49 protein-coding genes, 1 tRNA gene and 1 pseudogene are annotated in these 57,671 nt (G+C 42.3%); 28 read left to right on the top strand and 23 right to left on the bottom strand.

Translation table 11 applies throughout. The features are described 5' to 3' along the window. The first annotated feature begins 379 nt into the window (after nucleotides 1-379). The 4 genes from UYC_RS39135 to UYC_RS0128745 all read left to right on the top strand — a co-directional run bounded on the left by UYC_RS39135 (nucleotide 380) and on the right by UYC_RS0128745 (nucleotide 3,288). On the top strand, nucleotides 380-526 hold the full coding sequence (locus UYC_RS39135) for a hypothetical protein (RefSeq protein WP_016879074.1): 147 nt from the start codon (nucleotides 380-382) through the stop codon (nucleotides 524-526). 15 nt (nucleotides 527-541) lie between these two features. Next, nucleotides 542-2,062 (top strand): hypothetical protein, encoded by a 1,521-nt coding sequence (locus UYC_RS0128755; RefSeq protein ID WP_016879075.1) that lies wholly within the window; start codon nucleotides 542-544, stop codon nucleotides 2,060-2,062. Next, complete coding sequence (locus tag UYC_RS0128750; RefSeq protein WP_235083189.1) at nucleotides 2,040-2,666, top strand: OmpA/MotB family protein; 627 nt, start codon at nucleotides 2,040-2,042, stop codon at nucleotides 2,664-2,666. Before UYC_RS0128755 ends, UYC_RS0128750 begins: the two co-directional genes overlap by 23 nt. Nucleotides 2,667-3,069: 403 nt before the next feature. After that, nucleotides 3,070-3,288, top strand: coding sequence for a hypothetical protein (locus UYC_RS0128745; protein WP_016879077.1), 219 nt, complete (start codon nucleotides 3,070-3,072; stop codon nucleotides 3,286-3,288). A gap of 85 nt (nucleotides 3,289-3,373) precedes the next feature. Here UYC_RS0128745 and ribD read toward each other — a convergent pair whose 3' ends face one another. The 4 genes and pseudogenes from ribD to UYC_RS35810 all read right to left on the bottom strand — a co-directional run bounded on the left by ribD (nucleotide 3,374) and on the right by UYC_RS35810 (nucleotide 7,793). Continuing rightward, nucleotides 3,374-4,564 (bottom strand): bifunctional diaminohydroxyphosphoribosylaminopyrimidine deaminase/5-amino-6-(5-phosphoribosylamino)uracil reductase RibD, encoded by a 1,191-nt coding sequence (ribD, locus tag UYC_RS0128740; protein ID WP_016879078.1) that lies wholly within the window; start codon nucleotides 4,562-4,564, stop codon nucleotides 3,374-3,376. Nucleotides 4,565-5,241: 677 nt separating this feature from the next. After that, nucleotides 5,242-5,886 carry a rod shape-determining protein MreD gene (gene mreD, locus UYC_RS0128735; protein WP_016879079.1) on the bottom strand — a complete coding sequence of 215 codons (645 nt, stop codon included), beginning with the start codon at nucleotides 5,884-5,886 and terminating at the stop codon, nucleotides 5,242-5,244. An 8-nt stretch (nucleotides 5,887-5,894) separates the two neighbouring features. Further along, nucleotides 5,895-6,707 (bottom strand): rod shape-determining protein MreC, encoded by an 813-nt coding sequence (mreC, locus tag UYC_RS0128730; protein WP_016879080.1) that lies wholly within the window; start codon nucleotides 6,705-6,707, stop codon nucleotides 5,895-5,897. A gap of 77 nt (nucleotides 6,708-6,784) precedes the next feature. Then, a pseudogene (locus tag UYC_RS35810) lies at nucleotides 6,785-7,793 on the bottom strand (rod shape-determining protein). Nucleotides 7,794-8,366: 573 nt separating this feature from the next. Here UYC_RS35810 and UYC_RS0128720 point away from each other — a divergent pair. After that, entirely contained in the window at nucleotides 8,367-8,729 is a 363-nt protein-coding gene (locus tag UYC_RS0128720; RefSeq protein ID WP_016879082.1) for a single-stranded DNA-binding protein, read from the top strand. A gap of 112 nt (nucleotides 8,730-8,841) precedes the next feature. Here the strand turns inward: UYC_RS0128720 and UYC_RS0128715 are convergent, their stop codons facing one another. Together UYC_RS0128715 and UYC_RS0128710 are read right to left on the bottom strand one after the other, a co-directional pair. Next, entirely contained in the window at nucleotides 8,842-9,390 is a 549-nt protein-coding gene (locus UYC_RS0128715) for an SgcJ/EcaC family oxidoreductase (RefSeq protein ID WP_016879083.1), read from the bottom strand. Between the two features lie 204 nt (nucleotides 9,391-9,594). Next, on the bottom strand, nucleotides 9,595-10,344 hold the full coding sequence (locus UYC_RS0128710; protein WP_016879084.1) for an SIMPL domain-containing protein: 750 nt from the start codon (nucleotides 10,342-10,344) through the stop codon (nucleotides 9,595-9,597). A 254-nt stretch (nucleotides 10,345-10,598) separates the two neighbouring features. Between UYC_RS0128710 and UYC_RS0128705 the strand changes: the two genes are divergently transcribed. The 5 genes from UYC_RS0128705 to murI all read left to right on the top strand — a co-directional run bounded on the left by UYC_RS0128705 (nucleotide 10,599) and on the right by murI (nucleotide 18,823). Next, nucleotides 10,599-11,006: an EVE domain-containing protein gene (locus tag UYC_RS0128705; protein ID WP_016879085.1), complete on the top strand. Its 408-nt coding sequence runs from the start codon at nucleotides 10,599-10,601 to the stop codon at nucleotides 11,004-11,006. Nucleotides 11,007-11,091: 85 nt separating this feature from the next. Further along, nucleotides 11,092-12,591: a cation:proton antiporter gene (locus tag UYC_RS0128700; RefSeq protein ID WP_016879086.1), complete on the top strand. Its 1,500-nt coding sequence runs from the start codon at nucleotides 11,092-11,094 to the stop codon at nucleotides 12,589-12,591. A gap of 660 nt (nucleotides 12,592-13,251) precedes the next feature. Next, on the top strand, nucleotides 13,252-15,174 hold the full coding sequence (locus UYC_RS0128695; RefSeq protein WP_016879087.1) for an N-acetylmuramoyl-L-alanine amidase: 1,923 nt from the start codon (nucleotides 13,252-13,254) through the stop codon (nucleotides 15,172-15,174). A 625-nt stretch (nucleotides 15,175-15,799) separates the two neighbouring features. Then, nucleotides 15,800-17,755 (top strand): N-acetylmuramoyl-L-alanine amidase, encoded by a 1,956-nt coding sequence (locus UYC_RS0128690; RefSeq protein WP_016879088.1) that lies wholly within the window; start codon nucleotides 15,800-15,802, stop codon nucleotides 17,753-17,755. A gap of 207 nt (nucleotides 17,756-17,962) precedes the next feature. Next, entirely contained in the window at nucleotides 17,963-18,823 is an 861-nt protein-coding gene (murI, locus tag UYC_RS0128685; RefSeq protein WP_016879089.1) for a glutamate racemase, read from the top strand. A gap of 69 nt (nucleotides 18,824-18,892) precedes the next feature. Here the strand turns inward: murI and UYC_RS39130 are convergent, their stop codons facing one another. Continuing rightward, on the bottom strand, nucleotides 18,893-19,069 hold the full coding sequence (locus UYC_RS39130; RefSeq protein WP_016879090.1) for a hypothetical protein: 177 nt from the start codon (nucleotides 19,067-19,069) through the stop codon (nucleotides 18,893-18,895). Between the two features lie 1,103 nt (nucleotides 19,070-20,172). Between UYC_RS39130 and sds the strand changes: the two genes are divergently transcribed. After that, nucleotides 20,173-21,144: a solanesyl diphosphate synthase gene (sds, locus tag UYC_RS0128675; protein WP_016879091.1), complete on the top strand. Its 972-nt coding sequence runs from the start codon at nucleotides 20,173-20,175 to the stop codon at nucleotides 21,142-21,144. Nucleotides 21,145-21,215: 71 nt separating this feature from the next. On the opposite strand, the gene UYC_RS0128670 is transcribed toward sds, so the two are convergent. Next, on the bottom strand, nucleotides 21,216-21,713 hold the full coding sequence (locus UYC_RS0128670) for a hypothetical protein (RefSeq protein WP_026087756.1): 498 nt from the start codon (nucleotides 21,711-21,713) through the stop codon (nucleotides 21,216-21,218). Nucleotides 21,714-21,915: 202 nt separating this feature from the next. Between UYC_RS0128670 and hetZ the strand changes: the two genes are divergently transcribed. From hetZ to gmk, 5 genes are all read left to right on the top strand, one after another. Further along, nucleotides 21,916-23,106: a heterocyst differentiation protein HetZ gene (gene hetZ, locus UYC_RS0128665; RefSeq protein WP_016879093.1), complete on the top strand. Its 1,191-nt coding sequence runs from the start codon at nucleotides 21,916-21,918 to the stop codon at nucleotides 23,104-23,106. Then, on the top strand, nucleotides 23,099-24,070 hold the full coding sequence (locus tag UYC_RS0128660) for a hypothetical protein (protein ID WP_016879094.1): 972 nt from the start codon (nucleotides 23,099-23,101) through the stop codon (nucleotides 24,068-24,070). Before hetZ ends, UYC_RS0128660 begins: the two co-directional genes overlap by 8 nt. 239 nt (nucleotides 24,071-24,309) lie before the next feature. Beyond that, nucleotides 24,310-26,658, top strand: coding sequence for a transglutaminase TgpA family protein (locus tag UYC_RS0128655; RefSeq protein ID WP_016879095.1), 2,349 nt, complete (start codon nucleotides 24,310-24,312; stop codon nucleotides 26,656-26,658). A gap of 544 nt (nucleotides 26,659-27,202) precedes the next feature. Continuing rightward, a complete protein-coding gene (gene remA / locus UYC_RS0128650) occupies nucleotides 27,203-27,469 on the top strand; it encodes an extracellular matrix/biofilm regulator RemA (RefSeq protein ID WP_016879096.1) in 267 nt (88 codons plus the stop codon). A gap of 171 nt (nucleotides 27,470-27,640) precedes the next feature. Further along, nucleotides 27,641-28,240, top strand: coding sequence for a guanylate kinase (gmk, locus tag UYC_RS0128645; protein WP_016879097.1), 600 nt, complete (start codon nucleotides 27,641-27,643; stop codon nucleotides 28,238-28,240). A 259-nt stretch (nucleotides 28,241-28,499) separates the two neighbouring features. Here the strand turns inward: gmk and UYC_RS0128640 are convergent, their stop codons facing one another. From UYC_RS0128640 to UYC_RS0128635, 3 genes are all read right to left on the bottom strand, one after another. Continuing rightward, the gene (locus UYC_RS0128640; RefSeq protein ID WP_016879098.1) at nucleotides 28,500-29,018 is read right to left on the bottom strand and encodes a photosystem I reaction center protein subunit XI; all 519 of its coding nucleotides are present in this window, start codon (nucleotides 29,016-29,018) and stop codon (nucleotides 28,500-28,502) included. Nucleotides 29,019-29,443: 425 nt separating this feature from the next. Further along, nucleotides 29,444-29,581: a photosystem I reaction center subunit IX gene (gene psaJ, locus UYC_RS35805; protein ID WP_016879756.1), complete on the bottom strand. Its 138-nt coding sequence runs from the start codon at nucleotides 29,579-29,581 to the stop codon at nucleotides 29,444-29,446. Between the two features lie 38 nt (nucleotides 29,582-29,619). Continuing rightward, nucleotides 29,620-30,117: a photosystem I reaction center subunit III gene (locus UYC_RS0128635; RefSeq protein ID WP_016879099.1), complete on the bottom strand. Its 498-nt coding sequence runs from the start codon at nucleotides 30,115-30,117 to the stop codon at nucleotides 29,620-29,622. A 495-nt stretch (nucleotides 30,118-30,612) separates the two neighbouring features. On the opposite strand from UYC_RS0128635, the gene tsaD reads away from it, so the two are divergent. Continuing rightward, the gene (gene tsaD / locus UYC_RS0128625; RefSeq protein ID WP_016879100.1) at nucleotides 30,613-31,653 is read left to right on the top strand and encodes a tRNA (adenosine(37)-N6)-threonylcarbamoyltransferase complex transferase subunit TsaD; all 1,041 of its coding nucleotides are present in this window, start codon (nucleotides 30,613-30,615) and stop codon (nucleotides 31,651-31,653) included. A 31-nt stretch (nucleotides 31,654-31,684) separates the two neighbouring features. Here tsaD and UYC_RS0128620 read toward each other — a convergent pair whose 3' ends face one another. After that, nucleotides 31,685-32,764 carry an alpha/beta fold hydrolase gene (locus UYC_RS0128620; protein WP_016879101.1) on the bottom strand — a complete coding sequence of 360 codons (1,080 nt, stop codon included), beginning with the start codon at nucleotides 32,762-32,764 and terminating at the stop codon, nucleotides 31,685-31,687. A gap of 81 nt (nucleotides 32,765-32,845) precedes the next feature. Then, nucleotides 32,846-33,565, bottom strand: a complete 720-nt coding sequence (locus tag UYC_RS0128615; RefSeq protein WP_016879102.1) for a hypothetical protein — start codon at nucleotides 33,563-33,565, stop codon at nucleotides 32,846-32,848. A gap of 312 nt (nucleotides 33,566-33,877) precedes the next feature. Between UYC_RS0128615 and UYC_RS0128610 the strand changes: the two genes are divergently transcribed. The 6 genes from UYC_RS0128610 to UYC_RS0128580 all read left to right on the top strand — a co-directional run bounded on the left by UYC_RS0128610 (nucleotide 33,878) and on the right by UYC_RS0128580 (nucleotide 39,192). Then, a complete protein-coding gene (locus UYC_RS0128610) occupies nucleotides 33,878-34,429 on the top strand; it encodes a GNAT family N-acetyltransferase (RefSeq protein ID WP_016879103.1) in 552 nt (183 codons plus the stop codon). A 205-nt stretch (nucleotides 34,430-34,634) separates the two neighbouring features. After that, nucleotides 34,635-34,708: transfer RNA gene (locus UYC_RS0128605), tRNA-Pro, on the top strand. A gap of 543 nt (nucleotides 34,709-35,251) precedes the next feature. After that, nucleotides 35,252-36,052 carry a Tic22 family protein gene (locus UYC_RS0128595; protein ID WP_016879754.1) on the top strand — a complete coding sequence of 267 codons (801 nt, stop codon included), beginning with the start codon at nucleotides 35,252-35,254 and terminating at the stop codon, nucleotides 36,050-36,052. 160 nt (nucleotides 36,053-36,212) lie between these two features. After that, nucleotides 36,213-37,127, top strand: coding sequence for a peptide chain release factor N(5)-glutamine methyltransferase (gene prmC / locus UYC_RS0128590; RefSeq protein ID WP_016879107.1), 915 nt, complete (start codon nucleotides 36,213-36,215; stop codon nucleotides 37,125-37,127). A gap of 359 nt (nucleotides 37,128-37,486) precedes the next feature. After that, complete coding sequence (locus tag UYC_RS0128585; RefSeq protein ID WP_016879108.1) at nucleotides 37,487-38,074, top strand: L-threonylcarbamoyladenylate synthase; 588 nt, start codon at nucleotides 37,487-37,489, stop codon at nucleotides 38,072-38,074. A 194-nt stretch (nucleotides 38,075-38,268) separates the two neighbouring features. After that, nucleotides 38,269-39,192: a sensor histidine kinase gene (locus UYC_RS0128580; RefSeq protein WP_016879109.1), complete on the top strand. Its 924-nt coding sequence runs from the start codon at nucleotides 38,269-38,271 to the stop codon at nucleotides 39,190-39,192. A gap of 150 nt (nucleotides 39,193-39,342) precedes the next feature. On the opposite strand, the gene UYC_RS0128575 is transcribed toward UYC_RS0128580, so the two are convergent. The 9 genes from UYC_RS0128575 to UYC_RS0128540 form a co-directional block, all read right to left on the bottom strand. After that, on the bottom strand, nucleotides 39,343-39,822 hold the full coding sequence (locus UYC_RS0128575) for a GNAT family N-acetyltransferase (RefSeq protein WP_016879110.1): 480 nt from the start codon (nucleotides 39,820-39,822) through the stop codon (nucleotides 39,343-39,345). A 102-nt stretch (nucleotides 39,823-39,924) separates the two neighbouring features. Next, nucleotides 39,925-40,326, bottom strand: coding sequence for a hypothetical protein (locus UYC_RS0128570; RefSeq protein WP_016879111.1), 402 nt, complete (start codon nucleotides 40,324-40,326; stop codon nucleotides 39,925-39,927). Between the two features lie 55 nt (nucleotides 40,327-40,381). Continuing rightward, nucleotides 40,382-41,368, bottom strand: coding sequence for a protein translocase subunit SecF (gene secF, locus UYC_RS0128565; protein WP_016879112.1), 987 nt, complete (start codon nucleotides 41,366-41,368; stop codon nucleotides 40,382-40,384). Then, on the bottom strand, nucleotides 41,365-42,777 hold the full coding sequence (gene secD, locus UYC_RS0128560; protein WP_016879113.1) for a protein translocase subunit SecD: 1,413 nt from the start codon (nucleotides 42,775-42,777) through the stop codon (nucleotides 41,365-41,367). The genes secF and secD overlap by 4 nt, the downstream gene beginning before the upstream one ends. Nucleotides 42,778-42,916: 139 nt before the next feature. After that, complete coding sequence (locus tag UYC_RS0128555) at nucleotides 42,917-43,900, bottom strand: alpha-ketoacid dehydrogenase subunit beta (protein WP_016879114.1); 984 nt, start codon at nucleotides 43,898-43,900, stop codon at nucleotides 42,917-42,919. Nucleotides 43,901-44,313: 413 nt separating this feature from the next. Beyond that, nucleotides 44,314-44,622 (bottom strand): helix-turn-helix domain-containing protein, encoded by a 309-nt coding sequence (locus tag UYC_RS0128550; protein ID WP_016879115.1) that lies wholly within the window; start codon nucleotides 44,620-44,622, stop codon nucleotides 44,314-44,316. Nucleotides 44,623-45,090: 468 nt separating this feature from the next. Then, entirely contained in the window at nucleotides 45,091-45,255 is a 165-nt protein-coding gene (locus tag UYC_RS36900; protein WP_321164282.1) for a hypothetical protein, read from the bottom strand. A gap of 274 nt (nucleotides 45,256-45,529) precedes the next feature. Beyond that, on the bottom strand, nucleotides 45,530-46,510 hold the full coding sequence (gene hemB, locus UYC_RS0128545) for a porphobilinogen synthase (RefSeq protein WP_016879116.1): 981 nt from the start codon (nucleotides 46,508-46,510) through the stop codon (nucleotides 45,530-45,532). Between the two features lie 399 nt (nucleotides 46,511-46,909). Then, the gene (locus tag UYC_RS0128540; RefSeq protein WP_016879117.1) at nucleotides 46,910-47,251 is read right to left on the bottom strand and encodes a DUF4870 domain-containing protein; all 342 of its coding nucleotides are present in this window, start codon (nucleotides 47,249-47,251) and stop codon (nucleotides 46,910-46,912) included. Nucleotides 47,252-47,380: 129 nt separating this feature from the next. Here UYC_RS0128540 and prfC point away from each other — a divergent pair, with 129 nt between their 5' ends. The 3 genes from prfC (at nucleotide 47,381) to UYC_RS0128515 (ending at nucleotide 52,747) form a co-directional block, all read left to right on the top strand. After that, nucleotides 47,381-49,009 (top strand): peptide chain release factor 3, encoded by a 1,629-nt coding sequence (prfC, locus tag UYC_RS0128535; RefSeq protein ID WP_016879118.1) that lies wholly within the window; start codon nucleotides 47,381-47,383, stop codon nucleotides 49,007-49,009. 242 nt (nucleotides 49,010-49,251) lie between these two features. Continuing rightward, a complete protein-coding gene (locus tag UYC_RS0128530; protein ID WP_016879119.1) occupies nucleotides 49,252-51,591 on the top strand; it encodes a zinc metalloprotease HtpX in 2,340 nt (779 codons plus the stop codon). A gap of 676 nt (nucleotides 51,592-52,267) precedes the next feature. Continuing rightward, a complete protein-coding gene (locus tag UYC_RS0128515) occupies nucleotides 52,268-52,747 on the top strand; it encodes an RNA recognition motif domain-containing protein (protein ID WP_016879121.1) in 480 nt (159 codons plus the stop codon). 109 nt (nucleotides 52,748-52,856) lie between these two features. Here UYC_RS0128515 and UYC_RS0128510 read toward each other — a convergent pair whose 3' ends face one another. Further along, entirely contained in the window at nucleotides 52,857-53,246 is a 390-nt protein-coding gene (locus tag UYC_RS0128510; RefSeq protein ID WP_026087757.1) for a hypothetical protein, read from the bottom strand. Nucleotides 53,247-54,128: 882 nt separating this feature from the next. On the opposite strand from UYC_RS0128510, the gene UYC_RS0128505 reads away from it, so the two are divergent. Both UYC_RS0128505 and UYC_RS0128500 read left to right on the top strand, forming a co-directional pair. Then, the gene (locus UYC_RS0128505) at nucleotides 54,129-55,403 is read left to right on the top strand and encodes a glycosyltransferase family 4 protein (protein ID WP_016879123.1); all 1,275 of its coding nucleotides are present in this window, start codon (nucleotides 54,129-54,131) and stop codon (nucleotides 55,401-55,403) included. 407 nt (nucleotides 55,404-55,810) lie between these two features. Next, nucleotides 55,811-57,541 (top strand): Rqc2 family fibronectin-binding protein, encoded by a 1,731-nt coding sequence (locus UYC_RS0128500; RefSeq protein ID WP_016879124.1) that lies wholly within the window; start codon nucleotides 55,811-55,813, stop codon nucleotides 57,539-57,541. Nucleotides 57,542-57,671 lie beyond the last annotated feature (130 nt).

The following is a 57,671-nucleotide window of genomic DNA, read 5'->3' as shown; positions in this document are numbered from 1 at the left end:
GGATTTAGATGATGTGCCAATCCGTTTGACAATGGAAGATGTGGTTGCCATTGCCATTGACGATGAGGATATAAGTAGATATTCTGACAGTCAACAGTGCTGAAGCAATCACCGCACCACCTTTTTGGATTTTAGTGATTGAGACAAAAAATAGTTTGGCAGAAGTACTTTTAGCTTTACCACAACTGTTAACTTATATAGCAATGGAAGCAAAGTTTAGGACATAATACCAGCAACTTATATTTACTATTTAATTTCTATCTAACGTCAACACCTAAATCTTACTGAAACCGCATTACCTTTTTACAAATATCAGTTAGAACGAGGCTATTTTTGGGAAAAATGAAATAGCCAATCATATAAAAAAATTACAAATTAAATGGGTGAAATTAAGGAACTGTGGTGCCCATCTATTGAGCAGCTCGTTTGTGAGATTAAAGCTGTCAATCGGGCATGGAAGGCAGCTAGTGAACTATTTGGAGAAGTAAAGATATTAAAAGATTTGAAAAATGCGATCGCTAGCTAATATCAGGGGTGCAGTGTGGGATTAGCACAAATTTGGAATATCATTTGGCAGAATGAGCCATTTCATTGGGCAACTGCCGCAGTATTGATTTTTGCAGTCATAGTAGAAGTTTACACGCTATTGAACTATTGGTATTCAGAGTGCGGCACAACAGAAGCCGCAATTAAGTTTTTGAGGAAATTGCAAAGAAATAAAAATGCCCCACTTTCCCAACCTCCAAATCAGATTAGTTGCTGGTTAAAGGAGCATTTAGGAACCGATGATTCAAGCCGACTTCGGCAACAAAATAGCAAGTTTGTACTTATAGAGTACCCAGAAGTTTTAGCACGTCCAGTACCTCGTAGTTCCCTACGCTTTGTCACAAGCTTATGTACTGCAATTGGTGTTTTGGGAACATTTTACGGTATTCAGGAAGGACTGCAAGGAATAAATCTGGATACAACAAGCTTTGAGCAACTATTGCCTGCCATTAAGCAGCTATTAGCGGGAATGAAAACAGCTTTCTCCACTTCTTTGATGGGGCTTGGCTGTGGTAGCTTGTTTACCTTAGTGTTATTCGTGTGCGATTCACTACGGCAGAAACGGCGTCATAGTTTACGTAAAAGTTTGAATGCGATCGCTTTTCTTAAGACAGGCGACAACGAGATTGGTAAAGCAGCAGCAGAATTTAAGCGTTTAGCACAAAACTTAAGCGACTTAAATCTACCCAGTGCTGATGCAATTGGTCAAGCTGTAGGTAAAAGCATAGCAGAGACATTTGGCGGGCTAAACCAATTTTTATCTGTAGATGAGCAGATGCGATCGCTTATCCTACCAGAGCTAAAAACTATCTTCCAAGAACAACAAAAACTGCTAGAACACCAAGAAAATCAGAGACAGAGGGTTTTAGAAGAGCTTATCCGAGATTTACGAGTTGAGGTACTCGAACCAATTGCCAATAAATTAGACAAAAGTGCAGAGTTAACACAACAAGCTTCCGAGGCTGTGCAGACTCTTCACCAAGAATTAGGCGGTATCTCCCAAAGTTTGGCAAATTCCATTGGCATAATTCAAAACTTTCAACAAGATACTTTAATGAGCTTGCAAGATTTTGCAGCCAGTCTCAAGCAAACTTTGCAACAATTTCAAACTGAAACAAAGGGCGTGTTACAACTAACAGCCCAGGATATTAATCACGCAGTTGAACAAAGCATTCAAGGAATGACAGCCCAGCGCGCAGCCTTTGAAGCAAGTGCAAATCAAGCAGCAACTATTTTTCAAGGAATTCGAGCAGAACTTGAAACAGCACTGAAACTACAGTCAGAAATACAACAACAAATGCTTGAAGATACTAAGACTGGGATTATTGAAATACTTAATCAAGCAAATGCAGACTTTGAACATCAAACTCACATTCTCAAAACTATAGGCAATCAAGCTTCTGGATTAATGAACGAGGCTAGCGAACATCTTCTTACTACTTTAGGAAATGCTGAATTTTTGGTTGCAGCAAGAACGAATAGTGAGATCAGCAATGGGAAAAAGCATCATGAATGATTTCACCAGAGGCACAATTGAATCAGAAACCACCGAAGATGACGATGCAAGCACTTATCTATCTATTGGTGATTTGATGTCTGGCTTATTGATGTTTTTTGTGTTGCTTTTTATTACCGTAATTATCCAAAGAGATGAACCAAAACGGGTAGTAATAGGTAATGTGATTGGGCAAATGAAAAGCAACAATATTGATGTCAAAGTTAATTCAGAAACTGGAGATGTAAGCATTAGAGAATCAATTCTTTTTTCTCAAGGCAGTGCCGAAATCAAGCCAGAGGGCAAGGAATTTCTGCGCCGTTTCATTCCTATTTATAGTGATGTAATTTTCTCTAAACCTGAATTTGAAAAAGAAGTTAGTCGCGTTGTTATAGAAGGACATACTAGTTCACAAGGAGATTATAAAACAAATTTAGAACTGAGCTTACAACGGTCGGCATCAGTTACCAAATATATATTTGATGAAATGAATTTTCCCACCAAAACCCATTTAAGCAAAAAAATTTTAGCAGCTGGACGTGGCGAAATAGAAGCAGAACAGGGCTTTGATAACCCTAGCGATCGCAAGGTACTTTTCCGCTTTCAGTTTCGTACACCTCTCTAAGCTCTATTTCTTCGTGTTCTTTGTGACTGGAGCGGTTTTATTCTTCTGTGTGCTAGTTACCAGAATTAGGCGATCGCCTTTAGGAATTTACAGATACAAAAAAAACCGTAATAATTCAATATATATTTAGCTATAAATTAAGTAGCTTTCATGAACTGCTTACAGTGATAACGAATGAAAAAACTTTCTTCCCTTCTGCCCTCTGCCTTTTGCCATCTGCCTTCTAATTAGATTAATTTCTGTTACAGAAGCGCTGCAATATTACTATTATTAATCTTCATCAAGTTATAGATCCGTTTATTAAGTTTTTAATAACACTTATTTCAGGTTGTACGTTAATGCCGGAAGCCTGAAACTAAATTGTGTATCCTGAAAACAACGGAGATGATTATATGGAGGTCTGATGACTCCCACTATTATGCGTCAGCTTTGGTCTATAGTTGAAACTGCCCAAACAAAGACGCTGTTGCAATTGGATGATGCTAGCTTGGTACAGTGGTTGGTTAAACAAACTACAAAACAAGCTTTACTGGATTGTCAAGAAACCGATTTTCTTTGTATGTACATTCAATCTCGGTTATCCCTCATCCGTGATATTGCTCACGAACGTCAGTACTTATGACAACAAAAAATACAGGCGATTGGTTCATAGTCAATAGTTTACAGTCCAAAAACAAAACTATTGACTATTGACCGTTGACCATAAATTATTGTCTTAAAGGTAAATAACCTTCGATTAAACAATCTGCACCCACCACACGCACCTGTACGCTTTCCAAAGACAAAGCTTCAGTCATAGTAGTAAAACCCAAGTCACCTACGGGTGTAGGAGCGTTACTGCCACCAATAATTTTTGGAGCAATGAATGCTAAAACTTTTTGCACTGCTCCTTGAGCGATCGCACTAGCTGCTAAGGTACCACCACACTCCCACAGCACACTACAAAAACCTCGCTCATATAAATAAGCCATTGCTCGCTCTGGTGTGAGTGGCGATAATTCGACTACCTCTACTCCTTGTTTAAGCAATTGTTCACGAAAAATAGGATTTGCTCCCACTTCTGTTAACACTAAAGTCGGAGCCTCTTTTGTTTGCCACAGGTTAGCTTCTTCTGGCAAGTTAAGGCTACGGCTCATCACCACTCGCAACGGGTTATGTGCTTCCTGCTGATGACTTGTTAAACGCGGATTATCAAGTCTAACCGTATTTCCACCGACAATGACAGCATCGCAAGCAGCACGCATTTGATGCACAACGCTACGAGCTTCTTGATTAGTAACCCAAGCACTATGGCCATTAGTAGTAGCAATTTTGCCATCTAAGGTCATAGCATATTTCAAAATTCCCAACGGTCGTTTGTAGAGAATGCGATGGATAAAACCTTCATTCAGCTTGCGACAGTCTGCTTCTTCGACTCCAACTAATACTTCTATACCAACTGCACGTAAGCGGGCAATACCTCCACCAGCTACCAGTGGATTGGGATCAACCATACCCACCACTACTTTTGCTACTCCCGCAGCAATCAAAGCTTCCGAACACGGAGGAGTACGTCCATAATGATTGCAAGGTTCGAGATTTACATAGACAGTCGCTCCACGAGCATTTGCACCTGCTGCTTTGAGGGCAAAAACTTCTGCGTGCGGTTCACCTGCACGAGGATGAAATCCTTCACCAACAATTTCTCCATCTTTGACAACCACCGCCCCTACCAGGGGATTTGGGGAAGTACGTCCTAAAGCACGACGAGCAAGTTCTAAACACCGCTGCATCATCGCTCGATCAAAGTCGGTTCCCACCTTCTGTTGTAGTTGTGAATCCGATTTTGCTGTCAAACTAACTAAAAGCGAATTGGATAGGGATACATCTGCTTGAGCAACCACTGGAGAATTATCCATAATTTTTGGCGATACAGGATTAAGGATTAGGGAATAGTTGGTAGTTAGTAGTTAGTAGGGGAGCCAGTGCGATGGGCGGCTCCGCCGACTTGTAGCACCTGGCGTGCGGGTTTCGTTGATTATCTTTCAGCTAAAACCGATGATTTATCTTCTAAACCCGCCCGTACAGTAGGGGAACTGTAAGAAGAATCCTTGTTGACGGACAGTTCGCACCTGCGGTAGCCGCTTTGCGTCTACAGCGGAGGGAAAACGGCAGTTGACGCCAGTCGCTACAACGCGCTTAACCCGACGCCAGTTGACGCCACTTGACGCCAGTCGCTACAACGCGGGGAAGCCGCCCAACGCGCTGGCTCCTTTATGCCGGGGAACCCTTACTTTCAGAAGCCACTTCGTGTCTACGCCAGTCACCTGCGGAGGGAAACCCTCCCGCAGTGCTGGCTCACCACCGGACTGCCTCCCCTACCAAGAGCGCTGGCTTCTTTTCCTAGCCACTATCCACTAACCACTAACCATTAACATTTAGCTCCCAGCCTTTTAAATCTAGCTTTAATCCATCTTGCCAAAGGTTGCCAAAATTCCAGAAAAAATTAGTACTGAATAAAATCAGTACTATCTATCATCTAGGCTAAAAATTAAAGTATAAAAATACACACATTATTAGACTATTAACAACAAGTTTAAGATTGTTGCTGTGCTAATTTCAGTCGTTGCCACCAACGATTGAGGGGAAAGTAAACCACAGGTGCCCAGAGGCTACTAACAATAGCAGAAGCAAGAGCAACCTTTTGATAATAAGTCCAAATATGTACTGAATTGCGATCGCCCATTAAAGTTAATTGCCAGGCAAAGATAGTTTCTGCTAATACTGCCATCCCGAAGACAATTAAAGCAATCGAAATAAAGTCTTCTTGGATAAAACGCTGTTTTTTCAGCATTGCCGTCAGAAATCCCACAATCCCAAGACTTAAAACATGAGTAGGATCGGGTGATGTCATGGCATCTTGAAGTAGCCCCAAAACTATACCTGCTAATGCCCCTTGAAAAATTGTACGCTTAACACTCCAAGCTACTACCCAAATTAATAGCCAGTTCGGCCCTATTCCTAATAATTCCATACCGATAAAGCGGGTGGGTAGCATCAGTAAACACAAGAGTGCAGAGCCAAAAATTACAGTCCAATTTACCAGCTGTCGGAGGTTGGGATGCCAACGAGACAGGGGTTTGATGGAAACTATTGATTTTTGCGATCGCCCAGTGCCTCCTTTGGAGAATCGCAATTTTGGCTTTTTCTGCCTGCTACCTCGAAATGCAGGAATTTTCATTTTTCTTACTAATTCAATTTTCGTGACTGTTGATTTGCTGATGAAGAACTGTCCAGTTGTTCGCTTTCCGGCTTAGGATATACACTTACCCAATCTAAAGAACGTATCGATGGAAACAGTTCCACTTTCGCCACAGATGCCGGAAGTTTCTTTACATCCAAGGACTTAATTCGTCCTACTGGCAATCCAGATGGAAACTTTTGACTATAAGTGGATGTCACAATTACATCTCCAGGTTTGGCATTTGGAACTTTCTCATAAAACTCCAGTACTGCATCTGCCGACAAATCACCCCGCAAAACTCCCTTAGCTCCAGTGCGGCTAACATTTACACCAACTTTACTCTTGAGATCGCTGATTAATAGCACGCGGCTAGTATGCGGAGTCACACTTTCTACCAAACCTACCAACCCACCTTCAGCCTTCACTATGAATCCTTCTTGAATTCCTGCTTGACTACCACGATTGAGGATCGCTTGCTGCCACCAGTTGTCAGCACTACGCCCTACCACCCGCGCCGGTACAGGGCGTGATGACAAAGGCTCTTTCTCGACATATTTCAATAACTCTTTGAGCTTTTTATTTTGGTTTTCTAACTCTATTATCCGGGTTTCTAGTTCCACAACTCTGGCATTCTTTATCCGTTCTTGTGGAGGCTGCCCAGGCTGCACAATTTGAAACTGACGGCTAATGCCTTGGTAAATTTCTAATAACAATGCTCCCTGAGTTTGTCGAACTAACCAAGCACCACCGATTAATAGAGCTATTAGTCCAACTTGTAACCCTTTGTGCTCCCACCACCGACCACGTACTGTAAACATATATACCTTTTATGTTTAGTTTACTTAAAAATATTGGATTCTTTATAGAATCCAATATCCAAAAATACTTATGATGACTACATATTGCGGGAACGACCACTGAAAACTCGTTCCAGTTGCTTGAAATTTTCTAACACGCGCCCTGTACCTAAAACCACGCAACATAAAGGATCGGCAGCTACGTGTGTTACAATTCCTGTTTCATGACTAATTAAGGTATCCACTCCTTTAAGCAATGCACCGCCACCCGCAAGCATAATACCTCGGTCAATAATATCTGCTGCCAATTCTGGTGGTGTACGTTCCAAAGTTCGCTTTACCGCATCAATAATTACTGATAGCGGTTCTGCCATACTTTCACGAATTTCTGGCCCTTTGATGGTAACAGTGCGTGGTAAGCCAGAAAGCAGGTGTAAGCCTCTGACTTCCATCATTGCATCATCATCATCGTGAGTTGGATAGGCCGAACCGAGGCGAATCTTGATTTCTTCAGCAGTGCGCTCCCCAATCACTAGGTTATGAACTTTCTTCAAGTACTGCACAATTGAGTCTGTCAGTTCATCTCCAGCCACGCGTACTGATTCGCTAAGTACCGTACCTTGGAGACTCAGTACCGCTACTTCTGTAGTACCACCACCAATATCAACAATCATGTTGCCAGTGGGATCGGCTACAGGTAAACCTGCTCCAATTGCTGCTGCCACAGGTTCATCAATCAAATAAACTTCTCTAGCACCTGCTTGGGTAGCAGCATCCATTACAGCTCGTCGTTCTACCCCTGTTACTCCACTAGGAATACCAATCACAATTCGGGGCAATACCAGTGATTTACCCTCATTTACACGCTGAATAAAGCTTTTTAACATGATCTCGGCTGTATCGAAATCTGCGATTACACCATCACGCAAGGGGCGGAGGGCTATCACATTTTCGGGTGTTCGGCCGAGCATTTTTTTTGGCTTCTTCTCCCACTGCCAGTGCAACCTTTTCATTTTGGTCGATGGCAACTACCGATGGTTCTTGGAGAACAATGCCTTTACCAGATACATAAACGAGGGTATTAGCGGTACCGAGGTCGATACCCATATCTCGCGATAAGGAAAACTTACTGAAAAGGCCCACGCGTCTTATTGCCCCCTATTTCGATACTTTTGACTACTACCGTGAGAAAGAATCGTGCAGGATTCTACTACTTTTTTTAACCTGAGTTTAGCAAAGTAGGTGATTTTACTAAATTAATTTGAGAATCTTTATCCCATCTCAGGCTTATACCTTTTTATATTCTTTAACTACTGGAGTATATCCGTATGGTTTTGTATTTGTGAAAGAGTAAATTTTACCATTCCCATACGTAATTATAATTGTTTATTATTTAACAGTCAGTCTCTAAGTTGAAAATAGGGACTAGGGGAGCCAGCGCGCCCTTGCGGCTACCCTCCGGGAAGCCGCTAGCTAACGCAACGCCTGACGGCGAACGCGTCTAGTGCCGACTTGTAGGCGCGAAGCGACTTCCGAAGGTAGCGACTGGCGTGCTAGGGGCTAGAGAAAAGAGATTTTCATATTCTCATTGTGTGATTTATCACATGAGCGTCTAGCTTGAGAATTCGCTATGATGAAATTCAGAATAAATAAGTACGTCTGTACTGAAAGGAAACGCACATGAGTATTAATATTGTCACCCTAATAGGTCGTGTAGGTACCGACCCCGATATCAAATACTTTGAATCTGGAAGTGTGAAGTGTAAGTTAACACTGGCAGTAAATCGCCGTACTAGGGATGGCGATCATACTGATTGGTTCAATTTAGAATTATGGGGAAAAACTGCGCAGGTGGCGGGCGATTATGTGCGTAAAGGCAAACAAATTGCCGTCAAAGGTTCTTTGAAGTTTGAATCTTGGAACGATCGCAACACAGGTGTGCTCCGCTCTACACCTGTAATTCTGGTAGATCAACTGGAATTGCTCGGCTCTAAGCGGGATACAGAAGCAGAGACAATGGATAGTAATCCGGAACATTTTTAATGAGTTAGTGGTTAGTAGGGGAGCCAGTGCGCTGGCTCCTTTATGCCGGGAGATCCGTCCACCCTACCCTACGCGATGGCATACACGGGTAGCCAAATTCGCCAGCAGTGTTCTACGTGGATGCTGGTTTTTTCTCTACTGGATGAAGCTGCTTAAGAGATGCAACGAGGTTAGTCACCTGGCTTTGAGCCTCTGCGGGCAGCGAGTCAAAGTCGTCCAAGAAGAATTGCCGTTCTATTGTCAACATCCGGGCATTTAGTAATCCTTCAACGCGCCAATCTCCATCGCGTTTCATAACGACGAATAGCTGCATTGAGTTTCGCGACGGTGAAGGCTCCACTCGTCCCGGCAACGCTACCCTAGCGACTGCGTGCATTATCGCTAGTTGTGGATCTAGGAAGTTTACGAACTTCACCTCGCCCTCAAGGCGTGTTCCTTTTACAGATGTGTCGAAAAGTTGCTGATGGAACGAGGCGATCTCTTGACGCCCCTTGAGATGGGTTCCCTCGAACGCGACGAAATCAGCATTTTCAGCAAACGGAGCGGCAAAGTCTTCACCGCTGCCCTTATTCCAAGCATCAATCATCTGATGAGGAAAAGCACGGATGGTGGCTTCGTCAGCTGGATTGGTGGCTCGATTTTGAGTTGTTTGTGAATTCATAAGAGCCTCCTTGTCTTGGATTGCTACTTATATGTACGAGTCTATACTTTTCCTGTTAAGTTTCTCTAGCAAGCTGCCACCCTTGGCAAAGGTCATGTAATTTTAACCAACCTCGCCACACTACCTGAAAGATCATCAACAAAACCCACCCCTACTAACTACTGTAGAGACGCGATTAATCGCGTCTCTACTACTAACTACTAACTAATAACTGATTTGCAACGTCACTGATGCTTCTACTTCTTGTTCGCCGCCTTCTACAGGAGTAGAAGCATCTTGTGCTAACTTGCCAGCCTCAGCACGCAACAATGGACGTGGCGGTGGTGGTGTAGCGCTTGCTCCGTTAATTTGAATGCTGACTACTTCTTTGCGTTGAAAACCCAGGGTGCTAAAAACCGCATCAGCTTGCTGTTGTGCTTCTTGGGTAGCTTCTTTGAGTGCTTGTTTTTGAGCTTGAGCGATCGCTTCGTCAGTGGCGACAAAACTAATGCTGCTAATTTGCGTGGCACCTGCTTTGACGGCTTCGTCTAATAAAGTGCCAGCTTGCTCAGTGGCAATACGAAAACTCACAGTATTGGTAGCAACGTAACCAGTCAGGCGCTGTACATTATCTTTGTAGCTATAAACTGGATTGAGAGTGATGCCTGTGGTTTGTAATTTCTGCACGTTACGGCTTTTAAGTAGTGCTACCACGGCTTTTGATCTGCGCGCAGCTTCCTGCTGTGCCTCTTGCGCTGTTTTAGCTTGAACCTCCACACCCAAAACAACTTGAGCCAGTGTTGCAGGTATTGATTCTACTCCACGCCCAGTGACTGTTAAAGTTCTAAACATTTTCTCTTTCTCTTGTGCCCAGATAGGTTGGGCAAAAGTAACATATACGAGCAAAGCTAAAGGTATAGTTTTCCAGAGGTTCTTAGTCAATAACCGAGAACCCGATAGAGTAGCTTTATTCATTTGAGATCTCACTCCTCGAAAAAATAATTATTTGGTTGTTAATAGCTAATTGTTCGTTGTTATTAGCTATTAACCATTAACCACTAACCAATGCCCAAGCGGATTTTCTCCACAATCTCTGTGATTGCCGAAATATTTACATCTGCGCCTACACTGTAATGTGTTTCTAATTTGGCACCTAAAAATCAAGTAGCTAGAACGGTTACATTTTTAGAAACCTAGAAATTTACACCCAAACTTTTGGAGCGGATAGCATGGCATATTGGTTGTTGAAAACTGAACCACACGAGTATTCCTATTCAGACTTAGAGCGTGATGGTAGTACAGTTTGGAATGGAGTGAACAACAACCTAGCCCTCAAGCATCTGCGTATAATGACTATTGGCGATCTGGTGCTAATTTATCACACAGGCAATGAGCGACAAGTTATGGGGATAGCAGAGGTAATTAGTCAACCTTATCCCGATCCAGCATTGAATGATGCCAAACGAGTTGTTATAGATTTGCGAGCAGTGCGAAAAGTACCTCAACCTGTTACCCTGGCTCAAATTAAGCAAGATAAGAGCTTTGAAAACTTTGACTTGCTACGTCTGCCTAGACTATCTGTAGTCCCAGTGTCAGAGTTTCACTGGCAACGCCTTCTACAATTGTCTGGTAACTAGTAGACATATGACAAAAGATAGATAACTGCTGGATAAATGACAAAGGACAAAAAGCCGAAGCTCAACAGCTTGTAAATTAGAAGGAATGATTTCTATAGAATCAATGCAGTTTTTAGGTGCAACTAACTTTTCTTTACCTCTTTTGGCAACGACAGCCGAAACAGCTGATAGTTCGCTGGTAGTGGCAGCGGTACTACTGAGTTTAGTAGTAATTTATTTAGCTAGCAAACTTGGAGGAGAGCTATCAAACCGCTTTGGTTTGCCACCTGTATTAGGTGAACTGGTGGGTGGTGTAGTTGTTGGTGTATCTTTCTTACATTTGTTAGTGTTTCCCGAAGCAGGGGCAGATAGTTCTGGTTCTGTAATTATTTCTTTTTTGGAAACCACTGCCGGTTTAAGCCCTGACGCTGCCGATGCCGTTTTTGCAGCCCAGTCGGAGGTAATTTCCGTTTTGGCAGAACTGGGTGTAATCATTCTGCTGTTTGAAATTGGTTTAGAGTCGAACTTAAAAGATTTGATGGCGGTGGGTATCCAAGCCACCATTGTGGCAGTAGTAGGGGTGGTTGTACCCTTTACTGCTGGCACAGCAGGATTAATGATTTTGTTTGGTATCCCAGCAGTGCCGGCAATTTTTGCTGGAGCGGCGCTAACTGCCACAAGTATTGGTATCACTTCTAAGGTGCTATCAGAACTGGGGCGTTTAAATTCTAAAGAAGGGCAGATTATTCTTGGTGCTGCCGTTATTGACGATGTATTGGGAATTATCGTCCTAGCAGTAGTAGCAAGCTTGGCTAAAGATGGTGCAGTAGATGTAGGCAAAGTTGTTTATTTGATTGTTAGCGCTAGTGCCTTTCTTGTGGGTGCGATCGCATTGGGTAATCTTTTCAATAAAAGCTTTGTCGCGATCGTTAATCAATTGAAAACACGAGGCGAACTGATAATACCAGCATTCATTTTCGCCTTCATGATGGCATATATTGCCTCAGTCATTCAGCTAGAAGCGATTTTGGGAGCTTTTGCAGCAGGTTTGGTTCTGGAAGAAACAGATAAGCGCAAAGAACTACAAAAGCAAATCATTCCCATTGCTGATATGCTAGTGCCGATTTTCTTCGTTACTGTTGGAGCCAAAACTGACTTGGGTGTTTTAAATCCAGCAATTCCCAGCAACCGAGAAGGTTTAATTATGGCTACTTTCCTCATCGGAGTCGCAATCCTTGGTAAAGTTGTTACAGGCTTCAGCGTGTTTGGTCAACCCGAAATTAATCGTTTGGCAATTGGTGTGGGAATGATTCCGCGGGGTGAAGTAGGATTGGTGTTTCTTGGTATAGGATCAAACATAGGCATTCTCTCTAAACCACTGGAGGCAGCCATTATCATGATGGTTATCCTCACGACATTTTTAGCCCCTCCCTGGTTGCGATTTGTATTTCCTGAACCAACGACTGCGCTTGCAGACTCCGACCAACTAGTCTTAAATAGTTCCTCTCAATCTGCTTTGGCCATAGAATCACCTGGTGCGAAAATGTCAACATCAGATGATGGTAAAACTTCAGAACCTAACCCCAGTTCTTCGGAGGGCAAATAAATAAAATTCCTAAGTACAGACGCAGCTAACAGCGTCTGTGCTGAAACTACTGAAACTCTTGAGAATCTTTCGATAGCCTTCGGAAACTTCTATCCTTCGTACTCCGTCGCCTGTAATTGTAGCTTTTGAGGAGATTTTCTTAATTACTACCAAATATTACTAATGTTATTTGTTACCATTTCTAATTTATTTCCTCAGCTCTTCTTTTGCGGTTTTTCAAGCGCTTAAAAATTAGCGTTTACAAGTCTTACCTCATTAGTTAACAAATGCTCAATTTAATCCCTTATTGAATCTCAAAATCACAGTCAAGCAAATCAAATAATGATTTGGTAAATTCAGTTTATTTTGATGGATTTGACTGCTATTGTTAATTTTGATTGTCTCTTTGTTGGTGTAATCTAATGCTCACTGCAAACCAAATTTCCATACATTTGTGGCAAAGTGAGCGGTAGAATTAATGCTAAAATTGCACGCCATTAGCTTTAACTTTAATATGGTTGCAAAATTAACTATACGACAACGGAAGTTATCAACAATGTCTGCTACAAAACTAGCTAACTTACTCATTAAAGCGAAAAGTAGGATGGTGACTACCTGAGGATTTACCAACACTTGTTATAGATTAACTGCTCCCGTGAATGCGACTCAGGAGAAAGCACTGTGAAAATACACTGGTTGATACCTGGTACTGTCTTAAGTATCTCCCTGTTATCGTCGCCTGCTAATGCAGCGAACCTACAATCTTGGCGTTTTGATGCCGAACGAAATCAGTTAGAAATTAACACTGATGGGGCTGTTCAACCGACTGCACAACTGATTTTTAATCCGACGCGCTTGGTAATTGATTTGCCAGGCATCAAGTTTGGACGTCCACAGCTTGTTCAGAGTGTTGGTGGCGCGATTCGCGCTGTGCGGATTGGACAGTTTGACCCTCAGATTACGCGGGTTGTGATTGAACTGACTCCCGGTTACACCCTTGACCCCAAACAAGTAAAATTTGAGGGCATAACCGCCAGTCGTTGGCGAGTACAATTACCAAAGCCAGAACGTGAGCCAGTTACGGCTGCACCAACCAGAAATCTTTACAGTGTAGTAACTACGGAATCTCCCAACCCATCTGGCGGAAGGGAAACGACTGCCAAAACACTCGAAGCTGCAACTCAAATTGAGAACTTCCTAGCCACGGGAGATGGGTTTTTTATCCGTACTAGTGGTGGTGGCAAACCGGAAGTTAAAGTCAAACGCAGCGATGATCGCACCAATATTTACCTGGATATCTCTGATGCGGCTTTGTCCCCAAATCTAGCGCGCCGCGATCTGCCAATTAATCGGTATGGTGTCAGTGATGTCCAACTCACGCAGTTGGATACTTCAAAGCCCACTGTTCGCCTGACAATGCGGGTGAACAAGAATAGTCCTGACTGGCGGGTAATATCCACTGGTAGTAATGGCTTGGTAGTATTGCCTCGTGGCGGAGTTAGCAGGTTGCGTGTTGAGCGCACCTCCCGCGTCCCAACACAAGAAGAACAATCAAACTCTAATCCAACCCCTTCCCGTTCTTTGGAAACAGATTCGCTAGCTACAATTGAATCTGTGGAGTTGACTGGCAACGGTACACAACTACTAATTAAAGGCGATCGCTCTTTATCTGCTAGTAGTGGCTGGGATAGATCCTCGCTCATGTACCGCATTACTGTTAATAATGCTCGCCTCGCTTCTTCAGTCAAAGGCCCTTCCTTAAATGACAGTAGTCCACTGCTGCGAATCCGCCTGCGCCAGCAAAACCCCAATACTGTCGCTATCTTTATTCAGCCTGCAGCAGGAGTGCAAATCAGGCAACTCAACCGATTGAACAGCCCACTTTTGGCTTTAGAATTACGACGCTCATCGGGACGAATTCTTCCTCCGATTGGACGCACACCTAGTCGGGTTACACCTCCGGTTGCTTTACCTCCCCTACCACAACCAAATCCACGACCGTTATCAGAAGGTCAAATTACACAAAAACCCCGCCCTGCTGCACCCACACGTCGCGCTGTCAATGGGCGAGTAGTAGTCCTGATCGATCCGGGACATGGCGGTAAAGACTCTGGTGCGATCGGGATTGGAGGAACGCGAGAAAAGGATGTCATCCTACCAATTAGTAAAAAGCTGGCGCAAATCCTACAACAAAATGGCGTGCAAGTTGTACTCACACGGAGTTCTGACTATTTCGTCACCTTACCGGGAAGAGTCGCGATGGCAGAGCGCGCCAATGCTGATGTCTTTGTCAGTATTCACGCCAATTCAGTAGGTTTAAGTCGTCCGGATGTGAATGGCTTGGAGACGTATTATTACGATACAGGTAATAGGCTAGCTCGCATTGTCCACAATAGCATTCTTAAAAGTGTTAATGTCAGAGACCGCGGTGTACGCAAAGCCAGGTTTTATGTCCTCCGGAAAAGTTCTATGCCTTCTATCCTTGTGGAGACCGGCTACTTAACTGGTCGGGAGGATATTGTCAAGCTGCGAGCTAGGTGGTACCAAAATCAAATGGCAGAAGCGATCGCTCGTGGCATTCTCCAATATCTCAAACAAAGATGATTCATCACGTACCATAAATTTCAGTGTTTATGCCGAAGCAACGCTACTTTTCTAGCAATTAAATATTGGTATTTACATTTCTTGCCTTGATGTTGATACACGTACTTCCAAAAATTACGCAACATAAACCATTTCTTGCCACCTTAAATATTGTTGACGGAATTGACTGTTGTTGTTAATTTTGGTTATCTCCAGGAGTTAAAATCTGTACAAATTAACCATAATGTGCATATAAAGCTTGGTTGTTTCAGCCACTTTCGTACAACCCCGATCAACTTGCATATTTGTTGTATTAGTTGCCGGAAATAGCAAACAAAGGCTGAGATACCCAAGCCGCGTGTAGTACTTATGTAAAATGCGTAAGTCTTAATTACTTTGTGAGTGTAAATTGCTGCTCATAGCGGATCAATTTTTTCTGTCATCACGGCAGCGAAAGATTAGATTGTCATGCTAGAATTTGACGCCATTAGCTGTAACTTTAATTAATTATTACTTTCAAGCTTGAATAAAGCATAAATCGATGTATACGGCATCAAAGCTAAGGTTTCAGTGGTAACGGTGTGAGGAATTGTCAACGCTTTGACCAACTAACGATTCTCATAAATGTGAATCAGGAGAAAACATTGTGAAATTACACTGGTTGATACCTGGTACTGTCTTAAGTATCTCCCTGTTATCGTCGCCTGCTAATGCAGCGAACCTACAATCTTGGCGTTTTGATGCCGAACGAAATCAGTTAGAAATTAACACTGATGGGGCTGTTCAACCGACTGCACAACTGATTTTTAATCCGACGCGCTTGGTAATTGATTTGCCAGGCATCAAGTTTGGACGTCCGCAGCTTGTTCAGAGTGTTGGTGGTGCGATTCGCGCTGTGCGGATCGGACAATTTGACCCTCAAATTACGCGGGTTGTGATTGAACTGACTCCCGGTTACACCCTTGACCCCAAACAAGTAAAATTTGAGGGGACAACTGCCAATCGTTGGCGAGTACAATTACCAAAGCCAGAACTTGAGCCAGTTGGGCAGGTACAATTACCAAAGCCAGAACTTGAGCCAGTTGCTGCTGCACCCACCAGAAATATTTACAGTGTGGTAACCGCAGACGCTTCAAACACCACTGTAAATAAAGGAATAGTTGCTAGTGCCATTACTGGAGCAACACAAATAGAAAACTTGCGGATCACAGGAGATGGATTTTTCGTTCGCACCAGTGGTGTTATCCCTAAAGTCCAAGTAAATCGCAACCCAGACAATAGCAATATTAATATTGATATCCCCGGTGCAACTTTATCACCACGTCTGACTCAGCGGGATGTAAGTGTCAATCGCTATGGTGTTAACAATATTCAATTCACGGAATTGGAAACAACACCACCAACAGTCCGCATGACAATGCAACTGAACAAAAATAGTCCCGATTGGCGAGCAAGTACAAGCGCTATTGGCGGTTTAATAGTTTTACCAAATACTAACCCGCTTAGATTGTCCAGGGAGAATAGCTCTCGAACCACACCGACTACTAATCCAGTTAGATTGTCTAGGGATAATAGCTCTCGTCCCACCTCAGATAGTAACCCAATTCCCACAGCAACCACTGAGATGACAACAATTGAGGGTGTGGAATTGAGTGCTACTGGCAGACAATTGATTATTAAAGGCGATCGCAATATCTCAGCTAACGGTGGTTGGGATCGAACCTCTGGTCTTTTTCGCATCATCATTCCCAATGCTAAATTGGCTACACCAGTGAAAGGCCCGACTATGGACGCTAACAGTCCTGTTCTGCGAGTACGCTTGCAACAAAAAGATGATCGTACTGTTTATGTCTACGTACAACCCGCAGCAGGAGTACAAATTGGGGAGGTTAACCAAGTTGGCGATCGCTTTGTCGCCCTTGATTTACAACGCAATCGGGCTGTAACACCCCCTACCGCTTTCCCACCCCTACCACAACCAAATCCCCAACCACTCTCAGGAAATAATCCAGACAATCCTGATGCAGTCGCCCAGCCACAACCGCCTCGCCCAGCACCCAGAGGGCGAGTAGTAGTAGTAGTCGATCCTGGGCATGGCGGCAAAGACTCCGGCGCACCTGGATTGGGTGGTTTGCTGGAAAAAGATGTTGTTTTGCCGATCAGTAAAAGAATAGCAGCTGTTTTAGAGCAAAACGGCATTCAAACTGTCTTGACGCGGAATTCTGACTTTTTCGTAGAACTTCAAGGACGAGTAGATATAGCAGAGCGTGCTAATGCAACTTTGTTTGTCAGCATTCATGGAAACGCCATCGATAACCGCCCTGATGTCAATGGACTTGAAGTTTATTATTACGACAGCGGCTACCGTCTAGCTGAAGTAGTTCGCACTACCATTCTCCAAAATATCCCTACTCTCAAAGACCGAGGAACGCGAAAAGCCAGATTTTACGTCCTCAGGAAAAGTTCTATGCCTTCAATCTTAGTGGAAACAGGTTATATGACTGGTCGAGAGGATAATCCTCGACTAGGCAACCCAGAATATCAAAATCGCATGGCAGAAGCAATAGCACATGGTATTATTAAATACTTACAACAAAGGTAAAAGTTTAGTAAAAATTACTAAATGAAGGAGACGGGGAGTAGTTGGTAGGGGCGGGTTTAGAAGATAATTTATCGGTTTGAACCGAAAGTTAATTAACAAAACCCGCCCGTACAGTAGTTGGTTGTTTACCAATAATCACTATCCACTAACCCATATCCCTACAAAATCCTGTATCTTAAATCAAAACTCTCAAATTAAAAGCTACCTGTGATTCCATCCTCTATATTTGAAGGCAATTTATACGATTTTTCCCAAGAACCTCAACGTGCCCCAATTGGCATTTTTGATAGTGGTGTGGGTGGGTTGACAGTATTACGACAAATGTATCGGCAACTCCCAAATGAATCAATTATTTACTTTGGAGATACAGCCAGACTTCCCTATGGAATTCGTTCCCAAGCGGAAATTACACAGTTTGTTCGTGAAATCCTAAGCTGGATGCAACAGCAACAGGTAAAAATGGTCATTATGGCGTGCAACACTAGTTCTGCTCTCGCCCTCGAAACAATACGCCACGAATTTAACATCCCAATTCTCGGATTGATCCTACCAGGAGCAAGAGCAGCAGTGGAGCAAGGAAAGCGTATTGGTGTCATTGCTACTCCAGCAACAGCTAAAAGCAATGCCTACAAGCGTGCTATTCTCGAAATAGATTCTGAAGTCCAAGTTTGGCAAGTCGGCTGTCCGGAATTTGTGCCGTTAATTGAGCAAAACCGCATTCACGATCCTTACACTACTGAGGTAGCACGTTCCTACCTAGAACCTTTACTAGAGCAACAAATAGACACTTTAGTCTATGGCTGCACTCATTATCCCCACCTAGCTCCAGTGTTGCGATCGCTTCTCCCCACTTCTGTCACATTAGTCGATCCAGCTGTTCATGTGGTGGTTGCGTGTAGCCAAGAATTAGACTTACTTGGCTTAAGAAATACTCACCCGCCTTTGCCCACCCGCTTCTTTGTTAGCGGCTGTCCGCAACAGTTTGCTCAGTCTTCAGCACAGTGGCTCGGCTGTACTCCTATGGTTGAGGTAGCCTGTTTCTCTGATGCTGCAATTTCTAGTAATTAGTCACTAGTCTAAGTTTATGTCAAGAGTTCCCAGTTATCAAACTAGGAACTCTTGACTATTGACTATTATCTAGCGTACACTACTGACTTCAGTTACCTTTGGTGGTACTGCAGCTTCCTGGGTATAACTTTCTGTACTAGGCAAAGTAACACTGCCAGAAGCATTTTTTTGTCCCGTTCGCCTTGCTAATGCTAGCAATAGATAGATTGTCAATAAGTATCCAGAAGCCAAAATAAAGATCATCATAGGCATCTTCCCGCAAATCATTTTTGTCCAGTGCCTCTGTCAAAAGAATATAAATTGAATAAAATTAGCAAGAACTAGCAACAAAGCCACAAAAAAAGTAGTGGCTTTGTTGCTTTGAATTTACATACCAAGGTAGCGGTAGAATTTTAGTTTTCTCCGCTCAACACATCATGTTTACTATGATTTTTTGCAGACTACGTCTACCACAGCAGTTAGATAACGTTAAAGAAATCTTCTTGCTGCTTTAGCAGTCTACTTAGTCTGCTTGAATGAAGGCGTACTTTTTGGGCAGGAGCAACACTGACGCGCTCTGAACGCTGAAGATGTGTAATTACCTTGCTTCCTCTAAGGGAAACCCGTAGCTCCTAACCACAAAGATTACAAACCGCAGAATCAACCAATAAAACAATTTTCTTGGCTTGACCTGCGACTATTTATTTAGGATCACAAACCAGATAAGCAAAAACACTTAGCGTTTTTTTATTTATCTAGAGGTGAATACCGAAAAATTTAAAATCCCTCAATTTTAGGGTAACACAACAACCCTGATTTTTCAGGTGACTTTTCTAGGAAATTAAAAAACTTCTGAAGAAATACGTACAGATTCTCCAAATTTTAATTTACTGACAAAAATTTTATGTGTAATCAATGACAGGTAAAGAATGATGGGTATTTGTGGAGTTGTTGGTAGTTTTACTTATGAGTTTTCTAAATAATTAATTTTTTGTTAAAAGAGTGCTACTATCAGCCACAAAAACAGTACCTACGTAATTATACTAGTATAAAAAATGAGAAAATTGCGACCAGTGTTGAGATATATTCTCAAATTTTGATGAAAGTTCTTTGAATTCTCCCAAGCTTAACACCTTAGGATCTAGTTTTTTGATTAATACCGACTGCTAAGGCAAGTTCACTACTGTTTTTACTGCCTTAGTAAATCTAACTTTAGATATAGAATGCGGTGATTGTGTTTTGCCTGATGGCGATCGCTACGGTTAAAACAGAAGTATTGCTTGACGAAAATTTTGCACTGGCACAGGGTTATCTTAGAATAATTATAGGATATGTAAACTTTCGTAACTTAAGCCATAGTCCGCCCATCCATGACCCCAGCTACCTCCCTCTTTTACCCAGTGGAAGCAGACCTGCAAATACTAGCAGATAACCTAAAACAGCTAGTTGGGAATCGTCACCCCATCCTCTATGCAGCAGCCGAACACCTATTCGGAGCTGGGGGAAAACGCATTAGGCCAGCAATTGTCCTTTTAATTTCAAGGGCAACCATGCTGGATAAAGACATTACACCCCGTCATCGCCGTTTAGCCGAAATTACGGAATTGATTCACACCGCAAGCTTAGTACACGACGATGTCATTGACGAATCGGCAATGCGGCGTGGGGTAGCCACAGTTAATAGTTTATTTAATAACAAAGTTGCTGTACTAGCAGGTGATTTTTTCTTTGCTCAAGCTTCTTGGTACTTAGCCAATTTGGATAATTTGGAAGTCGTAAAGTTACTGTCAGAAGTGATTATGGATTATGCTGTTGGTGAAACACAGCAGGCACTCAATCACTTTCATACAAGTATTTCAATCGAGACTTACCTCAAGAAGAGTTACTACAAGAGCGCTTCGATTATTGCTAACAGTTCCAAAGCTACTGGTGTTCTCAGCGAAGTTTCACCAGAAATAGCCGAACATTTGTACAATTATGGACGCCATCTTGGTTTAGCGTTTCAGATTGTTGATGACATCTTAGATTTCACTAGTTCGACAGATACTTTGGGTAAACCAGCAGGTTCCGATCTCAAAAGCGGGAATTTGACAGCGCCAGTATTATTTGCGCTAGAAGAAAAGCCTTACCTAGAAGTACTGATTGAGCGAGAATTTAATCAACAAGGCGATTTAGAACAAGCCATGGCGTTGATTCATGATAGCCAGGGTATCCAACGGGCACGAGATTTAGCCGCTCATCATGCTAAGTTGGCAGTCGAGCATATTACGGTACTCCCACCTTCAGAATCACGTCAAGCATTGATTAACATGGCTGACTATGTGCTGAGTCGGCTTTATTAGGGTTTAGGGATTAGAGACTAGGGATAAAATTTATACTATTAATTAGTAATTAGTCCCTAAACTCTATTTAATCAAGCGATATCGGGAGGAACTTGAGTCCGGCTGCGGTTTTGGTTCAGTACTTGTTTTAATAGATTTTGCAAGTCAGCGCGCCTGATTTCTATTTCGTTTGTGTTGTTGTCAGATGTGCTACTACTACGGTTAACGTCAGTATTTAAAAACACTATACTATCTACGGGTTCTAACGCAAGTAATTGAAACAAAATATGGGTGACAGGCATAGGGGTAGCCATTACCTGAGGGTCAAGCCCAGCACCATAAGAAGCGGGAATATCCTGTAAGGTAGAAAAAGCATAAACGACCCGCTTTTGTTGTTGTGGATTTCCACGGTTGCTCAGGGTAGTTACAACCCACTCTCGATCCAGGTTTTGGAGAATATAGTAGTTAGAGTGGCCTAGCTTTTGAGCAAACGCACTGAGAGCGGGGGCAATGGCCGCAACCAGTTTTGGTGTTCTACCATCTTTTGGTGCATTTTCAATCAACAGTTGAATTTGTGCTTCTAAATCCATAATTACCTGTAACGGCTTTTCGGTATTGGCTATAACTTCAATGGCTGTACAAACAATCAAACAATAATTGAGAATAATAAATTCAGCCACATCCTTAGGTTAGGATTACTTGCGTTTAGCTTACACGCAAAGCTCCTAACTCCGTACCCCTAGCCATACAGGTTGTAAATGCTTATGTTAGGGACACTTTAAACACGAAATGATGAAATCAGCCGCAACCACAACTATTCAGGGAGAATTTTCTATTGGCGTGGAGGCGATATTTCCATTCCTATTTCAAGAACTTCAGCAGTCAACCAAAGCTTCTCAACAGAACTGTCGCGCAGTAGCGATGCGGATTGCTGCCGAAGTTTACCGAATTTGTCATGAAAGTAAACGCATTCAAGCTTCCGGCTCTGTAGAGAACTCGGCAATGGCTCTAGCGAAACACCGCCTGCAACAGTGTTTGAGGTACTATCAGCTGGGTTCAAATCGTGGCAGGGTAGAACTACACAGTACTTTAAGTGCAATTATTTATCGCTACATCAATCCACCACAAAGACAATTGAGCTATCAGGGGCGACTGACAGTTATTGAAGATTTTCTACAAAGTTTTTATCTAGAGGCATTAAACGCTTTTCGGCGAGAGAATCAACTAGAGGCGAGCTATCGTCCTCAGACGCTGCTGGAACTAGCAGAGTACATGGCATTTACCGAGCGCTATGGCAAGCGACGGATTCCCCTGCCAGGGCGTCAGCAGCAATTAATTATCCTCCGAGCGCAAACGTTCTCACAACAGCAACCCCCAGAAACTTGTGTAGACATAGAGCAAGCCGCAGAAGGTAGTGGTAGTGAAGCCGATGGTTCTTGGGAAGATCCGGCAGTGCAGCAATTACGAACTGCAATGGCAACACAACCCGAACCAGAAGCTCAAGAAGAAACATTGCGATCGGTTGTAATTACAGAGTTAATGAATTATCTGGAGGAACGGCAGCAGAATGATTGCGCTGATTATTTTGCTCTTCGACTCCAAGATTTATCAGCCCAGGAAATTGAGACTATCTTGGGTTTAACTCCCCGTCAAAGAGACTATTTACAACAGCGCTTTAAATATCATTTAATTCGATTTGCCTTATTGCATCGTTGGGAGTTGGTTCATGAGTGGTTGGAAGCAGATTTGCACACCAACTTGGGTTTAACTCCTCAACAATGGCAGGTATACACTGAACAACTTGACGAAAAGCAGCGGTGTTTATTAGAACTGAAGCAACAGGGACAACCTGACGAAAGAATCGCCAAAACTTTAGGATTGTCAATGGCACAACTTCAGAAACGCTGGTTTAAAATTCTTGAACAAGCTTGGGAAATTCGTAACTCCCTAGTATCCGGATCGGGTGCTTCTACTCATGAATAGTGACTCAGAATCCTTACAACACTATTTTTTGTCTTGGTTATTGACAGATTCTGGCAACCCAAGAGATTTTAAAAGAATAGAACGTAAGGACACCCACGGAGCAGAAAACCTTCTCCAAGTAACTACTGCACTTGCAAGCAGTTATCGAGAGGCGGAAACGAAGCTCCAGACCTTTCAATTGGGAGAAATTCCTACTGTGCAAGAACGTTTTCAAGCTGTTCTCAAACGTCGGCTCCAATGCCAAACTGAGAGCCAACCACCTTTATTTCCTTGGGAAACACAAATAACGGACTATCCGGAGTATTTAGACGAGCCAGCTGTTGTATTAGTTCCTACTTGGGGGTGGGCAGTACAACAGTCTAATCTCGATCTGCCAATACTTTTACCCGATAGTATTTTCCGGCAATTGCTTGATAAATGTCAAGCATTGATAACATCTTCGTCGCTGTTAGGGCCAAAATTAATTCAGGCTGTAGAAAACTTTTTCCCTAACGAATTCCAAACGTTGAACAATCTAGCTGGAGTGGTGTTAACAGGTGCCACTCGTAGCAAAAAACTAAAGTTACCGCCTTTGGAAGGTGACTATGCAGACTTGCAGCTACGCCAACAGATGTTGTTGTCTTTGTTGGCAGCAAAACAACTGCTTGAGAGTCTAACTCTCTATGTTTCCAGCACTGAACCTTTAACAAGACAATGGCTAACTAGTTTAGGTGTTTTGAACTTGAGGGTAGAATACCAGCTTCAAGGGCAAGTAGGTAAACTATGGATTCAAGGTGATTTACCCTCCAAAGGTTCAATAAAAATTCAGGGAAATGGCTCGCAAATCAAAGCAGAGAGTTCAACTCCGGGTTGCTTGAGTGTCGAACTAGGTGGCGTGCAGCTCAACCAGACGTACACTCTGACAATAGAGTTGAAAGAAATAGATCAACAGCCATTGTCGTTTGCGATTATTCCCACCTCATAGCCTAAAAGTGCGATCGCTAGCACTAAAATGACATCCTGGTTCTGAAACCGAGTCAATTTTAAAAAAATAGTTATTAGGGCGTCTACAGACAGCTGCAATGAAAAAGCAACTTTTGATGCGAGGGAGTACGGTGTATCTCACTCGCATTGTGCTAGTACTGTATCAGTAGTGTTGACACCTTAGTTGTGCTCAATATCACCATCAGTTGCTTTTTAATCACAATGTTTAACTTTTCCAGGATGAGTTCGCTTTGGCGTCTACCTTTGGGTAATAAATGGCGGCAAACAATGCTGCAGTCGTCTTTAGCAGAAGTTGAAGATTCCATCACCTTCAGGGTGCTGGTGCTAGCGTTAGTAATTGTGGGTGTTGTGGCGACGGATATTGCCGCCGAGACTAAATTTAGTTTGTGGGCATTACCCTTGAGTTTAGTCGGTGGAATTTGGAGCTATTACCGTCGCCGCGATCGCAATATTTCAGTTAAATTCTGCATTGCCATTGGTATGTTACTGGCACTAGGTGCTTTTTTGGGGCGATTGGTGGGAGAATCAAATGATACGCGAGTGGCTTTGGCAGAACTATTAATTCAATTGCAAGTGCTGCACTGCTTTGATATGCCCCGTCGCAAAGACTTGGGTTATTCAATTGTAATTGGGTTAATTTTACTAGGGGTGGCAGCTACGCTCAGTCAAACATTAGCGTTTGCTCCTATACTGCTAATATTTTTAGCGATCGCCCTACCTACTTTAGTGCTAGATTATCGTTCCCGGCTCGGTATAGAGAATTTCAAGATTGAGCGCGAACAGTTCCCACAGAGGAATTCCTCCATATTTGGGAATTCCTCTTTTAATTTGAGATTTTTAATTTTGAATTTTTTGATTGTTGTTGGACTAGGTTTAGCAATATTTGCCGTTTTACCCCGCTTTCCTGGTTATCAGTTGCGGATGTTTCCAGTCAGTTCTTCTATTAACGTCAAAGGTAATTTTACAGGACGTAGCATTATCAATCCTGGTTATGTGCGCCAAGGTAAACAGAATCAAGGCTCTGGTGGTAGTGGAACAGAACAGGGCAATGGCGGTGGCAAACCGGGACAAGTAGATGATAGTTTTTATTACGGTTTTAATAGCCAGATGAATCAAAACCTGCGGGGTGAGATGAAACCCAAGGTAGTCATGCGGGTGCGATCGCAAACAGAAGGTTTTTGGCGAGTACTGGCATTCGATCGTTACACAGGCAAGGGATGGGAAATTTCGCGCAACGAGCAAGTCAGACGCATCAAGCGATCGCCTTGGACTTATCAAATTTTTCTCAACCTATTAATCGGTGCTGGTAAAACAAAAGAAATAGTGCAAACTTATACGGTGGTGTCAGATTTGCCTAACTTGATTCCAGCAATGGCATCTCCCAAGGAAATTTACTTTCCAACACCGATGATTGCAGTAGATCCAGAAGACGGGTTGCGAGCGCCCGTAGGATTATCAGAAGGCATGACTTACACTGTGATTTCACAAGTGCCGTACCGCGATCGGACTTTGTTAGGAAAAGCTTCGACTAAATACCCACAAAGTTTTAAAGATTACTATTTACAAATACCCTCCGAAATCGCCGACAAAGTACGCAAACGTACAGAAGAAATATTAGCCAACTACAATCAACAAAAGGTAAGTCAGTCAAATAAATCACTTGATTCTACCTATGAAAAAGTTCTTTATTTGGCTCAGTACTTGAAGCAAAACTATCAAATACCAGACAATCCCTTAGACTTAGCTTATTTGGCAGAAAACGAAGACTTAGTAGAAGCTTTTTTATTTAAGCACAAAGGTGGTTATCCAGATCATTTTTCTACAGTGCTGACGGTGATGCTACGTTCTATTGGTATTCCCGCCAGGTTGGTAGCCGGGTTTGCATCTGGAGAGTTTAACCCGTTTACCGGAATGTACGTCGTTCGCAACACCGATGCCTATGCAATGACAGAAGTGTATTTTCCTAAATACGGTTGGTTTGCTTTCGATCCTATTCCCAATCATCCTTTGATTCCTCCGTCTATAGAAGAAATTCAGACTTTTAGTGTCTTGCGCCAATTTTGGAATTGGGTTGCTGGGTGGTTACCTTCTCCCGTGACAGGATTACTTAACAATGTATTTGGGACACTTTTCACTTGGATAAGCAAAGTTTGTTCTTGGTTTGTATCGCTGTTCTTCAAAGGTTGGCTAGGAATTTTCACTGGTTTAATCTTGGCGACAATCATATCTTTTTTAGGTTGGCTAGCTTGGAGTCAATGGCGAGAATGGTTCCGCCACCTTAGCTTGAGGAAATTACCGCCAATGGAAAGCCTTTATCAACAAATGCTGTTATGGGCAGATAAAAAAGGTTTGAGCAAGCATCCTGCACAAACACCCTTAGAGTATGCCAAAGTTTCATATCAACATCATTCGGTTGCAACGGCTGAGGTAATAGATGAAATATGCCAAGCCTACGTTAGCTGGCGTTATGGTGGTTACACCCCTGATTTACATAGGCTGCGCCAACAATGGCAACAAATCAGCTCTCGCACCGAAAAGCAAATCAGGCTTAAGTCTAATCGAGATTAAATTTATCAACAAAGAACTCAGAACTCATATTGTCAGAACTTAGCATGACTGTGAACGCTTCTTTGGAGTAATGGATTTAGTACCCCACGCTCAATCTATGATTTCAACGGTTGACAATTAGTGGTGCTTGTGAATTCTCCACTAATTGTATTCTGAGTGCTGTATTCTGAGTTCTTCTTCAAGTTCAAGACATTATTTTCTCTTTTAATATGACCACAGCCTAAGCATTTTTGTGAAGTGATTATAGATGTTCCAAATGTCTATTATTAATTTATTTGTATTGAACTTATTAGGAAATTAATTGAAAAGTTTCAGTTAAAGGATTGAATCAGGAAAGTTTTTTGGTTAGCTGGAATGGTCTTAATTTACCTGTATCTTGAGTAAGATTTTTAGTTGACTTATGTGAGAAACAGCTAAAAAAAGCATTTCTTATTTAAAAACAAAAGCTAAGGTGAAATTAGACGTTGTAAGTGCAATTTTTTGAGGATAACATGGAAATTAGTTATTTATAAGCTTCTCACACCGCATTTGGTGTCAGTTTTTTATGGACATTCAGTTAATCAACATCGGTTTCGGCAACATTGTTTCTGCTAACCGAGTAGTTGCCATTGTCAGTCCAGAGTCTGCCCCGATTAAGCGGATTATTACGGATGCACGAGATCGAGGCCAACTTATTGACGCAACTTACGGTCGCCGTACCAGGGCTGTAATTATTACTGATTCCAGCCATGTGATTCTTTCGGCGATTCAGCCGGAAACAGTAGCGAATCGCTTTGTAATTTCCCGCGATCATCACGTGGTAGATAATTAAATAAGGTGGGTTAAAAACTTACCTCTATTGGTACGGTATCAGCAGTAACATGTGAATTAGACAAGTTTTTGTCACTCATGCTACAAAAACCATTAGTCAACAGTCTCTTGCCAACTCCAATAGGCTAATGACCAATGAATAGTTTTATTGATTAATTCACAGGTTAAGCGGATGATGCAAGTTTTATCCTCTAAGAGTGGTGCTAATACCAAAGAATGCCCTTCTCCTGGCAAGTTAATTGTCTTGACAGGGCCAAGTGGTGTCGGCAAAGGAACTTTATTGCGATCGCTTCTGCAGCGTCATCCAGAACTGTATTATTCTGTATCCGCTACCACCCGTTCTCCCCGACCGGGAGAAGTAGACGGCAAGGATTATTACTTTATTAGCCGCAGCAAATTTGAACAATTAGTAGCGGCTGGTAAATTTTTGGAATGGGCAGAATTTGCTGGTAACTATTACGGTACTCCCAGCGAACCAGTTATCGACCAAATTTGTTCTGGCAAATTGGTTGTTTTGGAAATTGAGCTAGAGGGTGCGCGACAAATTCGCCGTTCCTTTCCTAGCGCTCTTAGTATATTTATTCTGCCGCCGTCCTTCAATGAATTGGAGAAACGGATACGCAGTCGGGGACAGGATTCACAAGAAGCGATCGCCCGTCGTTTACAACGTGCTCAAGAAGAAATTAATGCTGCCAATGAATTTGATATTCAAATCGTTAATGACGATTTTGAAACCGCTCTCAATTCTATAGAAGCAGTTTTGTTTGGTTAGTGTTTACTTCTAAAGAATCACCTGATTCTTGTTATTAAAAAATCAAAAAGGACACAAAGAAAAAGCAATGCCTGATCTCTGTGTCCTTTGGTTTTTGTTAGTAGTTAGTAGGTAGTAGTTAGTAGAGGTGGGTTTAGAAGATAAGTTATCGGTTTGAACAGAAAGTTAATCAACAAAACCCGCCCGTACAGTAGTTGGTTATTTACCACTAACCACTATCCACTATCCACTAACAAATCACAAATCACAAATCATTAAATTAACCAAACAGACCTTGAATAAGTGCCAAATTGGTAGTTAAAAAGTAGGCTGTCACAGCACCACCAATACCACCAATTAAGAAAGCACTGGCAAAACCATTCCAGCCTTCGTTAGATTGGAAAGCTTCGGGAGGGTTCGGTATAGTTACACTATTAACTGGCTTGGGAGGATTGCTATTAGCATAAAGAGATAATGCACCAGTCAAAATCACAATTAAGCCCAAAGTTGCAAGTAAGCCAGCTAAGTTAGCATTAACTGTGTTCCGCAGGGGGCCTAATTTTGCAAAAGGCCCAAAAATCCAGTAACCATGAGCCATGCCTATTTCTAGACCCCGTCTAAAGGTAGTGATACCAGGGCGATAGGCAGGTAAGTTACCAATAAACCACTTCACCAAGGCAGAAGAGTTAATTGGTGTTTCTAGGTTGCCAACTTGTGGATCGCGGTATGCAGGAAAAACAACTTCCCGGTTTCTAGGATCGCTAGGAGAATTTTTTGATGCATCAACTGCTTGCGCCATATTTGATTTTCGCCTCTAAATAATATGGTGGCAATATTTTATATTAATAATCATCTTAGTTTGAGATGTTATTTGAACATTAAGTTTAGAAAAATTAATTTAGTTATTTATAGTTAGTTTTCAGGATGTGAAAAGATTATGCTGTTTCCAGCATTACAAAGCTAAAAATGTTTTTACTGCCTATAGTGGAGTAATCTATACTAAACTAACTCAATAACTTGAACTATTACTGTTATATAACCATATGGTTAGTAGTTAGTAGTTGGTAGTTAGTAGGGGCGGGTTTTGTTGATTAACTTTCTGTTTAAACCGATAACTTATCTTCTAAACCCGCCCGTACAGTAGTTGTTTGTTTACCACTAACCACTAACCACTAACCACTAACCACTCATCATTCATCTCAGCTATTAAAAACCGTCAACAATTTATGGTAACGGGTGGAAAAGTAGATCGGGGAAAAAGCGGTTAAATTCAATTAAAATTCCTGCTGTGATGAACAGCCAGATTGTGGTGATTACTGGTGCTGTACTCAAAAACTTGAGGAAAGGGCTTTGGTTATTCATGAATTCATCTCCAAACTAAGTGAATAAGTACAGCTGAATTAACGTGGCGAAACAGGAATTTCTTCATCCTTAGCTGTTAATTCGCCAGAAAGCAACTCTTTGATTGCTGCTGCTGGCCAAGCAAAACCAGATAACATGATTGGCAATGCCAAGGGAACTTCGATTTGGATTTCTTTTTGCTCGACATCGCCTCCTTGTTTCTTGATTGTTTGTAGATAGGCACGACCTACCCAACCAATCCAACCAGCAATATACAAAAAGAGGATACTGGGGATCAAAAAGTCACCAGCACGATCTAGACGGCCATCAACAATCAAGTGAGGTAAACCTTCAGGCCCGCATAGAGCCTGAGAATAACGCTCAAATCGCTTTTGACCAGATTGTGGGTCGGCTGTAGTATTGCGAGCAACCTGTGCCCGCTGTTGAAAGGCAGGAGATTCACTACAAGGAACGAGATCTGCTCCTAGTGCTTTAGCAGATGGAGCAAAGTTGAACCAAAGAAAAATCGCTAAAATCAAAGCAAACAAGCGTCGCATGGAATTGTTTCCTTTTATGACGAAACAAATATATTATTTGTACAAAACGAAGCGGCTTGTACAATTTTGATTTGCAGAACTATTAAGTCATTATAGTTTCATAAAATCAAGGTAAACTTTGAAATTACCTTTATTTTATGTTTATGGGATTTATACCCAATGGCTGAACCATGACAACCCTTCTTAAACTGCAGTGAGAGAGAATTGTATCCATTTCTAACTCACTTTTTAAGCAGCATTGTTGCTTTTAAAGACTAATAGAAAGGCAGAGTTTCCATTTGGTCTTTTTGTGAGTTTGTGGAGTGAAATCCACAATTAAAACAGGATCAACTAGGCTTTTGACAGGAGTTAATCTGACTAATTTGCCTGTATTTCCTGTTATTTTGACGGGTTTTGAGTCTAAGGCAATCATACTCTTGCCTGTGAACCGAGTAAAGTTGAAGTAAATAAAAGTTAAAGTTTCTCAAACTAGTCTTTATTAGGCGTAACTGTGTAATGGCAACCGTTTTAGCAATCGAAACCAGTTGTGATGAAACTGCTGTAGCAATTGTTAACAATCGTCTACTGAGAAGCAGTATTATTGCCTCCCAGATTCCTGTCCATAGTCGGTATGGCGGGGTAGTACCGGAAGTGGCTTCGAGGCAGCATTTAGAAACAATTAATGAAGCGATCGCTCAAGCTATGGAACAAGCCCAACTCGATTGGGGGGAAATTGATGGCATCGCTGCCACCTGTGCGCCTGGGCTGGTAGGGGCATTGCTGGTTGGCTTAACTGCGGCTAAAACTCTGGCAATGTTACATAATAAGCCATTTTTAGGCGTCCATCACTTAGAAGGGCATATTTACGCGACTTATCTGAGCGAGCCGACGCTAGAGCCTCCTTTTCTGAGTTTGCTTGTTTCCGGTGGGCACACAAGCTTGATTTACGTTAATGATTGTGGCGATTACAAAACTCTGGGTGAAACCCGTGATGACGCTGCTGGTGAAGCCTTTGATAAAGTAGCGCGTCTGTTGCAATTGGGGTATCCAGGCGGGCCTATTATCGATCGTTTAGCACAACAGGGAAATCCCCAGGCATTTAGCTTGCCGGAGGGGAAAGTTTCCTTACCAAGTGGTGGGTATCATCCCTATGATGCAAGTTTTAGTGGTTTAAAGACAGCTGTATTGCGGTTAGTACAGCAGTTGGAAAAACAGCAGCAACCTGTACCAGTAAAAGACGTGGCAGCTAGTTTTCAGGATACGGTAGCCCGATCGCTCACCAAACGAGCGATCGCCTGTGCCCTCAACCACGGTTTGGATACTATTGCTGTGGGTGGTGGTGTAGCAGCCAACAGTGGTTTAAGACAACACTTGCAAACAGCAGCAGCAGCCCATAATTTGCGCGTATTATTTCCCCCTTTAAAATTTTGTACTGACAACGCCGCGATGATTGGGTGTGCCGCAGCCGATCATCTCAATCGAGGACACACATCCCCCCTAACACTCAGCGTGCAATCCCGACTGGGGCTGACAGATGTCATGCAGTTGTATCATTGACAATTAAGAACTCAGTAGTCAGAATATCAATTCATTCTGTGTTCATTTTAGGTATAAATACTTTCTCCTCCTCTGTTTGTCGAGGGACACTTTCCTCCTCCGGAAGCCGCTTCGCATCTACAACGGAGGGAACCTCCTTACGAAAGTGTCCTCCCCTTGTCCCCTTGTCCCCTCCTCTTCCACTCTCCTCCTCTGTTTGAGTGTGCGGGGTAACTATGGAGGAAATGTGAGCAGCTACCACATCCGGTTGCTCTAACATTGCTAAATGTCCGCAATTAGGAATTTCAATGACATTGTCACCGCAGTATTGAAATAACTGATGAAAACTAGCTAAGTGACGAACATACTTTGGCTCCATCACTTTGTCTTCTGTACCGGCTAGAAAGTAAACTGGCTGCTTAAGTTGGGATACAAGCTGAGGTAAACGGTTGATTTCTTCCTCGGTTGTGAAGTCTAGCAGTGTTCCTAAAGCTGCTTCTGGGTTGGCTACGACAAAATCGATTACCCGTTGGCGTGCCCAATGACGTTCCAAAGGACGCGCCACGCTTGCCCTGCAAAATAGCAAATCAATCAAAGGTACTTGCTTGAGCCAGCGAGGACGGAGCTGCAAGAATCTTTGACCGACTGAGCGAAATTGTTCAAAAGCTTCTTTGAGATAAATACCACCACCTGCGTTGATACAGATCACCCCCCGGACGCGATCCGGATTTTGAGCAGCTTCCCAAAGGGCGATCGTCCCCCCCAAGGAGTGACCAACGAGCCAAGCACTAGTAATATTTAACTGTTCTAATAAAATTGTTAAATCTCGTGCATAAGCAGCCGGGGTATAAAGAGAATCAAAGGGATTAACAAAATCACTGCCTTCATTAGAACTCAAATAAAAAGAAGTTTCTTCATGAAGAAAGTTTGTTTTTCCGTTAGGTTGAGACTCGCCAAAACCCCTTAAATCATAAGATAAACACTGAAAAGTTGCCGATAGACGAGAAATTACGGGTTGCCAGTATCCACGGCTGTTGAGCCAACCATGAACAAATACTAGAGTATCAGGGCAGGAGGTGGGAGCCGTGAGTTCGTATGCGTGGGGAACGCCCAAGATTTCGATGGTAGCCATGCTTCTATCGTACCTTTAAGGGCGGGTGCGATTGAATAAAGTCAGTGGTAGTTATCAATCCAAACAGCAGTGACTATTAACTCATTTGCCTAACAACCTTTGCCGTACCCCTTCAGCAATTTTGTGACCTAGATATTCTGGAATCAGACTTTCATTTGGCCCTAACAAATAAAGTATCAAGCGTGTACGACCGCGCCAAACTAGCAAATTGGCATTTACGACCAAAAGGTCTTCCTGCCAAATGGCATACATCACTTTGTAGAATAGTCCCGGTTGGTTGTCAGCTTCAATGACTAAAGCCGGAAGATGAAAAACCGGATCGACGTAGAATTCAGTTTGTACTTGCTCTAGACCAGTATCAAGATTGAATTCTACCGCTAGCATCTCTTCTACTTCAAACCGCCCTGCCAATGCTTCTCGAATCGCACGGCAGACGTTTTCTGAGGTTTTATCGCTTAGAACTTTGCTGCCACGAGATACCAGCAGTTTGATAAATACTAGCATTGGCGGTCTGATCTGACCGTATAAACTCAAACTATGAATTGTTAGCCCGTAAGCCGCCAGCACACCAAAAATATCGCTGAGGAGAAACGACTGATTGCGGTAAGCAAAATGTAAGGCACTTTTACTACCTTCTTGTTTCAACTCAATCACGGCACGTCTGGTTTTATAGAGGCGGTAGGCTAACCGCAAATTTTGCAGTTGAATCTCACTGCTGACAAATTGTTCGTAAAACTGAGGAAAAGCGCGGTTAAAGCGCTTTAGGAGTTCTAGTGTCGAAGATTTTAAACCAGAAGCCATTGTTGGGTGTAAGCCTTGCTCGCTGTCATCAAATCTAAAGCGTTCATAGGTGTTATGTACAACTTTGTAATGTACAATTTCGTGTTGGATTGTTGTCCCTTTGGTTAATTTCTCCTAGCATTTACTACAAAATGCTAAAGTTGAAAATGATTGGTGTGAAATCAGCGCTTTCTGAAACGGATACCATTGCAAGTTCCAACAGCACCTAAAAGATAGAAGTGTTATGGAGCAAAAATGGGTAGTTCAGTAAAACGTTAATTAACACTCTCTCATTAGAAACCAATTCAGTTATACTACCCGAACCACGCTGGCATGGGTTTTTGGAAAACTTGGTTTAGTACTTCTGAACCGTTCACGACAACAAAAACAACTCATTTTGAAGAGCATACAGTAGAAGCTGCGGGCAACTCTGGTGCCACTAGTGTTAGCGGAACTCCTCCACAGGAGGCTCGCATTGTTTTTAGCACAGAACGAGATATTGATTTATACGAACTTGAAGAACTTTGTGATGCAGTCGGTTGGTCGCGTCGTCCTTTAAGAAAAGTAAAAAAAGCTATTGAGCATAGTTTTCTCGTGGCCTCAATGTGGCAAGTGCGAGGAAATCAAAGACGGCTCATTGGTTTTGCTCGTGCTACTTCAGATCATGCATTTAACGCCACTATCTGGGATGTGGTAGTTCATCCAGACTTTCAAGGCAAAGGACTGGGTAAAGCGCTGATGAAATACGTACTCAAAAAACTTAGGGGTGAAGAAATTAGCAACGTCACTCTGTTTGCCGATCCCCATGTTGTAGACTTCTACCGAAGTTTGGGTTTCATGTCCGATCCAGAAGGCATTAAAGGAATGTTCTGGTATCCTCAATAACTTCCTACAAAACTGCAGCCACTGGTGTCATCATGTTCAATTATGCTGGCAGAGATTTTGAAGTGCGATTTTTTTAGCACAGGCTTTACATAGTAGTTGACAGACAACCAACTTACTTATACTCTTTTAAAGAGTGCATAAACGTGCTGTGCGCTTTTTGAGGTACTTGGCTGCAAATGCCAAATCTGTAGTAGAATAGTGAAACCGGGATGTAGCGCAGCTTGGTAGCGCGCCTGCTTTGGGAGCAGGATGCCGCAGGTTCAAATCCTGTCATCCCGACTTAAACAAAAATTTTTTTTAAACTCTAGAGCTAACAATTATCCCTAGAGTTTTTCATTATTTAAGCAAAAAATAAATAAAACTTGACTATATTTTAATCTATGAGCAGATAAAAATATAAGTATTTGATAATACTTAAAATTATAAATATTTTTACTTAAAGAAATTTAGCTTTTTTGAAAAAATCCAACTAGATTAATAAAAATACAAATTAAATTTCTGTGGCTTTGATAATCTAACGTCAGATTTAACACTTGCCTTGATTGCGATGGGTGGAACTATTGACTATGCTGTAGAGTCAACGATGCTAAGTAAAAGCAATAAAATGGCATTTGTCGTCTCCAAGAGCGGGAAATTTTTCTTAGCCTGGGAGCAAAATATAGCAAGCATCTATCTACAGTATCTTGGAGTCAATCTCAAGGTGAATTGACAAACTAAAGCACGATCGGCTAGCGATCGGGATATCATAACTGAAACTAGTTGGTTCTGTGCCAATTTTATTGTTCGTGTGACTTGATTGAAGTATTGATGCTAGGAGAAGTCATGAATTCATTGGTACGCTGGGGTACAACATTAGGTTTAGTGGGGAGTACTCTGCTGTCAACTTTTTTGAGCGCAAGTGCTCCAGTACTAGCATTATCAGAGCAAAAAATAAAGCAAATACTGGATCAAGTACCAGTATTTTTAATCACTAATCCTCAAGGCTTGCCACTCAGTCGTCCCCTAGAAGAACAAAATACCCAGAAGGGTAGTTCGGTGACAGGTGTGTATATGAGCCAGCAGGAAGCTCAAGCTTTTGTCAACCAGCTGCGGAATGCTCAAGAAAAAGACCCAAAGAAAGCAGAAATGCTTAAAAGTCTACAAGTAACCGCAGTGCCGCTGGGAGTAATTTATCAGCAATTGCAAAAAACTAAAAATCAGCCAAATCGCCTACTCTTTGCTTTCAAACCCGTAGATCGGGAGATTCAGGGAGCAATGGAATTATTGCGGCAAAGCGGTCAAGACATCAAACAGTTTAGAAGCGTACCTATTTTTCTTGTCAGATTTGCACCAGATAAGGGGTATGTCCCGATTGAATTGGGTGCTGATAAGAAGGAATACATTCCTCTGTTTACAAGCAAGCAAGACGCAGATAATCTATTGAAGCAGGTGAAGCCCAAGTTCCCCAAAGCTGATATCCAGGTAGTGGATGTAGATGGAATCATTAAAACCTTGCAGGAGAAAAACGATAAGTGGCTGGAACAGGTAATCTTTTTCCCATCTCCAGAGGCTAGGCAGTATATTCAATCACTTCCCAAAAATAGTGCTTCTAATCAAGCACCACCGGCTCAAAGGAAAAAATAACTAAACTCAGTTATCAGTAAACAGTAAACAGTTATCAAAATCAGAATTATGGATAGAAGAAAGCGAATTCATTTTCATGGTTTAAATTCCCTAAACTTTAGTTAGGGGAGATGAACTGATAACTGATAACTGATAACTGACAACTGATAACTGTTAACGTATGACACAAAAACAGCCAAAGGATACTTCTGGTTTGCAGCTTTGGCAGTGGCGCACAAAAGCGATCGCTGCCTCGATCGCTGCTGATGTGCCACCTGCTGAGGTAGATTGGCTGTTACAAGAGGTTGCTGGTTTAGACCGTTTGGCACTTCGTTTAGAGTTATTTAAAGACTGGCCGCAAATTCAGCTGCAGCTATCTTTAGAAGAATTAGAAGCGCTGTGGCAAAAACGCCTAGATCAGCGTCTACCAGTACAATACATTACCAGAGTTACACCTTGGCGACAGTTCAAAGTTGTAGTGTCTCCTGCGGTTTTGATTCCCAGACCAGAAACTGAGTGTTTAATTGATTTAGCAGTTGCCGCCGTTGGCAAAAGCCAGAAAAATTTACGCTTAGAACAAGGACATTGGGCAGATTTAGGAACCGGCAGTGGAGCGATCGCCCTTGGGCTTGCAGATGCCTTTAGGGAAGCAACAATCCACGCTGTTGACTGCTCTGAAGCAGCACTTTTGATTGCTCAACAAAACGCTCAAAATTACGGTTTTGGCGATCGCATACATTTTTATCGCGGTTCGTGGTGGGAACCACTCGAATCATTCAAAGGACAGTTCAGTGGTATGGTGTCAAACCCACCTTATATTCCCACCAAAATCGTATCTGAGTTGCAACCAGAAGTGATGAATCATGAGCCACAACTGGCATTAGATGGAGGCGCTGATGGCTTGGCTTGTATTCGTCATTTAATAGAAACTTCTTCTGCCTACTTATGTCCAGGTGGGGTGTGGTTAATAGAGATGATGGCAGGGCAGGCAGATGCAGTGCGAGAAATGTTGCAAGCCCAAGGTAGCTATGACAATATTGAAATTCACACCGATTTAGCTGGTATCGAACGCTTCGCTCTTGCCAAGAAATTATGAATGATGAATTACGTCTAATGTCAATTAGCCGAACTCACCTTGAGCCACACCAAAGAATAGATTGATTGCAAAATCCGATTTTTAGGTGATAACAACCACAGATAAATACAGATGCACACGGGAGTAGGGACTAGGGACTAGGAACTAGGGACTAGGAAAGAAGCACCAGGTGCAGGGGAGCAGAGGGGGAAAATTCTTCTCCTTGTCTCCTTGTCCTCTTCCTAGTACCGAATCGCCAATACCCAGTACCCAATCACCAGTACCCAGTATATCTGTGGTCGATTTCTAAAATAATCAGATCTGAATTATAAAGTATAAATAAGTTTCATAATTCAGATTTTATTATTCATCATTTTCAAATGACGCAAGTTTCTCTAGATGTACTTGTAGCTGAAGCACGAGCAGGTAAATTAGTAAGCTTTCCTACAGATACCGTTCCTGCACTGGCAGTTATCCCAGAGCAAGGAGCATTAATTTTTACCGCCAAGCAGCGGAGTCAAGATAAACCTTTAATCTTAATGGCAGCTAGAGCAGAAGAACTTTGGCCTTTTGTCCGTGGTAGTAATAGCGAGTATCAAATTTGGCAACAAATAGCCAAGAAATATTGGCCGGGTGCGCTGACTTTAGTTTTACCTGCCTCAGCCCTGGTGCCAAAAGCGATGAATCCTATCGATCCAACTACAATTGGCATCCGTGTACCTAATTGTGCGATCGCTCAAAAAATTTTGGCACAAACAGGGCCACTTGCCACCACTAGCGCTAATTTATCAGGTCAACCAGCTTTACAAACAATGGCAGAAATCGAAGCTCAGTTTCCTCAAGCCCTGACATTGTCTGCAGTCGAATGCGACAATGAAATACCGGGAATTGGAGTACCTTCTACCGTTGCCAAATGGACTGGAGAAAATTGGCAAATTTTACGGCAAGGTGGAATTAAGTTAGTTTGAAATCTCACCTGAAAATAGGGGCGCTGAGGCTAGGAGCTAGAGGAAAGACAGTTTTCATTCCCTTAAAGTGTGATTTCTCATATGATTGTCTGGTTTGTTAAATCAACAAGACACCTGTTCTATAGGGCTACTCCGGAACTTTACTCTACGCCTTAGTGGTCAATTAAAAAGTTAATATTTTTGCTAAATAAATTATGGACTGGAGTAATTGGGTCTATTTAGGAGCAGGATTATTATTAGGATTGGGTGTGAATGGGTTACTGCTGCGGACAAAAAAGCCATCTAGTTCATTTGTAGTAACGCCAGTCAAACAGCAGAGAATAGCAGAACTCCAGGAAGAACTCAAGCAAACCCAACTGGCTTATCACATGGCACGAGAAATGAGTCAGTTTAAAGCAGGATTTTTAGCGCGAACTACGCACGTCTTGCGATCGCCTATTAATGGTTTAATTGGTTTGCATCAGTTAATCTTATCGAATTTGTGTGAAAACCCAGAAGAAGAACGAGAATTTATCAACCAAGCTCAGGAACGGGCACTAAAGCTATTAAAATTAATCGATGAAATTTTGAATGTTGCCAGGTTAGAACATGGCACCAGTAAATTAGATCTGCAATCGCGATCGCTAGCCGATCTCCTACAGGAGGTTTATGAGTTAACTTATATGCTCGCGGAAAATCGCAATTTTCCCTTCAAGGTATTGCTACCCGATCCAGAAATTCAAATTTTTATAGATTTTCGCTGGTGCAGACAAGTATTACTATATTTAATCGAAGCTGTCATTGCTCAAATGGAGGAAGGCAGTATTTATATCTCTTCCCAAGTTGTATCTACAAGTAAGTTGGTTCACATTTGGTTAGATGTGCCTTCTGAAGCTGTCTCTCAAAGTGAGTCAATAGATTTAATTAAATCAGAACATCTAGTGTGTGAACTGGGTGAAGAAAATCCGAGATTTTTAGCAGGAACGAATCTCTTACTTGCTCAAGTCTTATTAGAAGTAATGGGGAGCAAGTTGGAAATCGTTCCCTGTCTTGATGCTCAAGCACAAACCGAAGATGTGATTAGGCTGCAAATTTCTATTCCCCTAGTTACTAAGGGCACAGAGGCGCATAATCACTAATTTTCTCTTCCTGATTAGCTTTCAAAAAAATACTCTCTTCCCTTACGCTTTTATCTCCTTGCGTAAATAAAAATTACTAGGACTTACGCAAAATCCCTCTCAAATCCTCTTTTCTCCGTTATTATTCCAGAACTCGTGCGTAAGTCCTAACTAAGCAGAATAATAATTTGATGTTTCTTGCAGCTGTATTTCTCCAGGTGTAAGGGAACCGAGGTGAGATTGATTTTGCAACACCATCGTAGTTGTAGTATTTTGTTGAAAGCCTATTTTTTCATAAAACTGCTGTTGATGAGTAGTCATTAAATAGACACGTTCTACCCGGCTGATGCGAGGATGGCTTAAAACAGTTTCTACAAGCTTACTTCCAAGCTTATTACCACGGTAATCAGGATGAATGACAACATCCCAAATTGTGGCACGATAAATACCATCAGAAGTTGCTCTAGCAAAGCCAATTAGTTTTTCTCTATCCCATAGAGTTATGACGGGATCGCTATTGGCAATGGCTGTGCGCAAATCTTCGATACTGCGCCCTTGTGCCCAAAAAGCTGCAATGTTCAACAGTTCTTGGAGTTGATACAAATCTATTTTTGATTTGCGATCGCTAAATTGAATCTGAGCAGAATTCATAAATCGCACCACATTTATGCAGTATCTTAGATGACTTCCGCTTTGCAAGATACAGCCTTTACGCTTACATAGCAACTAGTTTTCCAGAAAATTATTCAAGATTTAATGACAAATCCACTTCCACAGAGGATGACTCGGCCCTTGCTGGCGTATTCGATATACTTGTTGTTCAAGGCGTTGCTTTTCTTGTTGTGGTAACCCCAATAAAATATTCCGGCTTTGCCAAATTAAAATAGCAACAGTCATACCAATACAAAAAGCTAGACCAATGGTAGCAATGGGATGGTAGGCAAGCCCGTATCTGAGTGCTACCCAGGTAAAGTATTGACGCCACAACGCTATTTCTTCCCGCAAGTGCCATAATGACACAGGGGCAATAGTCAGCCAAAGAAAGCCGACAAACAACCACCTGCCGTAGACAGTAAGCCTGTGCAGCCTTTGCACTTGTTCGGTGAAAGATAAATTAGAGTTTTCTGGGTTGGAGATGTTTTCCGGTTGCTCCATATGCACTCAAGTAGCGATCAGTGGTTAGTCGTACTTTAAAACAACTAACTATTAGCTATTGATCGGCAGACGCATCTATAGACTCGGCTGTTGTAACTTCGACGGATTCACCTTTGTGTTCTCGCCACCAAGTCAGGAGAGTGCTGGCGACGAAAATACTAGAATATGCTCCTGCTACAAAGCCAACAATCAATGCTAAAGCGAAATTTTTCAGGGTTTCTCCACCAAATAGAAAGATAGCAAACAACGTCAGCAAAGTTGTAAATGTCGTGTTGATTGACCTTGTTAAGGTTTGATTGACGGCATCATCTACAATATCGGCAATCGGGCGATTGGGAGTTAATTTTAGCGTTTCCCGGATGCGATCGTAAATCACCACAGTATCATTCACTGAGAAACCTGTAATTGTAAGTAAGGCAACGACGAATAGGCTGTCTACTTCTATACCTAGCACTAAACCCAAAATTGAGAATACTCCTGCCGTAACCAACACATCATGGAGCAAGGCAATGATAGCGAAGACGGCGTAGTCAAGTTGGAAACGGAAAGTTAAGTAGATAATGATGCCAATGAAGGAAACAATCAAAGCAATGACACCACTTCTAAAAAGTTCCTGCCCTACAGTTGGGCCAACAGTATCAATTTGGCTTTTTTGTGGGTCAAAGAAGCCTATTTTTTCGCTCAAGGCGTTTTGCAGCTTAGTACGCTGTTCTACATCTAATGTCTTGGTACGAATTAAGACACCATTGTCTTTACCAGTTTCTTTGTCTGCAATAATTTGGATACTACTCTCACCCAAACCTTGTTCTTTTGCTACTTCTCGAACAACATTAATGTCAATGGGTTGATCGCAGTTACCTGGTTTGTTGCAATCTCGTTCAAATTGCAAGCGCGTACCACCTACAAAATCCAGACTAGGACGTAGGGGAGCGCGAATATCGGGATTTTGCCAAGAAATCACCATTGAGATGATTCCTGCGAGAATAATGGCGGCAGAAACAGCCCACCACAGCGATCGCGATTTATTGATACTTAGTTTCATCGAGCCACCTCTGCCTTATTAGAGGCTGGCAGATTAGGACAATATAACTCAGGCTTGCGTAAGGATGGTAATGAAATTGCTAAAAACATCAATGTCCGACTACAGGTAATTGCTGTAAACATACTTACTGCCACACCTAAAGCTAAGGTTACAGCAAAGCCTTTCACCAAACCAGACCCTAAAAAGAACAAAGCCGCACAAGCAATCCAAGTCGTAACGTTGCTATCTAAAATACTGGAAAAAGCACGGTAAAAACCGGACTCTACAGAACGATAAAGACTTTTACCTGCTCGCAATTCTTCTCTTGTCCGCTCAAAAATGAGTACATTAGCATCGACTGCCATACCAATGCTCAGAATAAAACCTGCAATCCCTGGTAATGTTAAGGTGACACCCAACAAAATAAAACAAGCCCAACAAAGGAGAGCGTAGATTACTAACGCCAGATCCGCAATCAGTCCCGGCAGTCTGTAATACACAACCATAAATATTAATACTAAAGCTAGACCGCCAACTCCTGCCCAGATGCTGCTGATAATGCTATCTTGACCCAAGGTTGCCCCAACTGTACGAATTTCACCAATCTCAACTGGTACAGGTAAAGAGCCTCCCTTGAGCTTGATACCTAATTCGTTTGCTTCTTGTGGTGTAAAGTTGCCAGTAATCACAGCTGCACCACCAGTAATTCCTGTATTGGCGAATTCCGGGCCAACAACAGGATAACTGATTAGTTCATTATCAAGGAAAATGCCAATGCTGCGACCAGTGCCCGCCAGATTTTTAGTTAATTGGGCAAACAGTTCACCACCTTGTTGATTGAAGCGAATCGCAACATTCCAATTATTGCCCTGGGTAGGTTCGCCGTAAGCATCTTGGAGAAATTTACCAGTGAGGAGAGGGTTGGTACTTTCAAATAACTCGGCGATCGCTTCAATATTATTTTTCAGTGCTTCTTGATTTTTTTGAATTGCTGCGGCGTCATTGGAGCCGATTAACTCTTTTTGCTTTAATCTCAGTTCCGCTCGCGATGCATTTAAAGCAAATAATTGGGCTTCTGTACCTGGCTTTTGTTGGCGAAACTCCAACTGCGCCGTACCCCCCAAAATTCTTTCTGCTTGCTGTGGATCGTTAACTCCTGGTAGCTGCACTAGGATCTTGTCTTCTCCAACTGTTTGAATTACTGGTTCGGAGACACCTAGACTGTTAATACGGCCTTCTACTACTTTTTTCACAGCTTCCAATTCTCGTTCGCCGATGCGGGGAATTTCTGGTGTCGTTTTCACCTCAATAGTCAGCTGCGAGCCTCCCCGTAAGTCTAATCCTAGCGGTACGGGAATAGTGGCAATTACCCCAATAGCGGCAATTACCAAAACTAAAATTAAAGCTAATAGCGATCGCTGTCTTTGCATACCATCACTCACTGCGACAAACGCTATAATAACGCTCTTTAATGAGTTATGAGTGAAGAGTTAAGTTTTTTGCTGTTGGTTGTTAGTTGTTAATGGTTAATCGTAATTAACAATTGGCAATTAACCATTAACCATGTTACTAAACTCGCAAAGCGACCATTTTTTCTACAGCTTCGACAATTTGCTCTGGTTGGACAATTGTCAGTCTTTCCAAAGTACCATTGTAAGGTGTGGGAATATCCTGAGAAGAAAGCCGTAGTACTGGCGCGTCCAATTCATCAAAAAAGCGATCATTAATCGAGGCAATGATTTCTGCTGCAACGCCTCCTGTTCTCATACATTCTTCCACAACGATCACCCGATGGGTTTTTCTCACAGATGCCCCAATGGTATCCAGATCCAGAGGTTTGAGAGATATTAAATCAATTACTTCCGGATCGTAACCTTGTTTTTCCAAAGTTTTTACGGCTTGCATAACATGATGACGCATCCTAGAGTAGGTAAGAATTGTCACATCTTGACCGCGACGCACGATTTCTGCTTTATCCAGGGGTAGTAAATATTCTTCTTCTGGTAGATTTTCTTTTAAGTTGTAAAGCAGGACGTGTTCAAAGAACAACACTGGGTTATCATCGCGAATCGCTGCTTTGAGTAGTCCTTTGGCGTTATAAGGTGTTGAGCAAGCAACAATCTTCAAACCAGGCACCGCTTGGAAGTAAGCTTCTAGGCGTTGGGAGTGTTCTGCTCCTAATTGCCGCCCTACACCACCGGGCCCGCGAATTACCATTGGTATCTTATAATTACCACCAGAAGTATAGCGCAACATCCCGGCATTGTTAGCTATTTGGTTAAAGGCAAGAAGCAAAAAGCCCATATTCATGCCTTCGATGATCGGCCGCAACCCAGTCATTGCTGCTCCCACCGCTAAACCAGTAAAGCTATTTTCGGCAATAGGAGTATCTAAAACTCGTAGTTCGCCGTATTTTTTATATAAGTCTTTGGTTACTTTGTAGGAACCACCGTAGTGTCCTACGTCTTCACCAAGTACGAATACTGTTGAGTCACGCGCCATTTCTTCATCAATGGCTTGCTGTAGGGCGTTGAATAATAATGTTTCTGCCATTAGACCTCTAATGCGATGATTGTTTTAGAATCTTATCGCGCTTCTGCTATGAATACGGTGAGCAATCGCACGAGTTGCTCGTCAAATGAAGAACAGCTGTCTTAACTGCTCTACTATCTATAAGTTTGCCTGTAAATTGACACTAACAGACGAATTGTTGCATATCATATTTAACCTACGAAAAACCACTGCCTTTAAACCAACCACGTGAAAAGAAGCATTATTTTTTCTGTGCTTGATAACAAAGTGGGATCGATTCCTTTTTGTCAGGAAGTTTTCTATTAGCAGTATGATGCAATATGTTAATATCAAGTTAATTGTAGCTTTGCTGCTCAAAATTTTTACTATTGCCGATCGCCGTAGAAAAGATTACAACTTTTATATCCACAATAGCCATCTTCAACTTAGACAAGCTACAGTCTTAACTCAGCCGCAGGAGCATCAGATAAACCAGAAACCGGATTTACCTGATTTGCGGGAAATCTTCTTGGTCTTCCTGGTTTGCGTTTGTGCCGCTGATTAATTGATTTTTCACTAGCTGCTGCCAGTTCTTCAGGTGTACATTTAAACAGTCGCAACGCTTCTAAAAACTTTTTTGGTGTCATTGTGGGTTCGGTACGTCCCGCCTCCCAGTTGCGAACACTAGTTTCACTGATTGCAAGCCTGAAGGCAACCTCTGCACGACTAAGTCCCGCACGTTCTCTCAGGACTTGCATATCCATATCCCAATACTCCCTTTCAAATTTATTTGAATACATTTATTAAATCAATTGACGTAAAAATGCAAACCGAAAACATATTATTAACTATATTATTTTATAAGCGATCGCCCTACTTGATTACAAACAGCTAAAAAATAAGGCAGAGGGCAGGAGGCAGCTATGCTGAAGGAAAGATAGTTTTTATTCCCTGGTTGTGTGATTTGATTACATGATTGTCTAGTTTGAAAGTTCACCTCATGTAGTTAGAGAGCGATCGCAAATAACCCCAAGCCACCGTCTGTTTAATTCGCCACACTAGTAAATTTATTGTGTTTTGGGTGTTTCGCAGAATATTTCTGTGATTGCCGAATCAAATCTTTGGTGATTTTGATGCCGAGTAGGGCGATCGCGAATAACCTACTTGCAATTACACAGTCCAATCCTCTATCACTAGTCCGGGTACTTTGTTGAAGTCGTTAATATTCCTAGTCAACAACACCAAGTTGCGCGAGAGAGCGATCGCTGCGCTGCAATTCGTAAATCCATCATTGATACACGAACCCGTTGTATGCGTAGTCCATCAAAAACAGCGATCGCTCCAGCGTCGAAGGGTAAAACTGGAGCGATTGAAAAGCCTTGAAGGATTTCTAGCAATAAGGTATATCCACGAATACTGTCTCTACCAAGAATTCAAACAGCACAAATATCCCAAGCAAACAATAATCTCACGCCCAGACACCAGACACATAAAATACTCTGCGTCTCGTGCGCGACGCCAGTTGCTATAACGGGGGGAACCCTCCGAAGTCGCCTCAACGGGGGGAACCCCCGCACGGCGCTTCTCTCCGCAACGCACTGGCTCCTCTGCGTGAGATCTATAAACAACTTACCCAGACAAAATTTATTACCCTACAAACAAAACCACTGTTTACCCCAACCACCATGCTGCATCTTTGGCGTGATATGTTAAAATCAAATCAGCGCCAGCACGCTTAAAGCTGGTTAAAGTTTCCATAACTACGCGCTCTTCATCAACCCAACCATTGAGGGCAGCAGCTTTTACCATAGAATACTCGCCGGAAACATTGTAGGCAGCAACGGGTAAATTGCAAGCTTCTTTCACCCGCCAAATGATATCCATGTAAGCCAAAGCAGGCTTCACCATGAGCATATCAGCGCCTTCAGCGATATCCAGTTCAATTTCTTTGATGGCTTCGCGGGCATTTGCTGGATCCATTTGATAGGTGCGGCGATCGCCAAATTGCGGTGCTGATTCGGCAGCGTCCCTAAACGGGCCGTAGTAAGCCGAAGCATATTTAGCAGCATAGGATAAAATTGGCGTATCTTGGAATCCCGCTTCATCCAAACCACTGCGAATTGCTTGAACAAATCCATCCATCATTCCTGATGGTGCGATGATATCTGCTCCAGCTTGAGCTTGAGAGACGGCGGTTTTTTTGAGTAACTCTAAGGTAGGATCGTTCAAAACTCGTCCTGTCAAATCGCCAACTTGCAGGTAGCCACAATGACCATGGCTGGTGTACTCGCAAAGGCAGGTGTCAGCTATAACGATGAGATCGGGAACTGCTTGCTTAACGGCAGTGGCAGCTTTTTGAACAATACCGCAATCGTGCCAAGCACCCGTAGCATCAACATCTTTATCTGTGGGAATGCCAAAAAGGATGATTGCAGGAATGCCCAAATCATAAACTTCTTTGGCTTCTTCAACAATTTTGTCTACCGAAAGTTGGAAAACACCGGGCATGGATTTAACTTCATTGGCAATTCCCTCACCAGGTACGGCAAACAGAGGGTAAATTAAATCACTAGTAGTTAATACAGTTTCACGTACCATCCGGCGCAATTGGGGATGGGTTCGTAGGCGGCGGGGTCGATGTTGGGGAAACATAAATTTTTATAAACAAAAACTCAAATGGACAAACGACAAAGCGTCACAAATTTAGGACTAAATCTTCTTCAAGTTGAACACGCTGTAAATAGCGCTTAACTGTCCTCTGCCCTACTGGCGATCGCTTTGTGGGGCAATTTTGTATTTTACAGCTTGCTTGCCATCTCTCTTGTTGAAGGGCATAAAGAATAATACTAGAAATTCCATCACATTGCAGATGGATTCCATCAAAAAATCAGTATGAAACTATGAGGTTAGTGTGAGGTCAAATAGTAATTGGTAATCAAAAAATCATCTATTACCCATTCACATTTACAAGTAACAGCGATTTGGCGATCGCCCTTTGAGTTCAATTTCGGTGTATGAAACTTGTGACGTTAGTTCCAAATGAACTTGGTGCTAAATCAGACGGAAAATGAATGGATAGCGAAATGGTTTTTCTGCATCAGTGAGAACGTGAAAAAGTGCCCAAATCGTCAGTCCCCAATGGAGTAAAAACCCAAGAAATGCCAAAGGAACAAGTAAACCAAAAGATAGCCAAACTAGCACGCCAATAATTGCTCCATAAAACCAGACATTAAAGTGAAAATTAATTGCTTCTTTGGCATTCTCTTTGACAACAGGATCGTTTGATACAAATAGTACAAAAATGGGTAAACCAATAGATATGAACGTTGTGCTCAAAAAAATTGCTCCATGAGACAATGCCGATAACAGCTTTCGCTTTTCTGCGTCGTACATTGTTTTTACCTCGTGAATTCAGGTTGTAGTTATATTAAGACCCTATCATGAGCATCATTGTCTTAAGATTAAAACACTCGCTAAAGTTGAAAAAAGTTAAGTTAAGTTAAGTTACAATTCGACATAGTTATGACAACTGAGCTTCAATCGGAACTGCAAAAAGCAGTTGAGCGTCGGCGCAATTTTGCAATTATCTCTCACCCAGATGCTGGTAAAACGACGCTGACAGAAAAATTACTGCTATACGGAGGTGCTATTCACGAGGCTGGAGCAGTGAAAGCAAGACGAGCACAGCGCAAAGCTACCTCCGACTGGATGGCAATGGAACAACAACGGGGTATTTCGATTACCTCCACGGTGTTGCAATTTGAATATCAAGGCTGCCAGATTAATTTATTAGATACACCCGGACACCAAGATTTCAGTGAAGATACTTATCGTACTTTAGCGGCTGCCGACAATGCAGTCATGCTAATTGATGCTGCCAAAGGTTTGGAACCCCAAACACGGAAGTTGTTTGAGGTATGTAAAATGCGGGGAATTCCGATTTTTACATTTGTTAACAAGCTCGATCGCCCCGGAAGAGAACCTTTAGAACTTTTGGACGAGATTGAGCAAGAATTAGGATTGCAAACCTATGCAGTTAATTGGCCGATTGGCATGGGCGATCGCTTTAAGGGAATCTTTGACCGCACGCAACAGCAAATTCATTTATTTGAAAGAAGCGCTCACGGTAGCAAGGAAGCACGAAATACAGTAATTGATTTGGGTGATTCTAGAATTGAGCAACTCCTAGAACAAGACTTGTACTACCAGTTGAAAAACGATCTGGAACTATTAGAAGGAGTGGGGCCAGAACTTGATTTAGAGTTGGTACATCAAGGCAAAATGACACCAGTTTTCTTTGGTAGTGCCATGACTAACTTTGGGGTAGAGCTATTCCTTCACTACTTCCTTCAATATGCCCTCAAACCTGGCTCTCACTCAAGCAGCGTCGGTGAAGTAGCCCCAACTTACCCTGCTTTTTCTGGCTTTGTTTTCAAGCTTCAAGCCAACATGGATCCAAAGCATCGCGATCGCGTGGCATTTATCCGCGTCTGTACGGGTAGATTTGAAAAAGACATGACGGTAAGTCACGCCCGCACAGGCAAAACTGTCCGCCTGTCTCGTCCGCAAAAACTCTTTGCCCAAGAACGAGAATCAATAGATGTCGCTTACGCAGGCGATGTGATCGGTTTAAATAACCCTGGAGTTTTTGCCATCGGTGATACTATTTATACAGGGCAAAAGCTGGAGTATGAAGGTATTCCTTATTTTTCCCCAGAGTTATTTGCGATTCTGCGCAACCCCAACCCTTCTAAGTTTAAGCAATTCCAAAAAGGTGTTTCCGAATTGCGCGAAGAGGGAGCAGTACAAATTATGTACTCAGTAGATGAATCCAAGCGCGATCCGATTTTGGCAGCAGTAGGACAGTTGCAATTTGAAGTGGTGCAATTCCGCTTACAAAATGAATATGGAGTGGAAACTCTGCTAGAATCATTGCCTTACAGTGTTGCTCGTTGGGTTGAGGGCGGCTGGGAAGCTCTCGATAAAGTAGAGCGCTTATTCAATACAACCATAGTGAAAGACAGTATGGGACGTCCAGTTCTACTGTTCCGCAACGAATGGAACTGCCATCAATTGCAGGAAGATCATCCAGAGTTAAAATTAAGTGCGATCGCCCCGGTAATTTCTACGCAACAGCCAGTCGAAGGTTAAAGTGAATGGTGAGTAGATAGTGGTTAGTAGTTGGTAGATATTATTTTATTACTCTTCTACTTTCCATTCCCTCACTTTCCTTTACACCCTTACAGCCTCAAAAGAAGGCAGGAGGCAGTAGACGCGTAGCGGATAAGCGAAAGTAGGCAGAAGGGAAGATATTTTACGTTTAATTATGTCCACCTACTTACCAAACACAATAAATATAAAAGTTATTTAATTGCAATAAACTAAGTAAGACTATGCCTTCACATCCAAAACCATCTTTGAAGGCTGGTTTAACCGCCCTCAAGCAAGAAGACTACCAAAAAGCAAAAGCAATATTAGAAGAAGTTGCTACGACAGCGAGCGATCGCACTGAGGTTGTACAAGCGCAAATTGGCTTAGTCGTTCTTTATTCTCATACTGGTGAAGAACCAAAAGCGATCGCCTTGTGTGAGACTTTATCTCAAAACGAGCGTCTCCAAGTCAAAGAGTGGGCAGAAACCACTTTAGCCCAATTAAGAAAACGTTATCAGAAATCTGATTCTTCAACAAAAGATGTCACTGGATTTGTTCCTTTTGAGAATTCATCATCTCATCCAACCACAGGGAACAGGGAACAGGGAACAGGGAACAGGGAAAAGGGAACAGGGAACAGGGAACAGGGAACAGGGAACAGGGAAAAGGGAACAGGGAAAAGGGAACAGGGAACAGGGAACAGGGAACAGGGAACAGGGAACAGGGAACAGGGAACAGGGAACAACGAGAGAATCATTCTCCCCCACTCCCCCACTTCCCCACTCCCCACCACCTCCACTCCAGCTGCTTCTAGTAGTTCGTCTGCGATTGTTAAGCTAGAAAAACCCAAGCCACCTATTCTTTATTGGCGGCACGCAGGACGTGCTAAAGTATGGCAACCTCTGCCCAAGCGCGGTTTAAAGCTATTACGCCTGCTGGAGGTAGGAACATTTATTGCCTTATTTTGGGTGCTTCGGGCACTGGTGATGTGGGCAATGAAATTTATCAATGATATTTTAGTCAAACTGCCCTTTGTTGAGCCAATACAGCTTTTATATCGCAATCCGACTTCCTTATTGCTGATTTTACTTTTACTCTTAATGTGCGTCTCACCGTGGTTATTGGATTGGCTGCTGATTGAATTTTACGGTCAAAAACCACTAGAGAAGGATACTTTAAATCGCTATAGTAAAGAAGCAGTGCGGGTATTACAACGTTATTGCCAGCAAAGGGGTTGGCAGATACCAAAACTGCGTGTTTTGCCAATTGCAGCACCAATTGCCTTTACATATGGACATTTGTCCCGCAAAGCCCGGATTGTGGTAAGCCAAGGATTGTTAGAGCAACTAGCTGAAGATGAAATCGCCACAATCTACGCCAGTCAATTGGGGCATATTGCTCATAAAGATTGTACGATTATGTCGCTGGTGTTGCTGGTGACAATTCCGGTTTACTTGCTCTATCAACAGATTGCGAAGTGGAGCGATGAAGCTTCGCAGGTATGGCGTACTGTTTTTGGGGTACTGGCAAGTATTATCTATGGTTTTTGGTGTTTGTTCGTAGGAACTGCTTTGTGGTTGTCTCAAGTGCGGCTTTACTATAGCGATCGCGTTGGTGCAGAAGTTACAGGTAATCCAAATGGACTTGTTCGCGCTCTACTCAAAATTGCGATTGGCATTACTGATGATGTGCAACAACAAGAACACACTAGCTGGCAGTTAGAAAGCTTAAATATAGTTATGCCAGTAGGCTACAAGCAGAGCCTTTGTTTGGGTACTATTGCCCCTTATACCACCTTTGAATCTTTCTTGATGTGGGATTGCTTTAATCCTTACCGTTGGTGGTTTGTAATTAATAATACTCATCCTTTAATGGGCGATCGCCTCAAACGCCTATGTCGAATTGCTCGTCATTGGCACATAGCCCCTGAACTGTATCTAGAAAGCCAACAGCCCTTTAGTATTAAGCGTCAATCTTTTCTATTACAAATAGCTCCTTTTTTGGGAATTCCCTTGGGTATTGTGTGTGCAGTTCTGATTTGGGTAGTTTGGCAAACAGCCTTTGCACTCAAACTGTTAAACCTGAAGTGGATCTACGATGATTGGCGCTATGTTATAGGTTGCATGGTGATTGGGTTTAGCATTGGCATCTTGCTACGGATGAATTCCTTCTTTCCAGATATTAAACCTACTACCGTACAAACTGATGAACACCTGCCTGAGCTATTAACCAACCCAACCGCCCTCCCTATTGATAGCGTTGGTGTACGTTTAGTTGGTAAATTACTAGGTCGTCAAGGTATTAGCAACTACTTTGGGCAAGATTTAATCCTGCAATCTCCTACGGGATTAATAAAATTACACCAAGCTTCTTGGTTTGGAAAATCTCTTAAAGCTCAAGATTTAATTGGTAGGCAAGTAACAGTCACTGGTTGGTTGCGGCGAGGAGCAACACCTTGGATTGATATCCAAACCTTGCAAACTCAAAGTGGAAAAACGGCTCCTAGCTTTCATCCGATTTGCTCTGTTGCCTTAGCTGTTGCATTAGAGGTTTGGGGAGCGTACATCCTTCTGACTGGTTAGTTAAGTATTCAGACAAAACCAATTACACACATTATTTTCCCTATCCCCTATCCCCTTGTATTGGCCTGTTGAACCTGAGTTACAGCAGTTTTTAAACAAAAGTTGCAGTTACTTTCAAAAACTGTTACATTTATTTACATAAAATCTAGCAACCAACATAACTCAGCCACCCAGCTTAGTTATCACTCTTGGCTGCTTGCGCTTATAAATCCCCTTTTCTCCTCCCAACACAGCAGCAAGATAACCAGCCATAGGCTGGTTTTTGTTTCTAAAAATTTTGAATTTTAGAAAAAATGATTTTCAGAAAAAAAGTATTTTATGTTACGATGCATTCATATAAAAGTCGGAAATGTGTGTCCTGAACTAGCTACGTAGAAAATACCGTGATAATGTAAGAAATGGTGTTTAATTATTTGAAAAGTATTAAAGGCATTTCCTGTGGTCAGCATTAAGCTATAAGATTCATAATTTCTTAGAATAAAGGTGTTATTAGCGCAGTGTACGCTTTTGTATTAAACAAGCTTGATTTTGGTAAAAAACTGTATTGTATAGGTTAAAAGTTTTAAGTTGAAAAACTGGCTTGCGATAGTGCCGTGCAATAGCATCAATCAAAAGCTAAAGCCGCGTTGCTGTTTTTTGCCTAATCGTTATTAAATCCACTCTGGAGGTATAGTCCATGTCTGTTCGCCTGTATATAGGCAATTTGCCTAAAGAAGAAATAGAACGTCAAGAATTGCAAGCAGTGTTTGCAGAAGAAGGTGATAATGTCACCACGAAGCTAATTAAAGACCGTAAAACGGGCAAATGCCGTGGCTTCGGTTTTCTGACTGTAAATAATGACGAACAAGCAGACCATATTATTGAAAAGTACAATGGTCATTTGTTCAAAGACTCTGCTATTAAGATAGAAAAAGCATTACCACGTACCAAGGGAGAGGAGAATGAAGAAAATCCAACTCCCAAACCAGTAGTCAATACTGGTGGAAATGCTGGTTCTAGCCCCACGAAAGAAAACAAGAAATCTAAGAAGTCTCGGCGTGGTGGTGGTAGCAAAGAAAGCTCCTCTGCTGACACAGAAGCTATTCGTCCAGATCCTCGTTGGGCTTCTGAGTTAGAAAAGCTCAAGCAAATGCTCGCTGCTCAAACTACCAGTTAATTTACATAACCTTGTGGGAAATGTGGAAACCTTGTGGCTTGAGCCGCAAGGAAGAAACATGGTTTAGGCACTTTTAAGTGCCCTTAAACATCCATTATCCTCTAGCGACTTAGCTAAAGGGTATTTCTAGCCATTGTTGTAAATGCGATCGCAACTGTTTGGTGAAGTGTGGACGCTGGTCAAATTTTTCTGTATGAATAGGCTTGCGTTGTTCATCTAACATCCAGCCATAGTCGCTACTTAAACGCAGCTTATTTTGCCAGTCTGAGATGGAAACGATTAGCTCAGGTGCTGGGCTGCAGTCTATACCTTGTACCTTAAATACATAGTTAAAGGTGTTCTGTTTGCCAGGAGCGACTGTTGAAGGTTTACCGCATTCAGCTAACAGTCGCGATCGCACCTGTTCTACCAAACCAGGTTTATCTAATTCTTCTAGTGTCCGAACGGCTAAGGTAAGAGCAAAATAAAACTCTTCAACAGGAATAAAGTGTAGTTCCATAGGCATAGCTGTTACTGCCAGATAATAACACAGACTAGGAGGCAGTAAATTTACTTCCAAAGCATTTGCTAGTTATTTTGTATCTTTCCCAGCATACCAGCTTGTCAATTCTGGTTTGGCAAACACAGTCATTTTAATTTTAGATTTTGGATTGACTCCACAGATAAATTTAGGATTCTTCCTGTAGCAATGATCTTACCTAGTTATTATTTACTATGTGTCCTTAGTATGTTTTCATTACTATTTTCTATGTCTATAGATACAAAATAGGAATAAGGTTATGGAATTATCATAACTATATGCCATTCTAATTAAAGTTTAATAATTGATAAAATTGATACAACATTAATAGTCGTATCAAAAAATACGATATAAATTTTATAGTTAGTCATATTTACATATAAATAGCGTTGTTATATATACATATTATTATACTCAATACTTATTACTTAAGTGTATGAAAATAATAGTAAACTATAACTCATAAAATCATGAGATAGCTTTCCTATTGTTTAAAGAAATGGCAGAAAGAAAGTAGAATTTACTTAGTATTAGATAATACTTATAACTGAGATTATAATCAAAATTTTGTTATAAGATATACTAATAATAAATATTAATTTTATTTAATTAAGTAACTTAAAATACAAAAAATAGGTTATTGACTATATTAACTAGATATAAAAAATACAAGTAGATATAAAAATAATCAATACAATTACTTATAAAAACAGAGTACTTCTGGTAGTAGATGTATAAAAATGTTTGACGTATTAAATTAAAATAAATATTGCTTAAACTTTCCACAAGATTGAGGTTAGGTAAGGCTAGGTAAAACCGCAATCTACCTAAAACCTCGTTCAATATACAAACCAACAAACTATGAACTCTAGAACTGAACAACGTATCGCCTTGATTTCAGTCCATGGCGATCCAGCAATTGAGATTGGTAAAGAGGAAGCTGGAGGTCAAAACGTTTATGTTCGGCACGTAGGCGAAGCGCTAGCCCAACTGGGATGGCAAGTCGATATGTTTACCCGTAAAATCAGCGAAGAACAACAAACAATAGTTCAACATAGTGCCAATTGTCGGACTATACGTTTGCAAGCGGGTTCTGTGGAATTTGTTCCCAGAGACAATCTGTTTGGATATTTGCCAGAATTTGTGAAAAATTTTTTGGCATTCCAAAAGGAAAATGGTTTTACATATCCATTAATTCACACAAACTACTGGCTTTCTAGCTGGGTAGGAATGCAGTTAAAGAAAATCCAAGGCAGCAAGCAGGTTCATACATATCACTCTTTAGGAGCGGTTAAATACAATACCATCAAGACAGTTCCTCTCATTGCCAGTACAAGGTTAGCAGTAGAAAAAGAAGTTCTGGAAACAGCAGAACGAATTGTGGCTACAAGTCCGCAGGAAAAAGAGCATATGCGATCGCTTGTCTCCACAAAAGGTAATATTGATATCATCCCCTGCGGTACTGACATTCGTCGATTTGGTTGGATTGATCGTCAAGCTGCAAGAGCAGAGTTAGGATTTGACAGCGAAGACAAAATTGTATTGTACGTGGGACGTTTTGATCCGCGCAAAGGTATAGAAACCTTGGTGCGTGCGGTAGGACAGTCAGAATTTCGTGACAATAGAAACCTCAAGCTAATTATTGGTGGTGGTAGCGTACCAGGTCAAAGCGATGGCATGGAACGCGAACGAATTGAGGAAATAATTGCCGAATTAGGAATGCAAGACTTTACCACCCTGCCTGGGCGACTTAGTCAGGAAATTCTGCCAAGTTATTACGCTGCTGCTGATGTTTGTGTTGTTCCCAGTCACTACGAACCCTTTGGACTGGTGGCAATTGAAGCGATGGCAAGCTATACACCAGTAGTAGCAAGTGATGTCGGTGGACTTCAGTTCACTGTTGTTCCCGAAGCAACTGGTTTACTTGCACCACCACAAGATGTAGATGCCTTTGCTACTGCGATTGATAGAATTCTCGGCAATCCAGAGTGGCGGGAGAAATTAGGCAAAGGTGGTAGACAACGAGTAGAAAGCAAGTTTAGTTGGGATGGTGTAGCAAGTCAACTCGGTGAACTATACACTGAGATTTTACAGACAAAAGTGGAAGAAAAAGAAGCGGTATTACTGAGTTCATAAACCTCGTTAATTAGAGGTAATAGGGAATTGGTGATGGCTAACAGGTAAATATATAAATGATGTCAATGCCAATTACCTATTATGTAAGACTAACTCTCACCTGATGCTTCCTGTATCAAATTGAGAGTTAGTTTTTTGCATAAGTCTCTGAAGAGAAGACGCAAAGACGCAAAGACAAGGAGACACCTGGAAAAAGAGAATAGTGTCTTGTCTCTAGCCCCTAGTCCCTAGCCCCTAGCACGCCAGTCGCTTCAAGTCGGCACTAGACGCGAAGCGGCTTCCCGGAGGGTAGCCGCCCAACGCGCTGGCTCCCCTAATCCCTAGTCATTAGTCCCCAATCCCCTTTACGATTAGATAGGATGGGCATCTGTTGACCATCGAACGTTTTTACATCAACGGCAATCGTTGTGCAAACATTTGACTTTACTACGCTCACAGCTGTTTGTAGTGATATCCGTGCGAATTGGTTACCCTCGCGCTTGGAACAGGTTTACCAGCGCGATCGCTACACGATTTCTATAGCGCTACGTACCCTCAAAGGACGGGGTTGGCTAGAAATTTCCTGGCACCCCCAAGCAGCCCGCCTGCATATCGGCGATCCACCGCCGCGAATACCAGATACCTTCACCTTCAGCCAACAACTAATTCACCAATTGAATGGTTTGGCATTGGTAACAGTGGAAGCGATCGCTCCTTGGGAGAGAGCTATTGATTTGCAGTTTGCCCGTCGCCCTGGAGAAAACGCGCTGTATCACCTCTACGTGGAAATCATGGGCAAATACAGTAACGTTATTCTCACCGATGCCAGTAATACCATCATCACCCCTGCCCGCCAAGTTAACCAACAAAAATCCAGCGTTCGTCCTATTCTTACCGGACAACCTTATGAAACACCACCTAGTCTAACTGGTGCTATACCTGGTTTGAGCGAATCCCAACAACGCTGGCAAGAAAGAGTAAGCCTCATACCAGGAACTATTAAACGACAGTTGCTGAAAAATTATCGCGGTGTTTCTCCTGCACTGGTAGAGTCAATGCTGTTGGTAGCTGATATAGATCCAGAAACTAACACCGATGCCCTTAAACCTGATGACTGGCAAAGACTATTTGCACGTTGGCAAGAATGGCTGCAAGCCCTAGTTAACGAAAAGTTTCAACCCGCTTGGACAAGTTTTGGATACACAGTACTTGGTTGGGATGTAATTGAGCCTGCAACAGATATTCAAGAATTACTCAATCGCTACTACACAGATTGGCTCAATCAACAAACTTTTTCTCAACTGCGGCATCAGTTGAGTCAGAGACTGAGTAATGTTTTAGAGAAATTACGATTGAAAGCGCAAACTTTTGAGCAACGCTTGCAGGAATCTGATCGCGCTGACGAGTATCGCACCAAAGCAGATTTATTGATGGCGCATTTACAAGACTGGCAGGTGGGGATGAAAGAAATTAGCCTCCCTGATTTTGAGACTGGCAAGAGTGTAAAAATTGCCCTCGAACCAGATAAAAATGCCGTGCAAAATGCTCAAAATCTTTACAAGCAGCACCAAAAACTCAAACGCGCTCGTTTAGCTGTAGAACCCTTACTTAAAGAAGTGAATGCCGAAATCGAGTATTTAGAACAAGTAGAAGCTGCGATCGCTCAAATAGAAAACTACCAAACAACAGAAGATTTACAAACCTTAGAAGAAATCCGCGAGGAGCTAATTCAGCAACGGTATTTAGAAGATCCAGAATATCGCAGCCGCAACGGTAGCGAAACCAGTAACAATTTTTATCGTTATCGCACTCCTGGCGGTTTTGAGGTATTAATTGGTCGTAATAATCGCCAGAACGATCAATTAACATTTCGGGTTGCAGGTGATTACGATTTGTGGTTTCACGCTCAAGAAATTCCAGGTAGTCATGTGCTGCTGCGGCTACAACCTGGTGCTGTTCCAGAAGAAATTGATTTGCAATTTACCGCTAATCTTGCTGCCTACTACAGTCGCGCTCGTCAAAGTGACCAAGTACCAATAATTTACACCCAACCCAAGCACGTTTACAAACCCAAAGGAGCTAAACCGGGAATTGCCATCTACAAACAGGAACGAATTCTTTGGGGACAACCACAATTAGTAAAAGGGACTAGGGATTAGGGGCTAGGGATTAGGGGCTAGGGGCTAGGGGCTAGGGGCTAGGGACTAGGGACTAGGAACAAAGAGGAGGGGGGAGAGGGGGGAGAGGGGGGAGAGTGGAAGCAGAGGAGCTTCAGGAGTTTCAGGAGCA

This window comes from Chlorogloeopsis fritschii PCC 6912 (assembly GCF_000317285.1).
GTDB classification, from domain to species: domain Bacteria; phylum Cyanobacteriota; class Cyanobacteriia; order Cyanobacteriales; family Nostocaceae; genus Chlorogloeopsis; species Chlorogloeopsis fritschii.
The sequence above is the reverse complement of the archived record's forward strand: the minus strand, read 5'-3'. Positions and strand labels throughout refer to the sequence as shown.

Excerpts from the sequence above, each read along its gene's own strand:
- UYC_RS0128750 (WP_235083189.1), top strand. The coding sequence starts at position 2,040 with ATGGGAAAAAGCATCATGAATGATTTCACCAGAGGCACAATTGAATCA.
- UYC_RS0128540 (WP_016879117.1), bottom strand. The coding sequence starts at position 47,251 with ATGTACGACGCAGAAAAGCGAAAGCTGTTATCGGCATTGTCTCATGGA.
- mreD (WP_016879079.1), bottom strand. The coding sequence starts at position 5,886 with ATGAAAATTCCTGCATTTCGAGGTAGCAGGCAGAAAAAGCCAAAATTG.
- UYC_RS0128635 (WP_016879099.1), bottom strand. The coding sequence starts at position 30,117 with ATGCGACGCTTGTTTGCTTTGATTTTAGCGATTTTTCTTTGGTTCAAC.
- hemB (WP_016879116.1), bottom strand. The coding sequence starts at position 46,510 with ATGTTTCCCCAACATCGACCCCGCCGCCTACGAACCCATCCCCAATTG.
- UYC_RS0128570 (WP_016879111.1), bottom strand. The coding sequence starts at position 40,326 with ATGGAGCAACCGGAAAACATCTCCAACCCAGAAAACTCTAATTTATCT.
- UYC_RS0128555 (WP_016879114.1), bottom strand. The coding sequence starts at position 43,900 with ATGGCAGAAACATTATTATTCAACGCCCTACAGCAAGCCATTGATGAA.
- UYC_RS0128585 (WP_016879108.1), top strand. The coding sequence starts at position 37,487 with ATGACGCAAGTTTCTCTAGATGTACTTGTAGCTGAAGCACGAGCAGGT.
- hetZ (WP_016879093.1), top strand. The coding sequence starts at position 21,916 with ATGAAATCAGCCGCAACCACAACTATTCAGGGAGAATTTTCTATTGGC.
- UYC_RS0128575 (WP_016879110.1), bottom strand. The coding sequence starts at position 39,822 with ATGAATTCTGCTCAGATTCAATTTAGCGATCGCAAATCAAAAATAGAT.
- UYC_RS0128705 (WP_016879085.1), top strand. The coding sequence starts at position 10,599 with ATGGCATATTGGTTGTTGAAAACTGAACCACACGAGTATTCCTATTCA.
- UYC_RS0128715 (WP_016879083.1), bottom strand. The coding sequence starts at position 9,390 with ATGAATTCACAAACAACTCAAAATCGAGCCACCAATCCAGCTGACGAA.
- UYC_RS0128550 (WP_016879115.1), bottom strand. The coding sequence starts at position 44,622 with ATGGATATGCAAGTCCTGAGAGAACGTGCGGGACTTAGTCGTGCAGAG.
- UYC_RS0128700 (WP_016879086.1), top strand. The coding sequence starts at position 11,092 with ATGATTTCTATAGAATCAATGCAGTTTTTAGGTGCAACTAACTTTTCT.
- UYC_RS0128595 (WP_016879754.1), top strand. The coding sequence starts at position 35,252 with ATGAATTCATTGGTACGCTGGGGTACAACATTAGGTTTAGTGGGGAGT.
- UYC_RS0128640 (WP_016879098.1), bottom strand. The coding sequence starts at position 29,018 with ATGGCGCAAGCAGTTGATGCATCAAAAAATTCTCCTAGCGATCCTAGA.
- UYC_RS0128620 (WP_016879101.1), bottom strand. The coding sequence starts at position 32,764 with ATGGCTACCATCGAAATCTTGGGCGTTCCCCACGCATACGAACTCACG.
- prmC (WP_016879107.1), top strand. The coding sequence starts at position 36,213 with ATGACACAAAAACAGCCAAAGGATACTTCTGGTTTGCAGCTTTGGCAG.
- secF (WP_016879112.1), bottom strand. The coding sequence starts at position 41,368 with ATGAAACTAAGTATCAATAAATCGCGATCGCTGTGGTGGGCTGTTTCT.
- mreC (WP_016879080.1), bottom strand. The coding sequence starts at position 6,707 with ATGTTTACAGTACGTGGTCGGTGGTGGGAGCACAAAGGGTTACAAGTT.
- psaJ (WP_016879756.1), bottom strand. The coding sequence starts at position 29,581 with ATGAATAACCAAAGCCCTTTCCTCAAGTTTTTGAGTACAGCACCAGTA.
- gmk (WP_016879097.1), top strand. The coding sequence starts at position 27,641 with ATGATGCAAGTTTTATCCTCTAAGAGTGGTGCTAATACCAAAGAATGC.
- UYC_RS0128530 (WP_016879119.1), top strand. The coding sequence starts at position 49,252 with ATGCCTTCACATCCAAAACCATCTTTGAAGGCTGGTTTAACCGCCCTC.
- UYC_RS0128660 (WP_016879094.1), top strand. The coding sequence starts at position 23,099 with ATGAATAGTGACTCAGAATCCTTACAACACTATTTTTTGTCTTGGTTA.
- UYC_RS0128610 (WP_016879103.1), top strand. The coding sequence starts at position 33,878 with ATGGGTTTTTGGAAAACTTGGTTTAGTACTTCTGAACCGTTCACGACA.
- sds (WP_016879091.1), top strand. The coding sequence starts at position 20,173 with ATGACCCCAGCTACCTCCCTCTTTTACCCAGTGGAAGCAGACCTGCAA.
- secD (WP_016879113.1), bottom strand. The coding sequence starts at position 42,777 with ATGCAAAGACAGCGATCGCTATTAGCTTTAATTTTAGTTTTGGTAATT.
- UYC_RS0128505 (WP_016879123.1), top strand. The coding sequence starts at position 54,129 with ATGAACTCTAGAACTGAACAACGTATCGCCTTGATTTCAGTCCATGGC.
- UYC_RS0128615 (WP_016879102.1), bottom strand. The coding sequence starts at position 33,565 with ATGGCTTCTGGTTTAAAATCTTCGACACTAGAACTCCTAAAGCGCTTT.
- UYC_RS0128720 (WP_016879082.1), top strand. The coding sequence starts at position 8,367 with ATGAGTATTAATATTGTCACCCTAATAGGTCGTGTAGGTACCGACCCC.
- UYC_RS0128510 (WP_026087757.1), bottom strand. The coding sequence starts at position 53,246 with ATGGAACTACACTTTATTCCTGTTGAAGAGTTTTATTTTGCTCTTACC.
- UYC_RS0128670 (WP_026087756.1), bottom strand. The coding sequence starts at position 21,713 with ATGGATTTAGAAGCACAAATTCAACTGTTGATTGAAAATGCACCAAAA.
- UYC_RS39130 (WP_016879090.1), bottom strand. The coding sequence starts at position 19,069 with ATGATGATCTTTATTTTGGCTTCTGGATACTTATTGACAATCTATCTA.
- UYC_RS0128655 (WP_016879095.1), top strand. The coding sequence starts at position 24,310 with ATGAGTTCGCTTTGGCGTCTACCTTTGGGTAATAAATGGCGGCAAACA.
- UYC_RS0128580 (WP_016879109.1), top strand. The coding sequence starts at position 38,269 with ATGGACTGGAGTAATTGGGTCTATTTAGGAGCAGGATTATTATTAGGA.
- tsaD (WP_016879100.1), top strand. The coding sequence starts at position 30,613 with ATGGCAACCGTTTTAGCAATCGAAACCAGTTGTGATGAAACTGCTGTA.
- remA (WP_016879096.1), top strand. The coding sequence starts at position 27,203 with ATGGACATTCAGTTAATCAACATCGGTTTCGGCAACATTGTTTCTGCT.
- UYC_RS0128710 (WP_016879084.1), bottom strand. The coding sequence starts at position 10,344 with ATGAATAAAGCTACTCTATCGGGTTCTCGGTTATTGACTAAGAACCTC.
- UYC_RS0128515 (WP_016879121.1), top strand. The coding sequence starts at position 52,268 with ATGTCTGTTCGCCTGTATATAGGCAATTTGCCTAAAGAAGAAATAGAA.
- UYC_RS0128745 (WP_016879077.1), top strand. The coding sequence starts at position 3,070 with ATGACTCCCACTATTATGCGTCAGCTTTGGTCTATAGTTGAAACTGCC.
- ribD (WP_016879078.1), bottom strand. The coding sequence starts at position 4,564 with ATGGATAATTCTCCAGTGGTTGCTCAAGCAGATGTATCCCTATCCAAT.
- prfC (WP_016879118.1), top strand. The coding sequence starts at position 47,381 with ATGACAACTGAGCTTCAATCGGAACTGCAAAAAGCAGTTGAGCGTCGG.
- UYC_RS39135 (WP_016879074.1), top strand. The coding sequence starts at position 380 with ATGGGTGAAATTAAGGAACTGTGGTGCCCATCTATTGAGCAGCTCGTT.